41 protein-coding genes and 1 pseudogene (1 of these 42 running past the window's edge) are annotated in these 57,671 nt (G+C 67.7%); 19 read left to right on the top strand and 23 right to left on the bottom strand.

Annotation, left to right across the window (positions count from 1 at the left end; all coding sequences use genetic code 11):
- Positions 1 to 12: 12 nt before the first annotated feature.
- From rsmB to def, 3 genes are all read right to left on the bottom strand, one after another.
- Positions 13 to 1,308 carry a 16S rRNA (cytosine(967)-C(5))-methyltransferase RsmB gene (gene rsmB / locus LU699_RS12330; protein ID WP_232138283.1) on the bottom strand — a complete coding sequence of 432 codons (1,296 nt, stop codon included), beginning with the start codon at positions 1,306 to 1,308 and terminating at the stop codon, positions 13 to 15.
- A gap of 1 nt (position 1,309) precedes the next feature.
- Positions 1,310 to 2,236 carry a methionyl-tRNA formyltransferase gene (gene fmt, locus LU699_RS12325; protein WP_232138285.1) on the bottom strand — a complete coding sequence of 309 codons (927 nt, stop codon included), beginning with the start codon at positions 2,234 to 2,236 and terminating at the stop codon, positions 1,310 to 1,312.
- Positions 2,237 to 2,351: 115 nt separating this feature from the next.
- Complete coding sequence (def, locus tag LU699_RS12320; RefSeq protein WP_232138286.1) at positions 2,352 to 2,870, bottom strand: peptide deformylase; 519 nt, start codon at positions 2,868 to 2,870, stop codon at positions 2,352 to 2,354.
- A gap of 135 nt (positions 2,871 to 3,005) precedes the next feature.
- On the opposite strand from def, the gene LU699_RS12315 reads away from it, so the two are divergent.
- The 9 genes from LU699_RS12315 to LU699_RS12275 all read left to right on the top strand — a co-directional run bounded on the left by LU699_RS12315 (position 3,006) and on the right by LU699_RS12275 (position 17,801).
- Complete coding sequence (locus LU699_RS12315; RefSeq protein ID WP_232138287.1) at positions 3,006 to 4,163, top strand: LysM peptidoglycan-binding domain-containing protein; 1,158 nt, start codon at positions 3,006 to 3,008, stop codon at positions 4,161 to 4,163.
- 87 nt (positions 4,164 to 4,250) lie between these two features.
- Positions 4,251 to 5,402 (top strand): DNA-processing protein DprA, encoded by a 1,152-nt coding sequence (gene dprA / locus LU699_RS12310; RefSeq protein ID WP_232138288.1) that lies wholly within the window; start codon positions 4,251 to 4,253, stop codon positions 5,400 to 5,402.
- A 33-nt stretch (positions 5,403 to 5,435) separates the two neighbouring features.
- Entirely contained in the window at positions 5,436 to 5,909 is a 474-nt protein-coding gene (locus LU699_RS12305) for a DUF494 family protein (protein ID WP_232580185.1), read from the top strand.
- A 328-nt stretch (positions 5,910 to 6,237) separates the two neighbouring features.
- Positions 6,238 to 7,239, top strand: coding sequence for an RDD family protein (locus LU699_RS12300; RefSeq protein ID WP_232138290.1), 1,002 nt, complete (start codon positions 6,238 to 6,240; stop codon positions 7,237 to 7,239).
- 46 nt (positions 7,240 to 7,285) lie between these two features.
- Positions 7,286 to 8,212 carry an RDD family protein gene (locus LU699_RS12295; RefSeq protein ID WP_232138291.1) on the top strand — a complete coding sequence of 309 codons (927 nt, stop codon included), beginning with the start codon at positions 7,286 to 7,288 and terminating at the stop codon, positions 8,210 to 8,212.
- A gap of 144 nt (positions 8,213 to 8,356) precedes the next feature.
- Complete coding sequence (locus LU699_RS12290; protein ID WP_232138292.1) at positions 8,357 to 10,933, top strand: DNA topoisomerase I; 2,577 nt, start codon at positions 8,357 to 8,359, stop codon at positions 10,931 to 10,933.
- Between the two features lie 10 nt (positions 10,934 to 10,943).
- The gene (gene tsaC, locus LU699_RS12285; protein WP_232138293.1) at positions 10,944 to 11,510 is read left to right on the top strand and encodes an L-threonylcarbamoyladenylate synthase type 1 TsaC; all 567 of its coding nucleotides are present in this window, start codon (positions 10,944 to 10,946) and stop codon (positions 11,508 to 11,510) included.
- 192 nt (positions 11,511 to 11,702) lie between these two features.
- Positions 11,703 to 16,169, top strand: coding sequence for a glutamate synthase large subunit (gene gltB, locus LU699_RS12280; RefSeq protein ID WP_232138295.1), 4,467 nt, complete (start codon positions 11,703 to 11,705; stop codon positions 16,167 to 16,169).
- 147 nt (positions 16,170 to 16,316) lie between these two features.
- Entirely contained in the window at positions 16,317 to 17,801 is a 1,485-nt protein-coding gene (locus tag LU699_RS12275; RefSeq protein ID WP_232138297.1) for an FAD-dependent oxidoreductase, read from the top strand.
- 20 nt (positions 17,802 to 17,821) lie between these two features.
- On the opposite strand, the pseudogene LU699_RS12270 reads toward LU699_RS12275, so the two are convergent.
- A pseudogene (locus LU699_RS12270) lies at positions 17,822 to 19,336 on the bottom strand (tryptophan halogenase family protein).
- Positions 19,337 to 19,424: 88 nt separating this feature from the next.
- Complete coding sequence (locus tag LU699_RS12265) at positions 19,425 to 22,472, bottom strand: TonB-dependent receptor (protein WP_232138299.1); 3,048 nt, start codon at positions 22,470 to 22,472, stop codon at positions 19,425 to 19,427.
- 624 nt (positions 22,473 to 23,096) lie between these two features.
- Here LU699_RS12265 and LU699_RS12260 point away from each other — a divergent pair.
- Together LU699_RS12260 and LU699_RS12255 are read left to right on the top strand one after the other, a co-directional pair.
- The gene (locus tag LU699_RS12260) at positions 23,097 to 23,789 is read left to right on the top strand and encodes a DUF4124 domain-containing protein (protein WP_232138300.1); all 693 of its coding nucleotides are present in this window, start codon (positions 23,097 to 23,099) and stop codon (positions 23,787 to 23,789) included.
- Positions 23,786 to 24,454: a DUF4124 domain-containing protein gene (locus LU699_RS12255; protein ID WP_232148675.1), complete on the top strand. Its 669-nt coding sequence runs from the start codon at positions 23,786 to 23,788 to the stop codon at positions 24,452 to 24,454. Before LU699_RS12260 ends, LU699_RS12255 begins: the two co-directional genes overlap by 4 nt.
- On the opposite strand, the gene LU699_RS12250 is transcribed toward LU699_RS12255, so the two are convergent.
- Together LU699_RS12250 and LU699_RS12245 are read right to left on the bottom strand one after the other, a co-directional pair.
- Positions 24,424 to 24,903, bottom strand: coding sequence for a methyltransferase family protein (locus tag LU699_RS12250; protein WP_232138302.1), 480 nt, complete (start codon positions 24,901 to 24,903; stop codon positions 24,424 to 24,426). The genes LU699_RS12255 and LU699_RS12250 overlap by 31 nt on opposite strands.
- Positions 24,893 to 25,669: an SDR family oxidoreductase gene (locus LU699_RS12245; protein WP_232138315.1), complete on the bottom strand. Its 777-nt coding sequence runs from the start codon at positions 25,667 to 25,669 to the stop codon at positions 24,893 to 24,895. The genes LU699_RS12250 and LU699_RS12245 overlap by 11 nt, the downstream gene beginning before the upstream one ends.
- Positions 25,670 to 25,731: 62 nt before the next feature.
- On the opposite strand from LU699_RS12245, the gene LU699_RS12240 reads away from it, so the two are divergent.
- Complete coding sequence (locus tag LU699_RS12240; protein WP_232138303.1) at positions 25,732 to 25,989, top strand: hypothetical protein; 258 nt, start codon at positions 25,732 to 25,734, stop codon at positions 25,987 to 25,989.
- A 22-nt stretch (positions 25,990 to 26,011) separates the two neighbouring features.
- On the opposite strand, the gene LU699_RS12235 is transcribed toward LU699_RS12240, so the two are convergent.
- The 7 genes from LU699_RS12235 to LU699_RS12205 all read right to left on the bottom strand — a co-directional run bounded on the left by LU699_RS12235 (position 26,012) and on the right by LU699_RS12205 (position 34,919).
- Entirely contained in the window at positions 26,012 to 27,583 is a 1,572-nt protein-coding gene (locus LU699_RS12235) for an SDR family NAD(P)-dependent oxidoreductase (RefSeq protein WP_232138304.1), read from the bottom strand.
- Between the two features lie 498 nt (positions 27,584 to 28,081).
- Positions 28,082 to 29,188, bottom strand: a complete 1,107-nt coding sequence (locus LU699_RS12230) for a GDSL-type esterase/lipase family protein (RefSeq protein WP_425491066.1) — start codon at positions 29,186 to 29,188, stop codon at positions 28,082 to 28,084.
- 90 nt (positions 29,189 to 29,278) lie between these two features.
- Positions 29,279 to 29,917: an RpiB/LacA/LacB family sugar-phosphate isomerase gene (locus tag LU699_RS12225; protein ID WP_232138305.1), complete on the bottom strand. Its 639-nt coding sequence runs from the start codon at positions 29,915 to 29,917 to the stop codon at positions 29,279 to 29,281.
- 82 nt (positions 29,918 to 29,999) lie between these two features.
- Entirely contained in the window at positions 30,000 to 30,755 is a 756-nt protein-coding gene (gene kduD / locus LU699_RS12220; RefSeq protein WP_232138306.1) for a 2-dehydro-3-deoxy-D-gluconate 5-dehydrogenase KduD, read from the bottom strand.
- A 46-nt stretch (positions 30,756 to 30,801) separates the two neighbouring features.
- Positions 30,802 to 31,650: a 5-dehydro-4-deoxy-D-glucuronate isomerase gene (gene kduI / locus LU699_RS12215; protein ID WP_232138307.1), complete on the bottom strand. Its 849-nt coding sequence runs from the start codon at positions 31,648 to 31,650 to the stop codon at positions 30,802 to 30,804.
- A 505-nt stretch (positions 31,651 to 32,155) separates the two neighbouring features.
- Positions 32,156 to 33,208, bottom strand: a complete 1,053-nt coding sequence (locus LU699_RS12210) for a LacI family DNA-binding transcriptional regulator (RefSeq protein WP_232138308.1) — start codon at positions 33,206 to 33,208, stop codon at positions 32,156 to 32,158.
- Between the two features lie 97 nt (positions 33,209 to 33,305).
- Positions 33,306 to 34,919 carry a family 43 glycosylhydrolase gene (locus LU699_RS12205; protein ID WP_425491074.1) on the bottom strand — a complete coding sequence of 538 codons (1,614 nt, stop codon included), beginning with the start codon at positions 34,917 to 34,919 and terminating at the stop codon, positions 33,306 to 33,308.
- Between the two features lie 223 nt (positions 34,920 to 35,142).
- On the opposite strand from LU699_RS12205, the gene xylB reads away from it, so the two are divergent.
- Genes xylB through LU699_RS12185 form a run of 4 tightly spaced genes read left to right on the top strand, consistent with a single transcriptional unit; the run spans position 35,143 to position 40,319 of the window.
- A complete protein-coding gene (gene xylB, locus LU699_RS12200) occupies positions 35,143 to 36,636 on the top strand; it encodes a xylulokinase (RefSeq protein WP_232138310.1) in 1,494 nt (497 codons plus the stop codon).
- A gap of 34 nt (positions 36,637 to 36,670) precedes the next feature.
- A complete protein-coding gene (gene xylA, locus LU699_RS12195; RefSeq protein ID WP_232138311.1) occupies positions 36,671 to 38,014 on the top strand; it encodes a xylose isomerase in 1,344 nt (447 codons plus the stop codon).
- A complete protein-coding gene (locus LU699_RS12190; protein WP_269781362.1) occupies positions 38,014 to 39,453 on the top strand; it encodes a sugar porter family MFS transporter in 1,440 nt (479 codons plus the stop codon). The genes xylA and LU699_RS12190 overlap by 1 nt, the downstream gene beginning before the upstream one ends.
- Positions 39,453 to 40,319, top strand: a complete 867-nt coding sequence (locus LU699_RS12185) for a methylglyoxal synthase (protein WP_232138313.1) — start codon at positions 39,453 to 39,455, stop codon at positions 40,317 to 40,319. The genes LU699_RS12190 and LU699_RS12185 overlap by 1 nt, the downstream gene beginning before the upstream one ends.
- Before the next feature lie 1,050 nt (positions 40,320 to 41,369).
- On the opposite strand, the gene LU699_RS12180 is transcribed toward LU699_RS12185, so the two are convergent.
- Genes LU699_RS12180 through LU699_RS12165 form a run of 4 tightly spaced genes read right to left on the bottom strand, consistent with a single transcriptional unit; the run spans position 41,370 to position 45,046 of the window.
- Positions 41,370 to 42,653: a TRAP transporter large permease gene (locus tag LU699_RS12180; RefSeq protein ID WP_232137867.1), complete on the bottom strand. Its 1,284-nt coding sequence runs from the start codon at positions 42,651 to 42,653 to the stop codon at positions 41,370 to 41,372.
- A 1-nt stretch (position 42,654) separates the two neighbouring features.
- Positions 42,655 to 43,173, bottom strand: coding sequence for a TRAP transporter small permease (locus tag LU699_RS12175; protein WP_232137869.1), 519 nt, complete (start codon positions 43,171 to 43,173; stop codon positions 42,655 to 42,657).
- Positions 43,174 to 43,202: 29 nt separating this feature from the next.
- Positions 43,203 to 44,195, bottom strand: coding sequence for a TRAP transporter substrate-binding protein (locus tag LU699_RS12170; protein ID WP_232137871.1), 993 nt, complete (start codon positions 44,193 to 44,195; stop codon positions 43,203 to 43,205).
- Positions 44,192 to 45,046 (bottom strand): 2-keto-4-pentenoate hydratase, encoded by an 855-nt coding sequence (locus tag LU699_RS12165; RefSeq protein WP_425491142.1) that lies wholly within the window; start codon positions 45,044 to 45,046, stop codon positions 44,192 to 44,194. Before LU699_RS12165 ends, LU699_RS12170 begins: the two co-directional genes overlap by 4 nt.
- 141 nt (positions 45,047 to 45,187) lie before the next feature.
- Here LU699_RS12165 and LU699_RS12160 point away from each other — a divergent pair, with 141 nt between their 5' ends.
- The 3 genes from LU699_RS12160 to LU699_RS12150 all read left to right on the top strand — a co-directional run bounded on the left by LU699_RS12160 (position 45,188) and on the right by LU699_RS12150 (position 48,726).
- Positions 45,188 to 46,144: an alpha/beta hydrolase gene (locus LU699_RS12160; RefSeq protein ID WP_425491143.1), complete on the top strand. Its 957-nt coding sequence runs from the start codon at positions 45,188 to 45,190 to the stop codon at positions 46,142 to 46,144.
- On the top strand, positions 46,137 to 47,741 hold the full coding sequence (locus LU699_RS12155; RefSeq protein ID WP_232137874.1) for a carboxylesterase/lipase family protein: 1,605 nt from the start codon (positions 46,137 to 46,139) through the stop codon (positions 47,739 to 47,741). Before LU699_RS12160 ends, LU699_RS12155 begins: the two co-directional genes overlap by 8 nt.
- 103 nt (positions 47,742 to 47,844) lie before the next feature.
- Entirely contained in the window at positions 47,845 to 48,726 is an 882-nt protein-coding gene (locus LU699_RS12150) for a rhamnogalacturonan acetylesterase (protein ID WP_232137876.1), read from the top strand.
- A 35-nt stretch (positions 48,727 to 48,761) separates the two neighbouring features.
- Here the strand turns inward: LU699_RS12150 and LU699_RS12145 are convergent, their stop codons facing one another.
- The 5 genes in view from LU699_RS12145 to LU699_RS12125 are tightly spaced (at most 31 nt apart) and all read right to left on the bottom strand, a layout consistent with a single transcriptional unit that may run on beyond the window.
- Complete coding sequence (locus LU699_RS12145) at positions 48,762 to 50,492, bottom strand: glycoside hydrolase family 43 protein (protein ID WP_232137878.1); 1,731 nt, start codon at positions 50,490 to 50,492, stop codon at positions 48,762 to 48,764.
- Positions 50,492 to 54,307 carry a LamG domain-containing protein gene (locus LU699_RS12140; RefSeq protein ID WP_232137880.1) on the bottom strand — a complete coding sequence of 1,272 codons (3,816 nt, stop codon included), beginning with the start codon at positions 54,305 to 54,307 and terminating at the stop codon, positions 50,492 to 50,494. The genes LU699_RS12145 and LU699_RS12140 overlap by 1 nt, the downstream gene beginning before the upstream one ends.
- Positions 54,308 to 54,312: 5 nt before the next feature.
- The gene (gene pelA / locus LU699_RS12135) at positions 54,313 to 55,404 is read right to left on the bottom strand and encodes a pectate lyase (RefSeq protein ID WP_232137882.1); all 1,092 of its coding nucleotides are present in this window, start codon (positions 55,402 to 55,404) and stop codon (positions 54,313 to 54,315) included.
- Positions 55,405 to 55,412: 8 nt separating this feature from the next.
- The gene (locus LU699_RS12130; protein ID WP_232137884.1) at positions 55,413 to 56,357 is read right to left on the bottom strand and encodes a pectinesterase family protein; all 945 of its coding nucleotides are present in this window, start codon (positions 56,355 to 56,357) and stop codon (positions 55,413 to 55,415) included.
- A 31-nt stretch (positions 56,358 to 56,388) separates the two neighbouring features.
- On the bottom strand, positions 56,389 to 57,671 hold the 3' end of the coding sequence (locus tag LU699_RS12125) for a TonB-dependent receptor (RefSeq protein ID WP_232580184.1). It continues 1,873 nt past the right edge of the window; the window shows 1,283 of its 3,156 coding nt (coding positions 1,874-3,156); the start codon falls outside the window, past its right edge; the stop codon is at positions 56,389 to 56,391.

The following is a 57,671-nucleotide window of genomic DNA, read 5'->3' as shown; positions in this document are numbered from 1 at the left end:
GGGCAGCCGGGCTCAGCGCAGGCGCTTCAGGCGCGCGTAGAAGAAGCCGTCCATGCCCGATTCGCCGGGCAGGCGCTGATGGCCCGCACCGGTGTCGCGACCGAAACGCGCATCGAGCGGTTCGAGTGCGAAGTCCGGATGGCGCGCAAGGAAGCCCTCGACCTGCGTGGCGTTCTCGCGCCGCAGGATCGAGCACGTCGCGTACAGCAGCGTGCCGCCGGGCGCGACGACGGCGACCAGTGCGTCGAGCAGTTGCGCCTGCAGCGCAGCGAGCGCGTCGAGATCGGCGGGGCGTCGGTGCAGCAGCACGTCGGGCTGGCGGCGCACGATGCCGGTCGCCGAACACGGCGCGTCCAGCAGCACCGCATCGAACGGTGTGCCGTCCCACCAGCGCGCGGGATCGAGCGCATCGGCAGCGCGCACGCGTGCCTGCGCGCCGATGCCCAGCCGCCGGAAGGTCTGATCGATCCGCGCGACACGCGGCGCGGCGATATCGATCGCCAGCAGCTGCAGCGCAGGATCGCGCTCGAGCAGGTGTGCACTCTTGCCGCCGGGTGCGGCGCAGGCGTCGAGCAGACGTGCACCGGCGGCCGGCATCAGCGCATCGGCTACGCGCTGCGCGGCGCCGTCCTGGATCGACACATCGCCATCGGCGAAGCCCGGTAATGCGTCGACCGGCACCGGCGTCGCGAGGCGCAGCGCATCGGGCATGTCGTCGGGAACGTCGGCCTGCAGGCCCGCCTGGATCAGGCGCGTGTAGTAGGCATCGCGCGTGACGCGGCGCGTGTTGACGCGCAGCCACTGCGGCGCCGCGGCGGCGCTGGCGGTGAGGATCGCCTCGACATCCTGCGGCCAGTTGGCGCGCACTTCCGCGAGCAGCCACGCCGGCCAGGCGGCGTCGGCACCCGCGGTCGGCAGGCCGTCCTTCTGCGCGCGCCGCAGCAGCGCGTTGACGAGACCGGCCTGATGGGCGCGGCCCAGCAGGCGCGCGGCATCGACGGTCGCGTTGAGCGCGGCGTGCGCCGGCAGACCCATCGGGTCGAGCTGGGCAAAGCCGGCATAGATCAGCGCGCGCAGTGGCGCATCGCGTGCGCCGGGCGGGCGTGGCATCCAGCGCGACAGCGCAGCGGCATAGCGGCCCTGATGGCGGATCGCGGCGAACGCCATCGCTTCGACCAGCGCGCGGTCGCGCACGTCGTCGATGCCGGCCAACGCCGTCGACAGTTCCGCCTTCAGCGAGCGTCCGTGATGCAGCACCGCATCGATGACGCGCGCCGCCGCGAGCCGGGCCTGTGCACCGTTGTCCACGTCAGGCGCCTGCGCCGCGCAGATCGCTGCGCGCGTTGAGGAAATCGGCGACGTCGATCGCCCGGCCACCGGCACGCTGCACGCGCTGCAGGCGCAGCGCGCCGTCGCCGCAGGCGATGTCGATGCCGTTGCGGCCGGCGAACAGCACGGTGCCCGGGGGTCGTCCGTGCGCCAGCGGCAGCGCGGTCGCGGCGTGGATGCGCAGACGCTCGCCGGCGACTTCGGCCTCGGCCACGGGCCAGGGATTGAACGCGCGCACGGTGTCGGCGAGCACGCGCGCCGGCTGCGACCAGTCCAGTCGCGCCTCGGCTTTGTCGAGCTTGTGCGCGTAGGTCACGCCGACCTCCGGCTGCAACGCCGGACCCAGCTTCATGCCCGCGCGCAACAGACCCAAGCCGTCGGCGAGCACCTGCGCGCCGAGTGTGGCCAGCCGGTCGTGCAGGCTGCCGCCGGTGTCTTCGGGCGTGATCGACGTCGTCTGGCGCAGCAGCACCGGACCGGTATCGAGGCCCTTCTCCATCTGCATCAGGCACACGCCGGTCTCGGCGTCGCCGGCCTGGATGGCACGCTGGATCGGCGCCGCACCGCGCCAGCGCGGCAGCAGCGAGGCATGCACGTTCCAGCAGCCATGGGTCGGAATGTCGAGCACCGCCTGCGGCAGCAGCAGGCCGTAGGCGACGACGATCATCAGGTCGGGTTCGAGCGCGCGCAGCGTGTCGAGCACCTCGACGCCCTTCAGGCGCTCGGGCTGGTGCACGGTCAGGCCGCGCTCAAGCGCCATCTGCTTGACCGGCGAGGCGGTCAGCGAGCGGCCGCGGCCGGCGGGACGATCGGGCTGGGTATAGACGCCGACCACTTCGTGGCGCGCATCGGCCGCGAGCAGCGAGGGCACGGCGAAATCCGGAGTGCCGGCGAAGACGATTTTCATGGGGCGTTGTGTCCTGGAAGGCGTCCTGCCTGGGCGGGCCGCGTGGTGCGGCGACGGCGCGCGACGAGGCAGCGCGCGCGGGTCGGATCCATCGGCGCCGCGCGCGGTGGACGATTCAGTCGCGCTCGCCCTTGCGCAGCTTCTCGAGCTTCTTCAGCGCGCGGTCGCGCTTGAGCGGCGACAGGTAATCGATGAAGAGCTTGCCGTCGAGATGGTCGATCTCGTGCAGCACGCAGGTCGCGAGCAGGCCGTCGACGCTCAGTTCGAACGGCTTGCCGTGGCGATCGAGTGCGGTGACGGTGATGCCGTCGGCGCGGGTCACGTCGGCGAACACGCCTGGAATCGACAGACAGCCTTCGGTGTGGACGCGCAGGTCCGCCGAGCGGTCGCGGATTTGCGGGTTCACGAACACCAGCGGCTGCTCACGGCCTTCGGTCACGTCGATGACCATGAAGCGCTCGTGGGTATCGATCTGCGTCGCCGCCAGGCCGATGCCAGGGGCTTCGTACATGGTCTGGAACATGTCGTCGAGCAGACGCTGGAACGCGGGGTCGGCGAAACGGTCGGCCGCGACGGGCTCAGCCAGTTTGCGCAGGCGGGAATGGGGGTATTCGAGGATCTCGAGCAGGGCCATGGGGTCGAAGAGCGAAGGCGGTCACAGCCGCGGGGACGAAACGACCATTGTAACGTGCCGCACACTTGCGTCCGCGCGGACCTTTCAGGCTATATTGCGCCGCTGCAAGGGGAAAAATCCAAGGGGAGCAGGTAGATGGCCGGCAAGCTTCAACGCCTTTCAAGGTCGTTCCGCACGGGCTGTGCCGTCGCGTTGCTGACCGTCACCACATTCGCAGCCGCCCAGCAGATGCGCGGCGATCATCCCGACACCTATGTCGTGGTCCGCGGCGACACCCTCTGGGGCATCGCAGGCCGGTTCCTCGACAAGCCGTGGCTGTGGCCGGAAATCTGGCAGGCCAATCCGCAGATCGCGAACCCGCACCTGATCTACCCGGGCGACGTGATCAGCCTGGCGTATCTCAACCGCGTGACGATGCGTCCGGGCCCGCGCCCGGTCGACGCCTCGCCGATCGGTGCGATTCCGCTTTCTGATGTCGAACCGTTCCTCAAGAACCGTCGCATCGTGTTCGACTTCGAGACCCTGCCCTACGTGCTCGGTTACGAAGACGGCCGCCTGCGCGGCAGCGTGGACCGCAACGTCTACATCAAGGGTCTGGACGCCGCACGTCCTGGCGAACGCTACGCCGTGCTGCGCCCCGCCACCGAGTTCTACGGCGCACGCCGCTCGCGTGATCTCGATTTCCGCGGCAAGCGCATCCCGGGTGAAAGCAACCTGTGGTCGCAGACGCAGCCGAAGTCGCGCCAGCAGGATGCATTCCTCGGCTACGAGATGGTGCAGATGGGCGTCGGCACGATTGTGCACGGCCCGACCGCACAGAGCGACACCGCCGCGCTGGCGCTGGACAACAACGGCTACGAGGCCCGCGCAGGCGACCGCATCGTGCCGGTGAATCCGCAGCCCTACGACCTGCAGTTCTTCCCGCATCCGCCGAGCGCCGACGCACTCGCCTCCGAAGCCCGCGTGATCGGCGTCGCCGACATGCTGGTTACCGGCGGTCCGCGCGATGTCATCGCGATCTCGGCCGGCCACCAGAACGGCGTCGACAACGGCACCGTGTTCTCGGTCTGGCGCACGGGTTCGCACAACGTCGATCGCGTGGCGCATCCCAACACCTCGCGCATCACCGAATCGCCGAACGCGGGCACCCGTCGTGACCGCCTGCCGGACGAGTACGCCGCGCACGCGATGGTCTTTTTGACCTTCGATTTCGTCAGCTACGCGCTGGTGATGGAAGGCGAGAAGCCGGCCGGCGTCGGCTACACGCTCAAGCACCCCGACGCCGAACAGTAAGGGCCGGCCCGCTGCGCGGGCTTTCCCGACGGCATCAGACGACGGCACCTTCGGGTGCCGTTTTCATGTGCGGCCTAGGCTTCGGTCATGGACGACGATGCCGATGCGCGCGCACTGCTGCGCCTGATCCACGCCGGTGGCGCTGCTGCACCGCGCCGCCGCCTGCTCGAACATGCCGACGGCCCGGCCGCCGCACTGGCAGGGGGCGCCCCAGCCTGGCGCGAGTCCGGTCTCGATGCCGCGCAGCGCGCGGCGCTGGGCGGTCCGGAAGACGCGGTCGACGATTGGCGCCGCTGGCTCGCCGGCGCACCTGCGCGCCATGTCATCGGCTGGCACGATCCCGATTACCCGTTGCTGCTCAAGCGCATGCAGGCGCCGCCGCTTGCGCTGTTCGTCGAAGGCGATCCCTGCCGGCTGTGGCGCGCCGGCGTGGCCGTGGTCGGCAGCCGCGCGCCGACGGCAGGCGGACACGACAACGCGACATCGTTCGCGAGGCGCTTCGCCCTCGATGGCCTGTCGGTCGTCAGCGGTCTGGCCAGCGGTATCGACGCGGCCGCCCACATCGCGGCGCTCGATGCCGGCGGCGATACCGTCGCCGTGCTCGGCAGCGGCATCGACATGCCCTACCCGCGCTCCAACCTCCGCCTGTATGCGCGCATCGTCGAAGCCGGTACGGTCGCCAGCGAGTATCCGCCCGGCACGCCGGCGCGACGCGAGCAGTTCCCCAGCCGCAACCGCATCGTCGCCGGGCTCGCGCTGGGCACGCTCGTGGTCGAGGCCGCGCAGCGCTCGGGCGCATTGATCACCGCGCGCTTGGCCGCCGATGCCGGCCGCGAGGTCTTCGCGATCCCCGGCTCGATCCACAACCCGATGGCGCGCGGCTGCCATCGCCTGCTGCGCGATGGCGCCACCCTCGTTGAAGCGCCCGAGGAGGTGACCGGCGCCCTGTCGGCGATCGCCGGCGAACTCGCCGATGCCTTGCGCGCGCGTCTCGACGCCCCCATCCAGAGCGTCGAGACGATACTGAACACGGCTGGCACGGGTGCTGCACTCGATCCCGACCGCGTCGACCCGGACTACAACCGGTTGTGGAAAGCCCTCGGGCACGACCCAACCGGTATGGATGAACTGGTCGCGCGGAGTGGATTGACGGTCGCCCGGGCGTCGGCCATGCTGCTGTCCATGGAGCTGGATGGACGTGTGGCTCTGCTGCACGGTCGGTATTCCCGAAAGTCCTGAAACGACGCGCCCAAGGGCGCAGGCCGAGGGGAAATGAAAGAAAGCATCCTGGATGTGCTGCTGTACCTGCTCGAACACTATTTCACCGAGGATGCGGACCTCCTCCGCGATCGCGACTCCCTCCAGAGCGGCCTGCTCCAGGCCGGTTTCAGCCCCGCCGAAGTCAGCAAGGCCTTCGACTGGCTCGATGCGCTGGCCGATCAGCGCCCGGCCGTGCCGGTGGTCCGCGCCAATGGCCCCACCCGCGTGTTCTCCGGTCCCGAACTCGACCGGCTCGATGTCGAATGCCGCGGGTTCCTGCTGTTCCTCGAACAGCACGGGGTGCTCGATGCCGACCAGCGCGAACTGGTCCTCGACCGGGCGATGGCGCTCGATCAGGACGAACTGGATCTCGACGATCTGAAGTGGGTCGTGCTGATGGTGCTGTTCAACCAGCCCGGCAGCGAAGCGGCCTACGCGTGGATGGAAACGCAGTTGTTCGCCGACGAGCCCGAGCCGGTGCACTGACGCGGCAACCCGTTCGACGATGACACCGACAGGCGCCCACCCGGGCGCCTGTCGCGTTTCAGGTGTCTTGGGCCGCCCACACTGCCGCTGTAGGATGAACACGGGGAACGGCCGGACGTCCGGCCCGGCAGGATCATCGATGGCGGACACCTGGTTCCACGCGACGTCCGACGATGGGCGCACCGGCCCGATGCGCGCCGATGCAGGGTTCTGTCCGACGCGGCCCCGGGCAAGCGCTTCACAGACACCGCTTGAATTTCGCCGCGCCTGAGTCCCGTCACCCACCGCCACACCGCCTGTACGCCCGAACAAGAAGGACGCCTGCCCGATGACCGAGTGGTACTACGCCGACACCACCAACACCCGTCAGGGCCCGATCACGACGCCGGCGCTGCTACAGCTGCGCCAGCAGGGCACGCTCGGTGACGGGACGCTGCTGTGGCGCGACGGGCTGGATGGCTGGACGCCGCTGCACGCGCTGGCGCACGAGCTGGGACTGGCGGATCCGTCAGCGTCGCCCGTCGCGGCCACGACGACGGCGGACGGCTGGGCATTGGAGCCGGTCGCGCCTGCAGCGACAGATGCCGGGATGCCGGCAGAATCCGTCGACGACGCCTGGCGCCCGGCCGGCGATGCCCGGGTTCCGCCGGCACAGCCAGCGACTGCGTCCGACGCTGCCTCGCCTTATTCGCCCCCGGTCGCGCCGGTGGTCCGCGCCGCGCAGGTCGTGCACGGCGGCGATGTCGTCGATGCGGGCTTCCTCAAGCGCGCGGCGGCGTTGTTCATCGATTCGCTGCTGGTCACCGCGGTCTACTACGCCATCGTCCTCGCGGCGATCGTGCTGTTCGGACTCGGCGGCACGCTCGGGCGGCTGGGATCCGGCACGCCCGATTTCGGCGTCGCGGGCATCTTCCTGATCGCGGTGATCTACCTCGCCTGGCCGCTGGTCAGCGGGCTCTACTACGTGCTGATGGAGTCGTCGGCGCGCCAGGCGACGCTGGGCAAGATGGCGGTCGGCATCAAGGTCACCGGGCTCGACGGCGGCCGCATCAGCCGCGGGCGCGCGTTCGCGCGCTGGGCGTCGCACCTGCTCGCCTACGTCACGCTGTGCATCGCGTACCTGGTCGCGCTGTTCACCGAGCGCAAGCAGGGCCTGCACGACATGGTCGCGAGCACCTACGTCGTGGACCAGTGGGCCTACACCGATCATCCCGAGCACCAGCAGCGCACGCTGGGCACGGTGGCCATCGTGATCCTCGTGCTGTGGGCCGGCCTGCTGCTGCTCGGTGTCGGCGCGGTGGTCCTGGCCGGTATCGCCGCCTCGCTCTGACCCCACACACCGCCGCGCTTCCATCACCCGACAAGGACGTCCACCGATGACCGACTGGTATTACGCCGACGGGCGCAACACGCGCCACGGCCCTGTGACCCAAGCCGCGCTGCTGCAGCTCCGCCAGGACGGCATCGTCGGCGACAGCACGCTGATCTGGCGCGATGGCCTGGCCGACTGGCAGCCCTTCCGCGAACTGGCAGCCGAACTCGGCGTCGCGCCTGCCGCCGGCATCGAAGCGTGGGCGCTGGAGCCGGTAGCACCGGTCGCGACAGCGGTCGCGAGCGACGAGGCGGAAGCGAGCTGGCGCCCGCTCACCGCCACCGGCGCAGGTGACCCGGGATACGCGGGCTCGCCCTACGCACCGCCGACCGCCAACGTCGCCCGTCCAGATGCCGTCACCCAGGGCGGCGACGTGGTGCTGGCCGGCTTCCTCAAGCGGGTCGCGGCGTACGCCATCGACGCCGTCATCGTCGGCATCGCCAGCGCGGTCGTCGGCGGGCTGATCTACGAACTGCTCGGCGTCGGCGGTTTCGGCCGCGGCTTCTGGCTGGAGCAGGCGGTCATCAACGCGGTCTCGCTGGTGCTCTCGGCGCTGTACTTCGCCTGGTTCCATGCCGCCTACGCGATGGCGACGCCCGGCAAGATGGCCGTCGGCATCAAGGTCGTGCGGCTGGACGGCGCGCGGATCTCGTTCCTGCGCGGCATCGGCCGCTACTTCGCGACCATCCTCAGCAGCCTGATCCTGATGATCGGCTTCCTGATGGCCGGCTTCACCCAGCGCAAGCAGGCCCTGCACGACATGGTCTGCGACACGCTGGTCGTGGACCGCTGGGCCTTCACCGACCGGCCGGAACTGCAGCGCCGCGAGCTGGGCACGGTGACCGTGGTGGTGCTGGTCCTGGTCGGCATCCTGATCGGCCTGGGCCTGCTGGGGCTGCTGGCGCTGGTCGGATTCGCGGCCTTTTCCTGACCGGCAGCCACGGCGGCGCTTGACACACCCCCCCGCGCGTGATTCCACTATAAAAGCAACCGACGCCCGGGGCCCGTCCCCGGGCGTCGTCATCTTCACCTTTTTTGTTGGGCCGCCCCCCGGCGTGCCCCGGATCCCGCCGCCATGGCCAAGCACCTTCTCATCGTCGAATCGCCCGCCAAGGCGAAGACGATCAACAAATATCTCGGCAAGGATTTCCACGTCCTCGCCTCCTATGGCCATGTGCGCGACCTGATTCCGAAAGAGGGCGCCGTGGACCCGTCGCAGAACTTCGCGATGCGCTACGACCTGATCGAGAAGAACGAGAAGCACGTCGAGGCGATCGCCAAGGCTGCCAAGGCCGCCGACGATATCTATCTGGCGACCGACCCGGACCGCGAGGGCGAGGCGATCAGCTGGCACATCGCGGAAATCCTGAAAGAGCGCGGCCTGCTGGAGAACAAGACCCTGCAGCGCGTGGTGTTCACCGAGATCACGCCCCGCGCGATCAAGGAAGCGATGCTCAAGCCGCGTGCGATCGCCGGCGATCTGGTCGATGCCCAGCAGGCGCGACGCGCGCTGGACTACCTCGTCGGCTTCAACCTGTCGCCGGTGCTGTGGCGCAAGGTGCAGCGCGGCTTGTCGGCCGGCCGCGTGCAGTCGCCGGCGCTGCGCATGATCGTCGAGCGCGAAGAAGAGATCGAAGCCTTCAACGCGCGCGAGTACTGGTCGATCGACGCCGCGTGCGCGCACCAGGTGCAGCCGTTCACCGCGCGCCTGACCAAGCTCGACGGACAGAAGTTCGAACAGTTCACCGTCACCGATGGCGACACCGCCGAGTCGGCGCGTGCGCGCATCCAGGCCGCGGCCCAGGGCGCACTGCACGTCACCGACGTCGGCGCGAAGGAGCGCAAGCGCCGTCCGGCCGCGCCCTTCACCACCTCGACGCTGCAGCAGGAAGGCGCGCGCAAGCTCGGCTTCACCACGCGCAAGACCATGCAGGTCGCGCAGAAGCTGTACGAAGGCGTGGCCCTCGGCGACGAAGGCACGGTCGGCCTGATCAGCTATATGCGTACCGACTCGGTCAGCCTGTCGCAGGACGCGCTGGGCGAGATCCGCGACGTCATCGCACGCGATTACGGCACCAGCTCGCTGCCCGACCAGCCCAACACCTACCAGACCAAGTCCAAGAACGCGCAGGAAGCGCATGAAGCCGTGCGCCCGACCTCCGCGCTGCGTACGCCGACCCAGGTCGCGCGTTTCCTCAGCGACGACGAGCGCCGCCTCTACGAGCTGATCTGGAAGCGCACCGTCGCCTCGCAGATGATCCCGGCCACGCTCAACACCGTGTCGGTCGATCTGGCCGCCGGTAGCGAGCACAGCTTCCGCGCCAGCGGCACCACCGTCGTCGTCGCCGGCTTCCTCGCCGTGTACGAGGAAGGCAAGGACACCAAGGGCAAGGAAGACGAGGACGAAGGTCGCAAGCTGCCGGCGATGAAGCCGGGCGACCGCGTGCCACTCGACCGAATCATCGCAGAACAGCACTTCACCCAGCCGCCGCCGCGCTTCACCGAAGCGGCGCTGGTCAAGGCGCTCGAGGAGTACGGCATCGGCCGTCCGTCGACGTACGCCTCGATCATCCAGACGCTGCAGTTCCGCAAGTACGTCGAGATGGAAGGCCGCAGCTTCCGTCCGAGCGACGTCGGCCGCGCGGTGTCGAAGTTCCTGTCCAGCCATTTCACCCAGTACGTGGACTATGACTTCACCGCCAAGCTCGAGGACGAACTCGATGCGGTCAGCCGCGGCGAGGAAGACTGGATCCCGCTGATGGAGAAGTTCTGGGGTCCGTTCAAGGAACTCGTCGACGACAAGTCGGAATCGGTCGATCGAAACGAAGCCACCGGCGCGCGCGAGCTCGGCACCGACCCCAAGACCGGCAAGCCGGTCAGCGTGCGTCTGGGCCGGTTCGGACCATATGCGGCGATCGGCAGCACTGCCGAGGACGCCGAAGACAAGCCCAAGTTCGCATCGCTGCGCCCGGGCCAGTCCATGCACACGATCTCCCTCGAGGACGCGCTGGAGCTGTTCCTGCTGCCGCGCATCCTCGGTGAGGACAAGGACGAACAGGTCAGCGTGGGCATCGGCCGATTCGGCGCGTTCGCCAAGCGCGGCAGCGTCTACGCATCGCTGACGAAGGAAGACGACCCGTACAAGGTCGACCTGGCACGCGCGGTGTTCCTGATCGAAGAGAAGGAAGAGATCGCGCGCAACCGGATCATCAAGGAGTTCCCGGACAGCGACATCCAGGTGCTCAACGGCCGCTTCGGCCCCTACATCAGCGACGGCAAGCTCAACGGCAAGATCCCCAAGGATCGCGAGCCGGCGTCGCTGACGTTCGACGAAGTGACCAAGCTGCTCGAAGAGACCGGCAAGCCGGTGCGCAAGGGCTTCGGCAAGAAGGCGCCGGCCAAGAAGGTCGCCGCGAAGAAAGTCGCAGCGAAGAAGGAACCGGCTGCGAAGAAGGCCGCGACCAAGAAGGCACCTGCGAAGAAGGCCGCCAAGAAGACCGCGAAGAAGGCGACGAAGAAGACCGCCAGGTCGATCGCGCCTGCGGTCGAACCGGCGAAGTCGCTGCTGACCGCGTCCAAGGTCGCGCCGGGCAAGAAGCGCGTGATCAAGGCCGGCAGCGACAAGCCGGTCACGGACGACGCGCCGTTCTGACACGCCGCGCATGACCGCGCCCGTGCTGGACATCCCCGCCGCCGCCGCGTTGATCGCGCGCGGCGGCGTGGTCGCCTACCCCACCGAAGGCGTGTGGGGCCTGGGCTGCGATCCCTTCGATCGTGATGCGGTGACGCGACTGCTCGACATCAAACAACGCCCGGTCGACAAGGGCGTGATCCTGATTGCCGGCGCACTTGCGCAGCTCGATGCGATCGTCGACTGGACGCGGCTGTCCGATGACGCGCGCACGCGTGTGACCGACAGCTGGCCCGGCCCGAACACCTGGGTGGTGCCCGCACGCGCCGACGTGCCGGCGTGGATCACCGGTGTGCATGCCAGCGTGGCCGTGCGCGTCAGCGCACATGCCGACGTCGTCGCGCTGTGCGCGGCGTTCGGTGGCGCACTGGTGTCGACAAGCGCGAATCTGACCGGCGAACCTGCCGTCGCGGATCGCGATGCGCTCGACGTGCGACTGCTCGCTCGCATCGACGGTATGCTGGACGGCCGGACCGGCGGACGTGAGGGCCCGTCGACGATCCGCGATGCACGGACCGGCAACGTGTTCCGCGCCTGAATCCGCGTCGCAGCGGCGCGTTGGTGAACGTTGCGCTGCGGTTGCATCCGCAACTGAAATCCCGCGGGAAATCAGGTTGCCGCACTGCACAAACTATGATCTAGTCGTGACCCGGTGTGGACGCGTTGTCGCGATGCAAGGACCTTGGCGCTCCGATCCCCGCGCCGGCCATGCACCTCTCCACGGACTGCGATGACGACGATGCGGGAACTCCCGGATCGGGGTCTTTACGACCCCGCTGACGAACGCGATGCCTGCGGTTTCGGCCTGATTTCGACGATCGGCGGCGACGCCTCGCGCGAGATCGTGGACGGTGCGCTGCAGGCACTTTCCCGCATGGCCCATCGCGGCGGCATCGCCGCCGACGGCCTCTCGGGCGACGGCTGCGGCGTGCTGCTGTATGCCGCCGATGCCTTCGTCGACACGCTGGCGGCCGAAGCCGGATTCGAATTCACCGGCGCGCGTCGCGCTGCCGGCATGGTGTTCCTGCCGCACGAGGCCGAGGCCGCCGCGCAGTGCCGCGAGACGCTCACGCAGCTGCTGGGCGATGTCGATGTGCGCGTCGCCGGCTGGCGCGAAGTGCCGCTCGACGATGCAGCGCTGGGGTCACTCGCCCGCAATTCGAAGCCGCGCATCGAACAGGTGTTCGTGACTGCCGACGGTGACGACGCGCAGGCCTTCGAACGCGTGCTGTATCTCGCCCGCCGCCGCGCCGAACAGGCATTGCGCGCGCATGAACATTTCTACGTCGTCGGCCTCACCCCCGGCCTGCTCGGCTACAAGGGCATGGTGCTGCCGAGCCATCTGACCCAGCTGTTCCCGGATCTCGCGCGCGAAGATCTCGCCGCCAAGACCGTCGTGTTCCATCAGCGCTTCTCGACCAACACGCTGCCGCGCTGGCCGCTGGCGCATCCGTTCCGCCGCCTGGCGCATAACGGCGAGATCAACAGCATCGAAGGCAACCGGCGCTGGGCGCAGGCGCGCCGTGGCGTGTGGGCGTCGCCGCAACTCGACATCGGCGAGTTCGAAGAAACCGTGACCATGCACGGCTCCGATTCGCAGACGCTCGACAACATGCTCGAGTGGATGCTGCTCGGCGGCATGGACCTGCTGCAGGCGATGCGCATCCTGATGCCGCCGGCCACGCAGTCGCTGGAATACAAGGACGCCGATCTCGCCGCGTTCTACGAGTACTACGCGATCAATTCCGAGCCGTGGGACGGCCCGGCGGGCGTGGTGATGTGCGACGGTCGCCATGCCGCGTGCACGCTGGACCGCAACGGCCTGCGCCCCGCGCGCTGGACGTTGTCGCAGGACGGCATCTTCGTCATCGCCTCCGAAGCCGGCGTCTGGGACGTCGCGCCGGAACGCGTCAAGGCCAAAGGCAAGCTCGGCCCGGGCGAGATGATCGCGATCGATCTGACCACCGGCACGCTGCTCGACAACGACGCGATCGACGAGGTCAACCGCGCACGCGCGCCGTACAAGCAGTGGCTCAAGCGCGGCATGAGCTATCTGCACACCGAACTGATCGATCCCGCGCTCGCCGCCGAACCGTTCGCGCCCGACACCCTGCTCGCGTTCCAGAAGCTGTTCCAGCTCACCCGCGAGGAACAGGAATCGGTGCTGCGGCCCCTGGCCGAGACCGAGCAGGAAGGCATCGGCTCGATGGGCGACGACGTGCCGATGGCGGCGATCAGCCAGCGCGTGCGCCCGCTCTACGACTGTTTCCGCCAAGCGTTCGCGCAGGTCACGAACCCGCCGATCGATCCGCTGCGCGAAGGCGCGGTCATGACGCTGTCCACGCAGATCGGCCGCGAGGGCAACATCTTCCTCGACCGCGCCGAGAACGTGCACCACGTGCTGCTGAACTCGCCGGTGCTGTCGCAGCGCAAGTTGCGCCAGCTGCTGGCGCTGCCGCGGTTCGCCGAATCGAACCTGCTGCTGGACCTGTACTTCGACGCCGACACCGAAACGCTCGAAGGCGCGCTGCATCGCCTGTGCGCCGAGGCCGAGGCCGCGACGCGCGCGGGCGTCGAGATCCTGCTGCTGAGCGACCGTTATCCCAAGCGCGGCACCGTGCCCGTGCACGCGCTGCTGGCGACCGGTGCGATCCATCTGCATCTGGTGCGCGCGGGGCTGCGCTGCGACGTCAATCTGGTCATCGAAACCGGCACCGCGCGTGACCCGCACCACTTCGCCTGCCTGATCGGCTTCGGCGCGACGGCGGTCTATCCGTATCTCGCGTTCCAGACCCTGCACGCGCTCGGCCGCCGCGGCGTGCTCGCGACCAAGGTCGGCAACGAACACCTGCAGCTCGGCCGCAGCTACCGCCGCGGCATCCGCAAGGGCCTGCTGAAGATCATGTCCAAGATGGGTATCGGCAGCATCGCCAGCTATCGCGGCGCGCAGCTGTTCGAGATCGTCGGCATTGCGCCGGAAGTCGTCGACCTCTGCTTCGAAGCGACTCCGTCGCGCATCGGCGGCGCCGGCTTCGCACGTCTGGAAGCCGACGCGCGCCATCTCGCCGAACAGGGCTGGGACGATGCCGCGCTGCCCGAGCCGGGCGGCCTGCTGCATTACGTCCACGGCGGCGAGTACCACCAGTTCAATCCGGACGTGGTGACCTCGCTGCAGCGCGCGGTGCTGACCGGCGATCGCGAAGACTGGAAGCGCTATTCGGATTTCGTCGACACGCGACCGCCTGCCGCGCTGCGCGATCTGCTGCGTCCGAAGGCCGCGACGCCGATCTCGATCGACGACGTGGAGCCGGTCGCGTCGATCGTGCGCCGTTTCGATTCGGCGGCGATGAGCCTCGGCGCGTTGTCGCCCGAGGCGCATGAAGCGCTGGCGATCGCGATGAACCGTCTGGGCGGTCGCAGCAATTCCGGCGAAGGTGGCGAGGATCCCGAGCGCTACGGCACCGATCGCCGCAGCAAGATCAAGCAGATCGCGTCGGGCCGGTTCGGCGTCACGCCGGAATACCTGATCAACGCCGAGGTGCTGCAGATCAAGGTCGCGCAGGGCGCCAAGCCCGGCGAAGGCGGCCAGCTGCCCGGCAGCAAGGTCAATCCGCTGATCGCGCGCCTGCGCTACGCCAAGCCGGGCATCGGCCTGATCTCGCCGCCGCCGCATCACGACATCTATTCGATCGAGGATCTCGCGCAGCTGATCTTCGACCTGCGCCAGGTCAATCCCGATGCGCTGATCTCGGTGAAGCTGGTCAGCCATGCGGGCGTCGGCACGATCGCCGCCGGCGTGGTGAAAGCCGGCGCGGATCTGATCACGATTTCCGGCCATGACGGCGGCACCGGTGCGAGTCCGCTCGGGTCGATCCGTTACGCCGGTGCACCGTGGGAACTCGGCCTTTCGGAAGCGCGCCAGGCGCTGCAGTTCAACGACATGCGCGGCCAGGTGCTGCTGCAGACCGACGGCGGCCTGAAGACCGGTCTCGACGTCATCAAGGCCGCGATGCTCGGCGCCGACACCTTCGGCTTCGGCACCGCGCCGATGATCGCGCTGGGCTGCAAGTACCTGCGCATCTGCCATCTCAACAACTGCGCGACCGGCGTGGCCACGCAGGACGAGCGTCTGCGCGCGAACCACTACAAGGGGCTGCCCGAGCGTGTGGAGACGTTCTTCCGCAACGTCGCCGAGGACGTGCGCGAACATCTGGCCGCGCTCGGTGTGCGCTCGCTCGACGAAATCGTCGGCCGCACCGATCTGCTGGAACAGCATCTGCGCCACACCCGCGACGCGGTCGACATCGACCTGTCGATGCTGCTGCGCCGCGATCCGGACAAGCCGCTGTCGTACTGCGGCACACCGGCGCTGCAGTCGCCGCCCGATGGTCTGGCCGCCGCGCTCGATGCGCGCGTGTCGAAGGCGATCGAACGCGGTGACGGCGGCGAGTTCGACTTCGAGATCCGCAACACCGACCGCAGCATCGGCACGCGCCTGTCGGGCCTGATCGCGCGTCATCACGGCAACACCGCCATGGGCGATCGCCCGGTCACGCTGCGCCTGCGCGGCACGGCCGGCCAGAGCCTCGGCGCGTTCAACGCCGGCGGCCTGCACATCGATCTGGAAGGCGAAGCGAACGACTACGTCGGCAAGGGCATGGCTGGCGGTCGCATCGTGCTGCGCCCGCCTGCGGGCAGCGTGTTCGAATCGCGCAATACGCCGATCCTCGGCAACACCTGCCTGTACGGCGCGACCGGCGGCGAAGTCTATGCCGCGGGTCGCGCGGGCGAACGCTTCGGCGTGCGCAACTCGGGCGCGGTCGCGGTCATCGAAGGCGCCGGCGATCACTGCTGCGAATACATGACCGGCGGCGCGGTTGCGGTGCTAGGCCGCATCGGCCTGAATTTCGGTGCGGGCTTCACCGGTGGCATCGCCTACGTGCTCGATCTCGATCGTGATTTCGTCGACCGCTACAACCACGAACTGATCGACATCCTGCGCGTCACGCCCGAGGCCTTCGACAACTACCGCTCGCACCTGCGCGATCTGATCGAGACCCACGCACGCCTGACCGGCAGCGCATGGAGCGGACGCATTCTCGACGAGTTCCGCGATTTCGTCGGCAAGTTCTGGCTGGTCAAACCGAAGGCCGCGAGTCTGGAAGCGCTCGCGGAAGATCTGAGGAGAGCTGCGTGATGTCTGTGCTGCGCACATCCATCCCCACGATCTGCTTCGCATATCGCGGGCCCCGCGCTTTGTGTCCGATCCCCGCCCCTTCGGGGCGCCCCCTTACCAAGGGGGCTCTACCTCGCTCGGCCCGCCGTGCACGAAGGAGTTCGCTTCATGACTAAGCGAGACGTGTTCCGGTTCCTCAACGAACCGCGCGAGATGCCCGACAAGGTGCCGCTCACGCTGCGCACCGATGGCGACTGGAACGAGCTCTACGGCAGCTTCGAAGATCGCGAGGCGGCCCATCAGGCCGACCGTTGCCTCGATTGCGGCAACCCGTATTGCGAATCCAAATGCCCGGTGCACAACTACATTCCGAACTGGCTGAAGCTGGTGCAGGAAGGCCGCGTGCTCGAAGCCGCGGCGCTGTGCCACGAGACCAATCCGCTGCCCGAGATGTGCGGCCGAGTGTGTCCGCAGGACCGTCTGTGCGAAGGCGCGTGCACGCTCGACGACGGCTTCGGGGCGGTGACCATCGGCGCGGTCGAGAAGTACATCGTCGATACCGCGTTCGCGCAGGGCTGGCGGCCGGATCTGTCGAAGGTCGTCGCGACCGGCCAGCGTGTGGCGGTGATCGGCGCCGGGCCTGCGGGCCTGTCGTGCGCGGACCGTCTCGCGCGTGCCGGCATCGCGGCGGTCGTCTATGACCGCTACGAGCAGATCGGCGGTCTGCTGCAGTTCGGCATCCCGAGTTTCAAGCTCGACAAGTCGGTGATCGCGACGCGCCGCACCGTGCTCGAAGGCATGGGCGTCGAGTTCCGGCTCGGCGTCGAGATCGGCAAGGACATCGCGATCGACACCCTGCTCGAAGAATTCGATGCGGTGTTCGTCGGCACCGGCGCCTACCGCTACACCGATGGTGGCCTGCCCGGCCAGGATCTGCCCAGCGTGCTCCCGGCCCTTCCGTTCCTCGTGCACAACGGCCGCATCGTCACCGGCGGCGACACCTGGGGCCGCCCGGTTGCGGGTTGGGAAACCTCGCTGACGTTGCCGAAGCTCGAAGGCAAGCGCGTCGTCGTGCTCGGCGGCGGCGACACCGGCATGGACTGCGTGCGGTCCGCGGTGCGCCTCGGCGCGGCCAGCGTGACCTGCGCCTATCGCCGCGACGAAGCCAACATGCCCGGCTCGGCGCGCGAAGTCGGCAACGCGCGCGAGGAAGGCGTGCGTTTCCTGTTCAACCGTCAGCCGCTGGGCGTCGACGCCAACGACGCCGGCGATGTCGCCGGCGTGCGCGTGGTCGAGACGAAGCTCGGCGAGCCGGATGCGAACGGCCGCCGCGCCGCGGTGCCGATCGACGGCACGGAATCGCTGCTCGACGCCGACGTCGTGATCATCGCGTTCGGCTTCTCGCCGGTGGTGCCCGAGTGGCTCACCACGCGTGGCGTCGAAGCCAAGGGCAACGGCCGCATCGGCGTGGGCGGCGAACGTCGCCTGCCGTACCAGACCGCGCACCCGAAACTGTTCGCCGGCGGCGATGCAGTGCGCGGCGCCGATCTCGTGGTCACCGCGGTGCAGGAAGGTCGTGATGCCGCGGCCAGCATCGCGCGCATGTTGCGCAAGGCCACGCGTCCAGCCAGCGCGGCGCTCGACGCCGCCTGACCAGAGCGCGTCGCCGGCCTTCAGGCCGGCGGCGTCGCCTTGCAGTGGCGATCAATGAACGCCTGGTGCGGCGGCATCGCATCCACGCAGGCCGTCAGCGTGCGGCCGATGCTGTCGATGAAGCGATGCACTTCTGCGTCCGGCACGTTGTCGACCAGCGGATGCCAGCGCTGCGGCACGATGCCCTGCCCGATCATCACCTGCACCCAGCTGATCTCGGCGAACATCTCGCTGGCGTTGCGGAAGAACCGGCCGCTGTCGCGGAACAGATCGATGACGCCCTGCAGTTCCGCAGGCACGTCCATCGTGCGGCACTGGCGCCAGAACGGCGTGTCGTCGCGACGCGTCGCCTTGTAGTGCAGCACGATGAAATCGCGAATGCGCTCGAACTCGAACGCCAGCTGCGCGTTGTAGCGCTCTGCCAGTACCGGATTGAAGCCGTCGCGCGGCAGTAGTTCGAGCAGCTTCGAGATGCCGGACTGGATCAGATGGATGCTGGTTGATTCCAGCGGCTCCAGGAATCCGCTCGACAGTCCGATCGCGACGACGTTGCGGTTCCAGCACTGCTTGCGGCGGCCGGTGACGAAACGCAGCGGGCGCGGATCGCCCAGCGCTTCGCCTTCCAGATTCGCCAGCAGCGTGGCCGCGGCCTCGTCGTCGCTGACGTGCGCGCTCGAATAGACGTAACCGTTGCCGGTGCGGTGTTGCAGCGGAATGCGCCACTGCCACCCGGCCGGGCGCGCGGTCGAACGCGTGAACGGTGCGGGCGGTCCCACGTTCGCGGTCGGCACGGCCAGCGCGCGATCGCAGGGCAGCCAGTGGGTGTAATCGTGGTAGCCGGTCTCGAGCGTCTGCTCGATCAGCAGGCCACGGAAACCGGAACAGTCGACGAACAGATCGCCGTCGAGCACGGTGCCGTCCTGCAGCCGCACCGACGTGACGAAGCCGCTTTCGGGATGCTGCGCTACGTGGTCGATCATGCCTTCGTGCCGGCGCACGCCGCGCTGCTCGGCATAGCCGCGTAGATACCGCGCATAAAGCCCGGCATCGAAGTGGTAGGCGTAGGCGATGTTGCCGAGCGGTGAACCCGCCGGCACGTCGGTTGCCGACACCATGAAGCGGCCGCGCTGCGCGGCCAGGGTGTTGAGCGTGTAATCGCCGAGCGGCCCCGCGCGTCCGGCATGCCGCGCTTTCAGCCAGTACTGGTGGAACGGCAACAGCCCGAGCGGATGCCCGATCTCGCTGCCGAAACCGTGGATTTAGCGTTCGCCGACATCGAGCCAGTCGACGAATTCGATGCCGAGCTTGAAGCTGCCCTGCGTGCTGCGCACGAAATCGGCCTCGTCGATGCGCAGCAACTGGTTGAACGCCTTGATGTGCGGCACGGTCGCTTCGCCGACGCCGACGGTGCCGATCTGTTCCGACTCGACCAGCGCGATGTCGTAACTGGGCCCGAGCACGCGCGCGAGCGCGGCTGCGGTCATCCAGCCCGCGGTCCCGCCGCCGACGATGACGATGCGTTGCAGACGTTCCATTCCGGTCTCCTGTTGCGATGGCGAAGACACACACAGCACGACGGGACCCGCAGGTCCCGTCGTGGTCACGCGGACGCGATGGACTGCGTCAGAACTTCAGGCCGACCTCGAAGGTCACCGTACGCGGCACGTACAGGATATCGCCCGACGTATTGATCGTCAGATCCGGATTGAAGCGGCCGTTGCTGCCGAAGCCGTTGTAGGCATACGACGAGTAGTTCTTGAAATCGAACGCGTTGAGCAGGTTCACGCGCGTCGACAGCTTGAAGTTGCCGGCCACGGTGAAGTCCTTGCTGGCCTGGAAGTCGACCGTGCGGTAGCCCCAGATGTCGCCGCCGAAGATGAACTTGCCCGCGCCCGGCGGCGTCGCCGCAACCTGCTGGCAGGTTGCGCCGTCCGGATCGGTGACACCGAAGCAGGCGATCGTGTTGATCGGCTCCGGTGTCGCCAGCACGATCTTCGCGCCGAAGGTGATGTCCCACGGGCCGTCGATCGAGCCGGACGCGACGAAACGATGCGCCGACGCCGCGTTCGACTTCACGAACGGGTAGTCGTGGATCGTCGCCTTGTCGAACGCGAACGCCTCGTCGATGTTGCGGTTCTGGCGTGCGCTGGTGTGCGTGTAGGCCAGGTTGAGGCCCCAACCCGATTCCTCGGTATACGGACGCTCGGCAGACAGCAGGATCTGGCTGCTGCGCTGCTCCAGACCGTTCGAACCGATGATCGTGTTCTGGTAGCCCGGCACCGGCTCGCCCCACGGCGCGCCGCCGTTCTGGAAGTAGGAACCATCCGGATAGCGGTTGATCAGCGACATCGCGAAGCCGTCGTAGCTCAGCACGCGCTGGAAGGTCACATCGGTCAGCCACTCGCCGACCTGGTTGCTGATGCCGATGCTGAACTGGTCGCTGTAGGGCGTCTTGATCTCGTTGTCGAACATGAAGAGTTCGGCGCTGCCGCTGACGCCCGGAATCGTGTTGAGCTGGTCGATGCCGCCCAGATAACGCTGGTCGAACGGCACGCAGACGCGGTCCGCGCGGTAGCACTGGCCGTTCGCCGGGTCCTGGAAGTACACGGCGACGGGCGACAGTGCGGCCTTGCTGGTTTCCAGCGCCAGCTGCTCGAACAGGTTGCGGTCGTACGAACGCGCAGCGCCGCCGTGCAGCACGGCCGTCTCGTCGCCCAGGAAGTCGTAGGAGAAGCCGAACCGCGGCGCCCACGCATCCTTGAAGTTGTCACGGTTGTTGCCGGTGCTGATGTAGTCCGCGATGTCGATGCCGCTCGGCAGCAGGCGGTTCGCCCACGGCTGCTGGCCCGGCAGGTCCGGATCGTCGCCGTAGAGCGCGTCGACGATGCCCTGCGAGGTCACGAAGTCGGTATAGGCCGGCGTGTCTTCATAGTCGTAACGGATGCCGAGGTTGATCAGCAGCTTGTCGGTCACCGCCCAGTCGTCCTGGATGAAGATGCCGTACTGCTTGGACGGCGACACTACGGTCGCCCGCTGGCCCGGTGTGTCATAGGGCGCGACGAAGTCGACGCGGTACGGCGTGGCCGCGACGCCGGCGGCGTTGACGGCGTACGAGAACTGCGGATTGACCGACGCCGCGTCCTGCGAGGTCAGTTCCACGTCCTTGTAGTTGAAGCCCATCTTGATGGTGTGGTCGCCGTGCCAGTCGAAGCTGGTGAAGGTCAGCGCGTTCTGCAGGAACCAGCCCTTCTGGCTCTTGTTCTGCACGCTCAGACCGCCGGCCGGACCGGTGGCGAGGAAGGCGTATTCGTCGACGTCGGTCGAATTGGCACGCGGCACGAGGACCTTGTAGAGGATGCCGTTGCCCAGGCTCGTGGCACTGGGATTGTTGGAGGAATCCTCGGTGCCGACGACCAGCTCGTTGATCCAGTTGTCGGAGTAATGCTGCCAGCGCAGGTTGGTGCGCTTGTCGGTGTTGAGCTTCTCGGTCGCCTGCTCGATGTTGTTGATGCCACCGACGTTCGCGGTCTGGGTTTCGTCGCGGTAGAGCGTGCTGAGTTCGATGCGGTCGTTCTCACCGGCCTCGAAGGTCAGCTTGCCGAAGACCAGATCCTGTTCGAACGGCATGTTGGCCGCGCCGTACTGGCTCGACAGATTGGCCGGCAGCAGCCCGACGTACGGCAGCGCGCTGGGATCCGCCTGCACGCTCTTGGGCACGATGTTCTCCTTGCCCTCATAGGCAACGAAGAAGTGCAGACGGTCCTGCAGGATCGGGCCGCCGAGGGCGAAGCCGTATTCCTTGGTCTGCGAATCGATCTTGCCGCTCGTCGCCTCGTCGGGACGTTCTTCGCGCAGGTCCTGATCGGTGAAGCGGTAGAAGACTTCGCCTTCGAACTCGTTGGTGCCCGACTTGGTCGCCGCGGTGATCGCCGCGCCGCTGATCTGGCCGTACTCGGCCTTGTAGTTCGAGGTGATGACCTTGTACTCGCCGACGGCGAGCTGCGGGAACGGGTTGCCCTGCGTGTCCGCCTGGCCGGCGATGCCGCCGCTGCGCACGTAGCTCTTCTGGCCCACGCCGTCGATGTACAGGTTGCCGGCGCTCGCGTTCGAGGCGCCGCCGCGCAGCTTGGTGTTTCCGTTGCCGTCGATCTCGAAGACCATGCCCGGCACGACGTCCGCGAACTCGAGGAAGTTGCGCGTGGCCTGCGGCAGCTGCTGGATCTGGCGCAGGGAAATGGTGTTGCCCACTTCCGAGGTCTTGACCTCGCGCAGCACCGGCGCGGTGACGTTCACGGTGCCGATGTCCGTCACGTCACCCTGGGTCGGTGTCTCGGTGGTGGTGCCCGAGAGGTTCAACGTCGAGGTGGAGGCGACCGTCAGCGTCACCGTCTGCGATGCACCGCCGGCTTCGACCCGGTACGTGCCCGGCGGCAGGCCACCCAGCGTGTAGCTGCCGTTGGCATTGGTCTGCACGCTGCGGGTCGCGCCGGTGGCGATATTGGTGGCGGACACCGTGGTCCCGGCTTCCGCACCCGCCTGGGAGGACACCTGGCCACGCAGCGTGGCGCTGCTGGACTGGGCGAGCACGGGCGTCGCGACGACGAGACAACCCAGCAGCGCGCACGCGAGCAGGCTGGGCTTGGGGGCACGCGAGGTGCGGTTGGCTTTCATGGCATCCCCTCCGAGGGATTTCCGTTACGTGATTCGAATTGTTCTTGTGGGGTCGGGACAACGGCACAGCGGCACAGCGTTTGCGGCACGCCCACGCGCGACCGCGCACCGGTCTTCGCCGGCGCTTCGGAAGCGGGATGGGCCTGTATGTCGACGGGACGGAGCGCGGATGCCGGGTTGCATCCACTTCCTGGCCGGATCGGCGTCCTACCGATCGCGCCGCGTCGCGGTCCGTGCTGGGGTACGTGGTCGCGGCGGGCGCCGGCGCCTGCGTCATCCGCGCGGCCTCGGGTCACGAGGGGGCGTGGTGGTGCGGGTCGGCGCGCATCGTAATCCCGCGCCGCGTCGCCGTCTACGAGGACGATCATCGGGGCCGAAAAGGCCGAAGCTGCCCGGCGGCCTGCTGCCGCATGGTCCCCGTATCCGACCGCCCCCGCGCTCATTCGAACGTCCGCCCTCGTCAGTGAGGCGGACGCTAACACCCATTGAAAGCGGTTACATCCCGCAATGCAGCAAGGACTAATCTGATGGCAATCACGCTTGGTTCGTGCATGGGCTGAATTGCAGGCCCCATTCAAGAAGATGCGGGTTTCCGCAGGGCTTTCCACGTCCCATGATGTGGACATGCGCCTACCACTCCGCTCCCGCACGTTCCTCGCGACGACGCTGCTGGCGACCCTTGCCTGCGCGTCGGCACTTCCGGTCATGGCGGACACGCCACCGCAGGTCACCGTCTACCGCTGCACGGATGCGAGCGGACGAGTGGCTCTGCGCGATTCGCCCTGCGCGGATGGGGCGACCCAGCAAGTGCGCAGCATGCTACGGCCTGTCGACGGCACGCCATTGCCGCCGCGCGCGAGCGAACCCACTGCAGGCGTCGTCGATCCGCCGGCGCCGCAGGTGATCGTGCTGCGCCCGCCGCAGCCGATGTACCGCTGCGTGCGCCCGGATGGCAGCGACTACACCAGCGATTCCTCGGAAGGTAATCCGCGCTGGGTTCCGCTGTGGACGCTCGGCTACGGGCCCACGCGACGCGGGCCATCGGCTCGTGTCGAGACCGGCGACGGACGCGGCAGCATCGGCGTGGATGCCGGCGTCGATACGCGACAGCGCGCGCGCGGCGGGTACTACGGCGCGGGCACGTGGATCCGCGACGAATGCCGGCAGATGCCGCAGGGCGAAGTCTGCAGCCTGCTGGGCAACCGCCGCGAAGAGATCCGCCGTCGCTTCTTCAACGCGCAGCCGACCGAACGCAGCCAGCTGACGAACGAAGAACAGACCATCAACACCCGCCTGTCGCAGGACTGCGACCGGTGACACGCAGTGCTGTGTGGTCGATTGCGCTCGCGTGCGCGCTGGCGAGTGGTGGCAGTCAGGCGGTGACCACGGTGATCTACCGCTGCACCGACGCCGCCGGCGCGGTGACGTTCCAGAACGGCAAGGCCTGCCCCGCCGGTCACACGCAGGAGCGTCGCGTCGTGGAGATGGCCACGCCGATGCCCGCCTTCGTGTCGCCGCCCGCAGCGCCGGTCGCTGCACCGCAGGTGCCGCTCATTTCGCGTCTGCCCGCCGCCGAACCGGTGACGGCGCGCAAGGACGACGATGCGCCCGATCCGCCGCCCGCGCTGTTCGCCTGTCGCGTGTTCGACAACAGCACCTACTGGCGCGAGGACGACACCCCGCCGCTGCGCTGCCGGCCGATGCAAACCGTCGGCATCGGCGGATTGCCCGGCATGGAAGCGGGCCAGGCCTGCGAGCAGGTCGCGGATGTCTGTGAGGCGGTGCCGGCCGACGCGCTGTGCAGCACCTGGGAAACCCGCGTGCGCGAAGCGGAGTTCCGCTGGCGCTATGCGCAGGGCCGCGCGCAGGATCCGCTGCGGCTGGAATACGAGCAGCTGTTCACGACGTGGCGCGACAGCAGTTGCGGACCCGCTGGCGACGCAGCGTCGGCTCAGAACCAGCGCGGCACCGACGCGCGATAGTCCGCGTAGTCGGCGCCGAAACGCGTCTCCAGACACGCTTCCTCGAACGGAATGATCGCCTTGCGCAGGATCGCGAGCGGGATCGGCATCAGTGCGAGCGCCCATGGCACATCCAGGATCGCGGCCAGTCCTGCGTAGCTCAGCAGCAGGCTCAGATAGAACGGATTGCGCGTCCAGCGATACGGGCCGCGTACGATCAGCCGCGCCGGCATGTGCGCCGGCATGATCGTCGTGCGGCGCAACGCGAACAGCGCGATGCACCACAGCGCCAGTGCGAGGCCGGTGTTCGCGAGCACGGTGCCGACGAGATGCACGGTGTCGAGCGCAAGGCCCGGAGGCGGCAGCGGCAGATCGAACACGTTCTGCAGCAGCGCGGCCACGGCGAAGGTCACGCAGAAATGCAGCGGTGACGTGGACCGCACCAGCCAGTGTGCGCGCTCAGAAACCATGGCGCAGAAAGCCGCCGTCGACCGCGATGCACTCGCCCGTGATGTAGGCCGATGCCGGCAGGCACAGAAACGCAACCGCTGCGGCGACTTCTTCCGGTTCGCCGATGCGGCCCATCGGCGTGCGCAGCAGCACGTCGTCGAGATAGTCGGGATCCGACAGCGGACCCGAGGTGCGCCGCGTGCGGATGTACCAGGGCGCGACCGCATTGACGCGGATACCGTCCTCGGCCCATTCGACCGCGAGGTTGCGGGTCATCTGGTGCAGCGCCGCCTTGCTCATGCCGTAGGGTGCGCCGCTGCGCACGTGGGTGATACCCGACACGCTGCCGACATTGACGATCGCCGAACTGCCGCGACTCGCGAGCAGCGGGTGCGCGTAGCGCGCAAGTTCGAATGCGCTGAAGACATTGACCTCGAAGATCTCGCGCCATTCGTCTTCGGCGTAGTCGTTCGCCGCGCGACTGAGATTGCCGCCGGCGTTGTTGACCAGAATGTCGAGGCCGTCGCCCTGGTCCTCGACCCAGTCGAGAATCTCGCGGCGCTGCTCTTCGTCGACGACGTCGGCGATCATCGCGCGCACGTCGGCCTGCGGAAATTCCTCGAGCAGTTCCTCGCGCGTCGACTCCAGTGCGTCGCCGTTGCGGCCGACGATCAGTACCGTCGCGCCGAAGCCGGTCAGTTCGCGTGCGATCGCGCGGCCGATGCCGGCACTGCCGCCGGTGACGAGGGCCAGTTGTCCATCCAGGCGCCAGCGGTGCGGATCCATCGACATTCCCCAATCTGCGTCGGCGTTAGGATAGCGCCGAGCCCGTCCGTCGGAGCGTAAGCATGTCCAGCCAACGCGTGTATCCGCATCTCGCCTTCGTCCATCGCCGCGCCCGAGTCGGCATCGGTGCGCTGCTGCTGCTCGTTTGCGCGGCCTGTACGCCGCCGCCCGACTCGCCGACCGAGAAACCCGCCGAGCCGCAGGCCACGCAACTGCGCGATGCAATGCAGAAGCCACTCGACAGCGCGCGCTCGACGCAGGCCACCGTCGACGCCGATGCGCAGCGTCAACGTCAGGCGATCGAAGACGCCGGCGGCTGAGCGGCCCCGGCGCTGCGACGGCTCACCAGTCCGTCGGCTTGTAGTCCTTGAGGAACTGACCCCAGACGTGGGTGCCGGTGTTGATGCCATCGATGATCGGATCGACGATGCGCGCCGCGCCGTCGACGATGTCGAGCGGCGGATGGAAGCGTTCTTCGACGATCTTGCGCTCGGCGATTTCCACCGGATCCTCGTCGGTCACCCAGCCGGTGTCGACGGCGTTCATGTGGATGCCATCGCCCTCGTAATCCGCAGCCGAAGTGCGCGTCATCATGTTGAGCGCGGCCTTGGCCATGTTGGTGTGCGGATGCTTGGTGGTCTTGAAGTTGCGGTAGAACTGCCCCTCGACCGCGGACACGTTGACGATGTGCTTGTCGCGTTCGGGCGTGCGCACCATCAGCGTCTTGAGACGCGCATTGAGGATGAAGGGCGCGACCGCATTGACCAGCTGCGTCTCCAGCAGTTCGACCGCCGGCACTTCGTCCATCTGCAGGCGCCATGAATTGCGCCCGCGCAGATCGACCTGCTGCAGATCCTTGTCGACGCGACCTTCCGGGAACAGATGCGCCTGGCCGACCAGTTCGTCGGCGAGCAGCGGCACCTGCGACAACTCTGCCGCGCGTGCGAGGCCGGCACGGCCCGCGCTGCTCTCGACCAGCGACTGGCTGCCGCCCGGCAGCAGATCGGCCGCACGCAGGCCCTCGTAACCGCCGACAAGCTTGCGCACGTGTTCGGGCAGCTCGTGCAGCGCGGCGGTCTCGCCGGCCATCATGTGCGCGTAGAACGCGGGCGGACGGCGCACGGTCTGGCAGGCGTTGTTGACGATGAAGTCGAGGCGGTCGCGCGTGGCGACGAGTTCGGCGCAGAACGCTTCGACGCTCGGCGTGTGGCGCAGATCGAGGCCGAAGACTTCCAGCCGGCCGCCCCAGTCGCCGAAGTCCGGCTCCTGCGCGTAGCGCTGCGCGGAGTCGCGCGGAAACCGCGTGGTGACGATCAGCGAACAGCCCGCGCGCAGCAGTTTCAGCCCGGCCTGGTAGCCGATCTTGACCCGGCCGCCGGTCAGCAGCGCGACGCGCCCGGTGAGGTCGGCGGTCTCGGTGCGCTTGATGAAGTTCAGTTCCGCGCAGGTCGGGCACAGCTGGTCGTAGAAGTGATGCACCTGCGTGTACTTCTGCTTGCAGACGTAGCAGTGCAGCAGCTCCGGCGATTCCGAATAGGGCAATGCTTCGGGCGCGGCGTTGCGCGGATCGTGCTGGCCCGGCGGCTGCGGCGGGAAATAGTTCGGCGTGGTGAACACCGGCTTGCGGCGCAGCGTGCGGATGCCGGTCTGGTCGAGCAGTGCCTCGGTGCGGCGCACCTTCTCGCGGTTGGCTTCGCGCAAGGCTTCCTTGGCCTGCTTGCGACGCGCGCGCGGCTCGGGGTGATGCACGAGCGCGACCGCCTGCAGCAGGCGGATACGGGCCTCGTCCGGCAGGCCGTCGAGCACGCTGCGGTCGTCGCGGATCGCCTCGAGCAGTTCGAACGCGATGCGCGCGCGCTGCGGCAGGGAATCGTCGGCACCGGAGGCCGGAAGCGGAGCAGAGGTCGAATTCAAGAGCGTGTCCGTGAGCGTGCGCGACGTGTCGGACGCGGGGCGCCGGTGTCGTGCGGGGAAAGCGTGCAGTGCATCGGCGCGTCGGCCGTCGCGGGTGTGGGGTGGTCACGATGCCGGCGCAGGGCGCCTGGTGCATGACCGTGCCGGGATCGGATGGGATCCGCGGCCGGGGCATTTTCGCCGATTGGCGGGGGCTGTGCCATTGGGGGACTGGGCGAGGTCCAGGGGCGCCGGCTTTCAGTGGCTGCAGTCGTCCGAAGCTCACCCTGACCCGCCATATGGCTGTTCACGCTGGAATCCGTTCTGCGGTCAGCTGGAAGCGGCTTTGGCTAACAGCCGTCATTCCCGCGAAGGCGGGAATCCAGGGACTTTGCTTTGGAAGGCACAACGTCCTTGGATTCCCGCCTTCGCGGGAATGACGATTTCAACGATCATCCGCGCGCGTTTGGAGGCCTGCTGCCCCGCCTCGACGCCGTGACGCGATCCCTCGCAATCGTCTCAGCGCCTCACCGGCTGATACACGATGAAGATCACCAGCTCCTCATCGCCGATCTGGTCGAGCGCGTGTCGGTCGCCGTTGCGGGTCAGGATCGCGTCCCCCGGCCCGACCTCGCGGACCGTGTCGTTCAGCGTCAAGCGGCCGCGGCCCGACAGCACGTAGTAGATCTCGTCCTTGTCGTTGACGTGGTCGCCGATCGTCGCGCCGGGATAGAAGGCGCGCTTGCGGAAGATCAGATCGAAGCCGGTGGCGTCGGAGAAAAACGGGTACGCCGTCGTCGTGCCGAGCCCCTCGTGCGGGCCGGGCTGTTCGATCGCGATGTCGCGCTCCTGCACGACCACCGACGGCGACACGGGCGCAGCGGGCGGTGCCGGCAAGGCGTTGCACTCGGCCGCGGTCACGGCATTCACCGGTGCATCGGCATCGATGCCGCGCCAGCCGGCGGCGACGAGACAGGCGACGGCATCGGCGCCGGCCTCGCTGAAATGGGTACCGTCGGTCTTGCCCTGCGTGAACATGAAATAGGGCTTGGCGCCCCCTTCGCCGTGCACGCGGATCCAGTCGCTGGACGTGGCGTTGAGATCGATCAGCGCGACGTTCTCGCGCTCCGCCAGGGCCTGCATCGCCAGCGTGTAGCGGCCATGCGTGTCGACCAGCGAGCGGAAGTCGTAGAGCAGCCGCGCGACCGGGGTGATCAGGATCGGCATGGCGCCGTGTGTACGGGCGACCTCGACGTAACGCTGCAGCAGCTGCGGGTAGTCGGTCGCGGGATCGGTATAGCGCGTGACGTCCTCGCGCTTGGCATCGTTGTGGCCGAACTGGATCAGCAGCACGTCGCCTGCGCGAATCTCGCTGGCAATCGCGTCGAGCCGGCCTTCGTCGATGAAACTGCGCGTGCTGCGCCCGCCCACCGCGTGATTGCGGACTTCCCAGCCATCGGCGGCCCAGTCCGGAAATTTCTGGCCCCAGCCGGCCTGTGGCGCGCGCTCGGCGCCGTAGGTCGCCGCGGTGGAATCACCGGCAATGAAGATGCGGTGCGGTGTGGGCGATGCGGCGAACGCGGAGCCCGTGGCACCCAACAGCAGCAGCGACAACAGATATTGCATCGTGAGGGCGCTCCGCAGAAATCTGGGTTGGCACCACAGGCCGCCGCACTCTGGCGGCGGCCTGCGTCGTGCAACGGTGTTGCGCGGGGCTTACTGGCCCAGCACGCCCTTGACGTAGGCGACGATGGCGTCGTCCTGGGCGTTGTCGAAGAACGCCTTCTGGAAGCGCTCGCCGCCGACGGCCTGCTTCACCAGTTCCTGGTCGATCGCCTTCAGGCCTTCGACGAAGTCCTTCGATGCGCCCTTCTTGACGTCGGCGAGGATGCCGGCGTTGGTCATCTGCGATTCTTTTCGCTCGGCCGGGTAGCCCTGACCGCGCTCGCCGTCGAACGCCTTCTCGAAGATGTAGCGGATGTTGATTTCCGCGCCCCAGCCGTAGCCCTTGGCGAAGGGCAGTGCCAGCGCGTTGCCGTTGTTGACCTGCGCGAACAGGAACGCGTCGGTCGGCTCGATGCAGTAGCCGCAGTACACGCCAGGCCATGCATTGAGCGACATCAGCGCGCCCTGGCCCGTGCCGCAACCGGCGACGACGAAATCGACGGCCTTCGAGTTCAGCAGCAGCGAGGCGCAGATGCCGAGGTGGATGTAGGTCAGGCGGTGGTCGTTGTCGCCGTCCATGCCGACGTTGAAGACCGTGTGGCCCTTGTCGGCGGCGACGGTGTTGAGCTGCTCCAGCACGACCGGGTTCTTGGCGGCCTGGCTGAATTCCTGCATCAGTGCGATTTTCATTGCGTGTCTCTCTTGCGTGTTCGAAGGGGAAAGAAACGACAGGCCCGCCGAGATGGCAAACCGGTCGGAAAACGGGCGTGGATCAGCGTGCGAGCCAGCCGCCGTCGACCGGGATCACCGCGCCGTTGACGTAGTCGGACGCGCGGCTGGCGAGGAACACCGCCGTGCCGCCGAGATCCGAGGGCTCGCCCCAGCGCGAGGCCGGGATGCGATCGAGGATCGACTTGTTGCGGGCTTCGTCGGCGCGCAGCTGCGCGGTGTTGTCGGTCGCCATGTAGCCCGGCGCGATGGCGTTGATGTTGACGCCCTTGCCGGCCCACTCGTTGGCGAGCAGGCGGGTGATGCCGGCGATGCCCGACTTGCTGGCCGTGTACGACGGCACGCGGATGCCGCCTTGGAACGACAGCATCGATGCGATGTTGATGATCTTGCCGCTGCCCTGCGCGATGAAATGACGGCCGACGGCCTGCGACAGGAAGAACGCGGACTTGATGTTGACGTTCATGACGTCGTCCCAGTCCTGCTCGCTGAAATCGACCGCGTCGGCGCGGCGGATCAGGCCGGCGTTGTTGACCAGAATGTCGACGCCGCCGAGGCCGTCGAGCGTTTCCTGCAGCAGACGCGCGACCGGCTCGATGCTGGTCAGGTTGGCTTCGATCGACACGAACTTGCGACCCAGCGCCTTGACCTTGGCTTCGGTCTCGGTCGGCGGGCTGATGCCTGCCGCAGCGATGTCGGCGCCGGCTTCCGCCAGTGCCACTGCGATGCCCTGTCCCAGGCCGGTGTTGGCGCCGGTGACCAGCGCGACCTTGCCCTCGAGACTGAACGGATTCGTCATTGCGTTGCTCCCTGTTGCGATGCGGGTGGTGGCCACATGCGGCCGGTTACTTGAGCTGGCAGATGTCCAGCACGTGCATGTCGGTGTAGTCGAGGTTTTCGCCGCCCATCGCCCAGATGAAGCAGTAGTTCGACGTGCCGGCGCCCATGTGGATCGACCACGGCGGCGAGACGACGGCCTCGCCGTTGCGCACCACGATGTGGCGCTGCGCGTGCGGCTCGCCCATGAAGTGGTAGACGCGATCGGCGTTGGCGAGATCGAAGTAGAAATAGACCTCGCTGCGCCGGTCGTGCAGATGCGGCGGCATCGTGTTCCAGACGCTGCCCGGCTTGAGGATCGTCAGGCCCAGCAGCAGCTGCGAGGACTGGCAGGTCGCCGGCACGATGTACTGGTAGATCGTGCGTTCGTTGCTGGTCTCCAGCGCGCCGCGCTCGAGCGGCACCGCGTCGGAGATCGAGATTTTCTTTGTCTCGAAGCGCGCATGCGCCGGTGTCGAAGCGAGATAGAACTTCGCGGGCGCGGACGCGTCGTCGGACGCGAACACGACGTCGGCACTGCCCATCGGCACGTACAGGCCGTCCTTCGGCGCGAGCGCATACGCGGTGCCGTCGACGGTCACCGTGCCGGCGCCTGCACCGACATTGACGATGCCGAGCTCGCGACGCTCCAGGAACGGACGTCCCGCAGCGGAGGCGGGCTCGGTCTGCGCAGGCAGCAACAGCGGACCGGCGACCGGCGAGGCGCCGCCGATGACGAAGCGCTCGTAGTGCGTGTAGCTCAAGCGGATCGCGTCGTCGACGAACAGGCCGTCGAGCAGATACAGATCGCGCAGCGCGTCGTTGTCGATGCCCTGCATCACACCGGGGTGGGTCGCGTGATAGGTCTTCTGGTACATGGCGGGCTCCAGACGGGACAGGGCACGGTCACCACGGCACGTCGCCGGGCTCTTGCGCGGACGGTCATTCTATGATGTCCGGTAACCGGTGTCATTCTGCGGCGCGGCATGGGGATGTGGGCCGATCGATGCCTGCATGACAACGTCTGCGCTTCGGACGGGCGACCGCGCACCAGTGCGCGCACTCCTTGGGTCGTCATTCCCGCGCAGGCGGGAATCCAGCGCCTTTGCGCGGCGTGAGCCCGACTCTGTGAGACCTGTTTCGACCGAGTCAGCCTGTGATGTAGACGAAATCTCAATCCTTGCAGTAGCCGAAGGCACTGGATTCCCGCCTGCGCGGGAATGACGATCTGCAGGTTGAGCGTCAGCTGCGAGAACGCGGCAGCTGTGGTCTGAAAGACCAGCAAGAGCCCCTCACCCCACCGCCTGCTTCGCAGGCGGTCCTCCCCTCTCCCGGAGGGAGAGGGGCATCGGCGTCTGCCGCCGCAGGCGGCAGGACAGAAACTTACTTGGGGGGCTGGCAGGAATCCCGGAGGATCAGATGCGGACGCACGCTGGCCAGCGGCCTGGGGCCGTCTTCGGGCTGGATCAGCATTGCCGCGGCGATGCGGCCGGTGTCGCGGGTGTCGCGCCGCACCGAGGTCAACGGCGGCCACAGACGCGTCGCCAGCGGGCTGTCGTCGTAGCCGACCACCGACAGGTCGCGCGGCACGTTGATGCCGTCGCGCATCGCGACGCGGTAGACACCCGCGGCCATTTCGTCGTTGCCGCAGAAGATCGCGGTTGGACGCTTCTTCGCCGACAGCAGCTTTTCCGCCGCGGCGACGCCGGATTCGAAGGTGTAACCGGCTTCGACGACGCGCGACTTGGGCAGATCGATGCCGCGCTTCTGCAGCGCCGACAGAAAACCGCCGGTGCGTTCGATCGACGAGCGGTAATCGCGCGGGCCGGTGATCAGGGCGATGTCGCGATGACCCAGCGACTGCAGGTAATCGGCCACTTCCGCCGCGCCGTCGTGATCGTGCGTGACCACCATGCGTTCGGGCTTGTCCATCGACACGGCGGCGATGCGCACGTAACGCACGCCGATCGAATCGAGCATCGCCGCCAGCGCCGGATCTTCCGACACGCGCGGTACCAGCATCACGCCGTGCAGCTTCTGCTGCTGCACGAAGCGGCGCACGCCGTCGACATAATCGGGGCTGCGGCTGTCGCAGGGATGCACCACCAGCTCGTAGCCCGAGCCGCGCAGCGAATCCAGCGCACCGTATTGCATGTTGACGATGAACTGCGCGGTCGGGTTGTCATAGACCATGCCGATCAGGAACGAACGACGGAATGCGAGTCCGCGCGCCAATGGGTCGGGCGAATAGCCGACCTCGCGCATCAGGGTTTCGACCTTCTCCCGCGTATCCTGACGGACCAGCGGCGAGTGGTTGATGATCCGCGACACGGTTTTCTTCGACACGCCGGCAAGCCGGGCGATGTCGTTGATCGTCGCTGGGCGCGATGGATCCCGCACGGCCGCCGCCTTCGTGGTCTTCTTCGCTGCGGGCATCGGTCGTTCCGTCCGTCGGGTTGTCGCGCGGTTTCCATTCTAGCGGTACATCCCGGAGCGTCGTGTCGTCGACGCCCCGGCCACGCGCGCGAACCGCTCAGTCGAGCGCGCGGTACTGGAAGTTCCGGAAGTGCACCTTGCCGTCGCCAGCCGCGTAGATCGCCGGCTTCACCGCGAGGAAACGGCCGGCCACGTTGTGGTGATAGCCCGAGATTTCCATCTGCACCGGGTATTTTGTCCAGGTCTCGCCGTCGGTGCTGGTGTGGATGGTCACGATGTGCTGGTCGTTCTTGACCCGCATCCAGAGCTTGCCGCCGGTGGCGCTGGGCGCGATCTGGCTCGGTCGTTCCTCGCCGTAGCGATGCATGATGAAGCGCTCGCCGTTGCTGCCCACGCCGACGTAGAGCTTGTCGCTGTAGAACAGCAGCGCCCCGCCCTGCGCGCCCGGTTCGATCTCCATTTCCACCTGGAATTCGTAGGACTTGTCGCCGGCGATCACCGTCAGCGGCGAGCTGTCGCGCGGCTGCGTGCCCTTGCCCTGCAGCGACAACGTGCCGTCGCCGAAACCCAGACGCGCATATTCGGTCTGAGTCGGGTTGTAGAACGACCACTGCGCGCCCAGGGTGCTGCCGCTGAAATCATCCGACAGCGCCATGCCGTGTTGCCCGACCGACTCGCCGGCGGGCTTGGCCAGCGGCTGGCCGAGATCGCCGCCCTTGGCGACGAACCAGCCGTCGTCGGTCCATTCGATCGGCTCGAGCAGTGCTTGGCGGCCGAGCGTCCAATAGCCGTTCTCGTAGCCGTGATAGATCATCCACCAGCGGTCGTCGATGCCTTCGACGATCGTCGCGTGGCCGCGCGACCACCACGGCTCGCTGCGATCCACGGTACGCACTATCGGGTTGTGCGGCGAGTTCTCCCACGGGCCGTGGATCGAACGCGAGCGCGCGGTGATCACCATGTGGCCGGTCGGCGGACCGGCGGTGCCGCCGACAGCGGTGGTCATGTAATACCAGCCGTCGCGGAAATTGATCTTCGGGCCTTCCTGCGCATAGGCCTCGACGTCCCACTCCTGCGGATACTGCCAGCCGTCGTAGACGTGCTTGGGCTCGCCCACGACGCTCAGACCATCATCGGACAGCTGCACGTATCCGCCGCCGCTGAGGAACAGATAGCGCTTGCCGTCTTCGCCGACCGCATGACCGGGATCGATGTAGCGGCCGAGGCCGATGTCGACCGGCTCGCTCCACGGGCCCTTGATGTCGTCGGCCCAGACCACGTAGTTGCTGCGCTCGCTGCCTTCGGTGCCGCCGGTACGCGCGGGGAAATAGATGTAGTAGCGCTCGCCGTGCTTGATGATGTCCGGCGCCCAGATCGAACCGACGTTCTTGGTGATCGCGTGGCCCAGCGGCTGCCAGTTCACCAGATCGCGCGAATGCCACACCGGCAAGCCGGGATAGGCATCGAACGAGGACAGCGTGAGGTAGTAATCGTCGCCGTCCTTGAGCACCGATGGATCGGGGCGATCGCCTGCGAACACCGGATTGAGGAAGGTGCCGTCGCCGAGATCGGCCTGACGCTGGTTCTCGATGCCGCGCGCCCAGGGCGACGTGTCCGTCGTGGCGCTGGCGACAGGAGGCGCGGCGAATGCGCCCGCGGCGAATGACAGGCCGGCCACGCAGCAGGCAACGAGAACGGGGGCACGCAACATCGATCGCGACATCAGCAACTCCAGGCAGAAACGGCAGGTGCATCCAGTCGGATGACACCGATAGTCAACGGACCCTAGCAGACGCGCCCGGATCCATCATTTTGCGTCGCAGCAAGGCTTTTCCCGACCGCGCCGCTACAGTCGCAACGATCCAAGCCGCTGCAGTCCGCCCCAAAATGACACCGATAGCCAGCCATTCCGGCGTGAATCCGCAGGTCCTGTCGTGACCCTCGTCGCCGGCGTCGATGCAGGCACGCAGAGCGTCAAACTGCTGGTCTACGACACCGACAGTCGCAGCGTGGTCGCCGCCGCCAGCGCCGCGTTGACGTTGATCGAACGCGACGACGGCACCCGCGAACAGCAGGCCGACTGGTGGACGACGGCGATCGCCGACTGCTTCGCGCAGATCGCCCCCGACATCCGCCAGCGGATCCGCGCGCTCGGCGTGTCCGGCCAGCAGCACGGTTTCGTGCCGGTCGATGCGGCGGGCGCGGTCGTCGCGCCGGTCAAGCTGTGGTGCGACACCAGCACGCAGGCCGAATGCGATGCGATCATGGCCGCGGTCGGCGGCGAGGCCGCCTGCATCGCCGCGGCCGGCAATCCGATCCTCGCCGGCTACACCGCGTCGAAACTCGCATGGACGCGCACGAACCGGCCCGACGCCTGGCGCGCGATGCGCACCGTGTTGCTGCCGCACGACTACCTCAATTTCTGGCTGACCGGCGAGCGTTTCATGGAAGCCGGCGATGCCTCGGGCACCGGCTGGCTGGATGTGCGCACGCGTCGCTGGTCGCCTGAGCTGCTGTCGGCAATCGATCCCGATCGCGATCTCACGCTGTGCCTGCCGCCGCTGCTCGACGCGGACGCCAGCGTGCCGATCCGCGCGACGACCGCCGAATCGTTGGGCCTGTCGCCGGACGTGCGCGTGTCGGTTGGCGGCGGCGACAACATGATGGCGGCGATCGGCACCGGCAACGTCGTGCCCGGCCGTCTGACGATGAGCCTCGGCACCTCGGGCACACTGTTCGCGCATGCCGCGCAGCCGGTCGTCGATGACGCTGCGCGCTGGGCCGCGTTCTGCGCATCGGCCGATGGCTGGCTGCCGCTGATCTGCACGATGAACTGCACCGTCGCCACCGAGACCATCGGCCGGCTGCTGGGGCTGTCCACCGCCGCACGCGAAGCGCTGCTGGCCGACACGGCGCCCGGCGCCGACGGCCTGCTGCTGTTGCCGTTCTTCAACGGCGAGCGCACGCCGAACCTGCCGGCCGGTCGCGGCTGCCTGCATGGCATGACGCCATCGAACATGACGCCCGCGCATCTGGTGCGCGCAGCGATGGAAGGCGCGACCTGCAGCCTGCGCAGCGGCTTCGATGCGTTCGTCGATGCAGGCCTGCGTTTCGACACCCTGCTGCTCACCGGCGGCGGCAGCCGCAGCGCGGCCTGGCGGCAGATGGCCGCCGACATGCTCGATCTGCCGGTCTCGGTACCCACCCAGCCCGAAGGCGCCGCATTCGGTGCCGCGCTGCAAGCGCTTTGGGCGTTGCAGCGCCATGCCGGCGACCGGGCCGCGCTGGCCGATGTCGTCGATGCGCACGTGCAGCTCGACGAGTCAGCCGCCGCGCAGCCCGACGCCGCCACCGTCGACGCCTACCGCACCCATTACCGCGCCTTCGTGCGCCATCTCGACGCGATCGCCCCGCTCTACCGCGCCTGATCGCATCCCCCAAGACCGACCACGGAATCCCTACATGTCCACCCAGGTTTTCACCGGCGACACCACGTTCTTCCCCGGCATCGAGCGCATCGCATTCGAAGGCCCGGACTCCGACAATCCGCTGGCGTTCAAGGTCTACGACGCGAACAGGAAGATCGGCGATCGCACGATGGCCGAGCACCTGCGGTTCGCCGCCTGCTACTGGCACAGCTTCTGCGGCAACGGCGCCGATCCTTTCGGTCCCGGCTCGCGCGCGTATCCGTGGGACGCCGGCACCGGCACGGCGCTGCACAAGGCCGAAGCGCGCCTCGATGCGGCGTTCGAATTCTTCACCAAGCTCGGCGTGCCGTACTGGTGCTTCCACGATGTCGACCTGTCGCCGGATGCCGACGACATCGGCGAGTACGAGAAGAATCTGCAGCACATGGTCGCGTTGGCCAAGCAGCGCCAGCAGGCCACCGGCATGCAGCTGCTGTGGGGCACGGCGAACCTGTTCTCGCATCCGCGCTACATGAACGGTGCATCGACCAACCCGGACTTCGCCGTCGTCGCGCGCGCCGCGGTGCAGGTCAAGGCGGCGCTGGATGCGACGGTGGAACTGGGCGGTGCGAACTACGTGTTCTGGGGCGGCCGCGAGGGCTACGCCAGCCTGCACAACACGCAGATGAAGCGCGAGCAGGACCACATGGCGCGCTTCCTGACCGCGGCGCGCGATTACGGGCGTAGCATCGGCTTCAAGGGGACCTTCCTCATCGAGCCCAAGCCGATGGAACCGATGAAGCACCAGTACGATTTCGACAGCGCGACCTGCGTCGGCTTCCTGCGTGCGCACGGCCTGGACCAGGACTTCAAGCTCAACATCGAGGCCAACCACGCCACGCTATCGGGCCACAGCTTCGAACACGACCTGCAGGTCGCCAGCGACGCCGGCATGCTCGGCAGCATCGACGCCAACCGCGGCAATCCGCAGAACGGCTGGGACACCGACCAGTTCCCGAGCGATCTCTACGACACCGTCGGCGCGATGCTGGTCGTGCTGCGTCAGGGCGGCCTCGCACCGGGCGGTCTGAACTTCGACGCCAAGGTGCGCCGCGAATCGACCGATGCCGAAGATCTGTTCGCCGCGCACATCGGCGGCATGGACGCCTTCGCGCGCGGCCTCGAGGTCGCGCACGCATTGCTCGACGTCTCGCCGCTGGAAGACTGGCGAAGTGCGCGTTACGCGAGCTTCGACGATGGCGACGGCCAGGCCTTCGCACGCGGCGAGCGCTCGCTGACCGACCTGCACTCGATCGCGAGCAAGCGCGGCGAACCGCAGCAGCGCAGCGGCCGCCAGGAACTCTACGAAAACCTGATCAACCAGTACCTGCGTCGCTGATCGCGACGTCCCACGTCCGGAGAAGACGCGGCATGAGCACATCCCACGCGGGCGAGAACACGCGCCTGATCATCCTGATCAGTTGCGTCGCCACGATCGGCGGCTTCCTGTTCGGTTTCGACAGCGGCGTCATCAACGGCACCGTCGACGGCCTGCAGCACGCGTTCGGATCGAGCAAGGCCGGCCTCGGCTTCGAGGTCGCGTCGATGCTGCTGGGTTGCGCGATCGGCGCGTTCTTCGCTGGCCGCCTCGCCGACCGCTGGGGGCGCCGCTCGGTGCTGATCATCTCGGCGGTGCTGTTCCTGGTCTCGGCGATCGGCGCCGGCGCGGCGAACAGCTCGCTGGTCTTCATCATCGCGCGCGTGTTCGGCGGCTTCGCCGTCGGCGCGGCCAGCGTGATGTCGCCGGCCTACATCGCCGAAGTCGCGCCCGCGCGTTACCGCGGCCGGCTGGCGACGATGCAGCAGATCGCGATCATCAGCGGCCTGTTCGCGGCCTTCCTCAGCAATTACCTGCTCGCGCGCGCCGCGGGTGCATCCACCGAAGCGCTGTGGCTGGGCCTGCCCGCGTGGCGCTGGATGTTCTGGATGCAGGCCTTCCCGTCGCTGGTGTTCCTGGTGCTGCTGCTGGCGATTCCGGAAAGCCCGCGCTATCTGGTGGTCAAGCGTCGCGGCGAAGAAGCACTGGCCGTGCTGACGCGCCTGTTCGGCGCCACGCAGGCCCGCACCACGCTGGCCGAGATCGAAGGTTCGCTGTCCGACGAACAGCACCGCCCGCGCCTGTCCGATCTCGTCGACAAGCAGACCCGCAAGGTGCGCAAGATCGTCTGGGTCGGCATCGGCCTGGCGACGTTCCAGCAGCTGGTCGGCATCAACGTCGTGTTCTATTACGGCGCGGTGCTGTGGCAGGCAGTCGGCTTCTCCGAGAACGACGCGCTGCTGATCAACGTGCTGTCCGGCGCGCTGAGCATCGGCGCCTGCATCGTCGCGCTGCTGCTGATCGACCGCATCGGCCGCAAGCCGCTGCTGTGGATCGGTTCGGTCGGCATGGCGATCTCGCTGGCGCTGGTGACCTGGGCGTTCGCATCCGGCTCGCTGGTCGACGGCCATCTGCAGCTCTCGGACAACATGGGCATGCTCGCGCTGGTCGCCGCCAACGCCTACGTCGTGTTCTTCAACGTCTCCTGGGGCCCGGTGATGTGGGTGATGCTGGGCGAGATGTTCCCCAACCAGATCCGCGGTTCCGGCCTCGCCGTCGCCGGCGCGGTGCAATGGACGGCGAACTTCGCGGTGACCGTGAGCTTCCCGATCCTGCTGGCCGGCATCGGCCTCGCGGCGACGTACAGCATCTATCTGGTGGCTGCGGTGATCTCGGTGTTCTTCGTGCTGCGCTACGTGCACGAGACCAAGGGCCGCGCACTCGAACAGATGGAGGGCTGATGCGCCTGGGGCTGGCCGCGAACCGGCTGCACCACGCGCGCCCGGATGCCGCGCTGTTCCGCTGGCTCCACGCCAGCGGCGCCGGCATCCGTGAACTCGACATCGGCCTGCATGCCGTGGGCCGCACGTTCGACGCAATCGTCGAACGCGATGCACTCGCAGGCCACGCCGGCCTGCGGCGCTATCCCTACGGCCGCGAAGGCGGCCTGATGACGCTGGTCGCGGAAATCGTCGGCCTCGGCCCGGAGCGCACGCTCGACGGCGTGGTGTATCTGATCGATCCGGTCGATCCGTCTTCTATTTTTCCCGAGGCAGTGGCGCTGAAGCGCCAGTGCGTGATCCAGAGCAAACCGTTCCTGTCGACGGTGGCATCAGCGCGCGACTTCATCGAAAGCGAGCGCCTGCATGCAGGGCTCGCCGCCGATCGCGGCGCCGACGATCTGCACGCCTTCGAACACCAGACCGTCGCCCTGATCGCCCACGACGCGATGAAGCCGCGGATGCTGGAATTCGCCGAACGCCACTTCGACCTGCTCTCCCGCTTCGCCGGCCGCGTCGCGACCGGCACGACAGGCCAGTTGCTCAACAACCTCGCCTGGCAACGCGGCTGGCCAAGCGATCAACCGTGGACGCAACGTTTCCAGAGCGGTCCGCTCGGCGGCGATGCGCAGATCGCCGATCTGGTGTTGTCCGGGCGCTGCCAGCGCGCGGTGTTCTTCGAGGATCCGCACGTCGCGCGTCAGCACGAGGCGGATATCCAGTTGCTGGAGCGGGCGGTGACGACGGTGACGGATACGGTGGCGTGTCTCACATCGCCGGCGGTGGCGGATCGATGGGCGCGCGCGGCACAGATGCGGATGCGGTAGGGATTGAGTGAGGGTTCGCTCTCTTATGCTTTTCCCTTGCCTCACTCTCTCTCTCAACTGGTCGCGACTTCCAGTTAGAAGCCTTTTCGCTCGCTCCGTTCGGGTCAGTTTTCTCCGGCAGTTTGAGCGGGTCTTCTTTGCGCTTCGCTTTGCTCTTGGATTTGGATTCGTCCTTCGTTTTGACTTGGCTATGGCTTCACCGCCGTCATTCCCGCGAAAGCGGGAGACGCTTTTCAACAGCGCGTAGCGCTGGTCATCCATTTTGATATTGCTTTGGCTTTGCCCGCCCTTGACTTTGGCTTTGGCCTCCGCCTTTGACTTCAATCGAGCCGTAAAGCGAGCCGTAAAGCGAGCCGAGCATCGCAGGGCGGCGGGGTCGAAGAGCAGCCCATGTCTGAGCGCAGCGAGTTTGGGCTGCGTGCCCCGTCGACCGAGAAGCGCAGGGGACCGCCGCGGTTGTATCGCGGCGGATCGCGTCCGGCGAAGACGGTTTTGCTTACTTTTGCCAAGACAAAAGTAAGCCGCGCGACAGCGCGGAAGCCCTGTCCTTGATCTTCGCTCTTGCGATTGATCTTTTGCTTCGAACATCTAGGTCGCGAAGCGACACGCGAAGAATCTTGAGCAAGTGCACGGCTTTCGCCCGCTGCGCGTGCGAGTCCCTTTTGGATGGACCCAAAAGGAACCAAAAGGTCCCTTCGCCGGACGCGAGCCGACGCGATGAAGCCGCGTCGGTTCCCTCCGCTCCTCGCCTGACGCGGCACGCAGCCCAAACTCGCTGCGCTCAGACATGGGCTGCTCTTCGGCCACGCCAGGCTCCGGTGCTCGGCTCGCTTTACGGCTTTCGATTGAAAATCAAGAGCTGAAAGCAACAGCAACAGCAACGGCCGAAGCCCAAGCAAGAAACCAGCAAGATCAGAATGATGACCAGCACTACGCGCTGTCGAAGAAGCGTGTCCCGCATGCGCGGGAATGACGGCGGTGGAACACACCCCATCAAAAGAAACGGCCCCGCAAGCGGGGCCGTTTCGTCAATCCATCACCAACCGCCAATCAGGCCCGCAACACCCCCGGCAACCACAACGACAGCTCCGGAAACAGCGCCACGATCAACAACACCCCCAGACCCGCAAGCCAGAACGGCCAGATCGTGCGCATGCTCTCGCCGACGGTGATCTTGCCGATCGCCGTGCCGATGAACAGCACCGAGCCCACCGGTGGGGTCACCAGGCCGAGACCGCCGGTCAGCACCAGCACCAGACCGAAGTGGATCGGATCAATGCCGTAGGCACGGGCGACGGGCAGGAAGATCGGGGTGCAGATCAGGATCAGCGGGGCCAGATCCATGAAGGTGCCGAGCAATAGCAGCACCACGATGATCATCAGCAGCACCGCGAGCTTGCTGTGCGCGAAGGACTGCAGGAAGTCGACCGCGGCCGAGGGCACCTGCAGATACGCAAGCAGCCAACCAAACACCGAGGCCGTCGCGATCACGAACAGGATCACGCCAGTGCTGCGCGCCGCGTGGACAATCGTGTCCTTGAACTCGCGCAGCTTGAGCTGGCGGTACAGCACGATCGTCACCAGCAGTGCGTAGACCACGGCGATGGCCGCGCTCTCGACCGCGGTGAAGATGCCGGCGCGGATACCGATGAAGATCAGGGCGACCAGACCCAGCCCCGGCAGCGCCGACACCAGACGCAACAGTACCGCGCGCCAGCCCGGAAAGATCTCAACGCCGTAACCGCGGTGCCGGGCGACGAAGTAACCGGTCACCATCAGTGCCGCGGTCATCAAAAGCGCGGGCATGATGCCGGCCGCGAAGAGGTCGGCGATCGACAGGCCACCACCGGCCGCTGCGGTGTAGAGGATCAGGTTGTGCGACGGCGGCACCAGCAGTGCGACCAGCGCGGCGGTGATGCTGACGTTGACCGCGAAGTCGCGGTCGTAGCCGCGCTTGACCATCTGCGGAATCATCGTGCCACCGACCGCGGAGACGTCGGCGATCGCCGAACCCGAGACGCCGCCGAAGAACAGCGACGACAGGATCGATACCTGGCCCAGACCACCGCGCATGCGGCCGACCAGCGAAGAGGCCAGTGCGATCAGGCGTTCCGAGATGCCGCCGCGCATCATGATTTCGCCGGCGAAGATGAAGAGCGGAATCGCGATCAGTGAAGCGGTGCCCGTACCAGCGGAGATCTGCTGCACCAGCACGATCGACGGCAGGTCGAGATACAGCAGCGTCGCCAGTGCGGCCGCGGCGAGCGCGAACGCCACCGGGACGCCGAGGATCAGCAGCAGTGCGAAGACGATGAAGAGAAGCGCGATCGCCATGTCAGAGGCCCTCCCCGGCCGGCGCGGCGCGCAGCACGCCCACGAATTGGTTGAGAGCGAACACCACCATCAGCGCACCACCCACCGAAAGCGGCAGGTAGTTGATGCTCTGCGGCAGCGACGCGCCGGCAGCCTTGATGTGCAGACCGTCGAACAGCAGCACCGCGCCCCAGTACGCGATGACCGCGCCGATCGCGACGATCACCAGCGGGATCAGCAGATCCACCAGCTTGCGGATCGCCGGGCGCATGTAGTCCTGCAGCAGGAAGAAGCCGAAATGGCGCTTCGTGTGCACGCCGGCGGCGGCACCGAAACTCATGGCGGTGGCCAGCAGCAACAGGGTCACCGGCTCGGTCCAGCTGGGCGAATCATTGATCACATAGCGGGCGAACACCTGCCAGCCCTGCACGATCACCAGCCCGAACAGGGCGGTGGCGGCAACGGCGATGACGGCATCGGCCAGGCGATCGAGCGCGCTTTTCGGCGCATCTTCGGGCGCGAGGGTCGTGTCTTCGGACATCGTGGATTCCCGTGTCGGATTCAGTCGAATCAGGCGAGGTCGCGGATGCGACGGTAGAGGGCCTGCAGTTCCGGCTGCTGCAGGTAGCGGTCGCGAATCGGTTGCGCCGCGGTGAGGAACGCGTCCATGTCGACATCGTTGAACTCGATGCCGTAATCGGCGACCTGCTGGCGCGCTGCGCCTTCGGACTCGTCCCACATCTTGCGCATCACCGGCACCGACGCACGTGCAGTGTCGATCAGCAGATCGCGATCGCCCGGACGCAATGCATCCAGCGAGCGGCGCGAGATCAGCAGGATGTCGGGCGCATACGAATGCTCGCTCTGCGACCAGTAATGCGCGGCCTCGAAATGACGGCTGGAATGGAAGCTGCGCATGTTGTTCTCGGCGCCGTCGATCATGTGTGTCTCCATGCCGGAGAACGTATCGCCCAGTGACATCGGCGTCGGGTTCGCACCGAGCAGACGCACCAGGTCGATGAACATGTCCGACGAGGCAACACGCAGCTTCAACCCGTGCAGATCCTTCGGCGTGACGATCGGATGGCGCGTGTTGTAGAAGCAGCGCGCGCCGCTGTCGTAGACGGCCATGCCGACGAGATCCCGCGTGCCGAAGCCGTCGAGCACGGTCTGCGCCACGCCGCTGTCGAGCGCGTGGCGCATGTGCGCGACGGAATCGAATGCATACGGCAGGCACAGTGCGGTGGTCAGCGGAAACGCGTTATTGAGCGCACCGGCATAGACGCGCGTCATGTCGATCGCGCCGAAGCGCGCCATGTCGATCGCCTCCGACTCGCGGCCCAGCTGGCCCGAGTGGTACTGGCGCAGACGCACGCGACCGTTGGTCTCGCGGTCCATCGTTTCGCCGATCCACTTCACCGCGTTGACGGTGGGGTAATCGGCGACGTGGACGTCGGTGGCGGTCAGGACCGTGTTCGCCTCGTCGGCGCGCGACACGGACGGGATCAACGGCGCGGCGCAGGCCGCACCGAGTCCGGCGAGGAATGCGCGCCGTGTCGTCATGCCGCGCCCTCCTCCGACTGCGGTGCCGCGGCGCGCGCCGTCAGCACCATCTCGCCGTGACCGGCGAACACCACGCGGGCGCGCTGGCCCGGCAGGATGTCGTGGATGCCGGTGGCATTGCCGGTCGCGATCAGTTCGCCCGCCTTGAGCGGACGGCCGCGACGCGCCGAGCGCGACAGTGCGAAGGCGAACGCCGCGCGCAGACCGCCGGGCAGCGTGGTCGCACCGCCGGTGCCGACGCGCGTGTCGTCGATCCAGCTCTCCGCGCTCAGCGTGGTTTCGTCGAGCGAGGTCCAGTCCGGAATCTCGCCGCCGACGACCAGACCGTTGTTGTTGCCGAAGTCCGACACCACGACGCGCGGGCCGAGCTGGTTGATCGTGGCCAGCGGGCTGCTGGCGACTTCCAGGCCGATGAACAGCGTCGCCGGCAGAGCAGCCGCCTCGTCGGGCGTCCAGTCGATCTTGTCCACCGGTGCGTCAGCGTCGAGACGCAGCACGAATTCGGCTTCGATCGCGCCGAAACCGCCTGCGAAGACATGGAACTCCGTGGCCTCGCCGGCCTGCTGCAGACGGTTGCGGAACACCGGTCCCAGCAGACGCTCGTCACCGGAGGCATCGCGCTTTTCCGGTGCGATGTAGCCGACCTTCCAGCCGACCAGGGTGTCGGGCCACTGCGCGATTGCAGCGTCCTGCACCGCGTATGCGGCAACGAGATCATCGGGGATGTCACCGGGGAAGCCGGGCAGCGACTGCCCGTTCCGGCGTGCGTCGAGGAAGGCGTCGACGATGCCGCGGGTGGCGTCGCTCGGCGTCGGATTCGACGTCGACGGATGCGCGGAGGCGTTGTTCAAGCGGGTTGCTCCTGGCCTGGGTCCGTTTGCTGCACCGCAGATCGCGGTGCCTGGGGGTGTCTTGTATGGTAAACCGGTGTCATCTTCAATGTGCACTGCGGCAAAAACACGAAGACGCGGTTGGAAGAGAGGGCGGTTGCGATGCGGAAACGTGGATTTACAGCGCTTTTGAGCGTTTTACTGCTCGCGCTGCCTGCAGTCGTTCATGCTGCACTCGCACGCGACGATGCGGTGCCGACGATCGTTTTGTGGGACACCGCAGAGGACGCGCCAACTAGACGCATCACCGAGCGCAGCGACGATCCCGCGTTGCCCGATCGCATCATCGAAGACGTCCGCGCACCCTATCTCGCCGTGTACGCGCCGCAGCGCCCGAACGGCACCGCGCTGCTGGTCACGCCCGGCGGCGGCTATGCGCGCGTCGTCCTCGACAAGGAGGGCACGGCGCTGGTGCCGGCGTTCGTGGACGCGGCCGGCATCACCCTGTTCGTGTTGCGCTATCGGCTGCCGGATCGCACGCATGCCGAAGGCGCGGATGCGCCGCTGGCCGATGCACAACGCGCGATGCGTCTGATCCGTGCGCATGCATCCGACTACGGCATCGATCCGGCGCGCGTCGGCGTCATGGGCTTTTCCGCAGGCGGGCACGTCGCCGCGCGTCTCGCCACAACGCCGGATGCGGTCTACGCCGCTACGGACGCGGCGGATACGCAATCGTTCCGGCCCGACTTCGCCCTGCTCGTCTATCCGGTGATCTCGATGCATGCACCGGTGGCGCATGCCGGCTCCCGCGCGCGTGTCCTCACCGCGGGCGACACGCCCGAAGCGATCGCGCTCGACCGCTATTCGCCCGATCTGCACGTCGACAGCCGCACGCCGCCGCTGTTCCTGCTGCATGCGCAGGACGACGATGTCGTGCCGGTCGGCAATGCCCTGGCGATGCACGCCGCCGCGCTGCGCGCGGGCGTGCCGACCTCGCTGCACGTGTTCCCGCATGGCGGACATGGCTTCGGCACGCGCGGCGCCACGGGCGCCCTCGCCCGCTGGCCACAGCTCGCCATCGACTGGATCCAGGAACAGACCCGACACCATGACTGACATCCCGACCGATCCCGGCCGCCGCCACTGGTTGGGCGTCGGCGCCGGCGTCGCAGCGTTGTCCGCGCTGCCCGGCGCATTTGCCGCCACATCACCCCACACTACGGTCGCGCGCGTGCGCAGCGGCCGGATCGGCGGCAGCGTCGAGAACGGCGTGCATGTCTTCCGCGGCGTGCCCTATGGCGCCGACACGGCGACGCGCCGCTGGCAGCCGGCGCTGCAGGAAACCGCCTGGCGCGGCGTGCGCGATGCGTTCGACTACGGGCCGTCCGCCCCGCAGCGTGGCAGCGATGGACCCGGCAGCGAGGACTGTCTGCGCCTCAATATCTGGACGCCGGCCTTGCGCGATGGCGCGAAGCGCCCCGTGCTGGTCTACATCCACGGCGGCGCGTTCAACACCGGATCGGGCAGCGATCCGCTCTATGACGGCGGCGCGCTGTCGCGCCGCGGCGATGTCGTGGTGATCACGATCAATCACCGGCTCAACGCGTTCGGCTATCTGCATCTGCGCGATCTCGGCGATGCGTCGTTCGCGTATGCCGGCAACGTCGGCCAGCTCGATCTGGTGCAGGCGCTGGAATGGGTCCGCGCGCATGCGGCCGAGTTCGGCGGCGACGCCGGCAACGTCACCGTGTTCGGCCAGTCCGGCGGCGGCGCGAAGATCGCGACGCTGATGGCGATGCCGGCCGCGCGCGGCCTGTTCCATCGCGCATGGACGATGAGCGGCCAGCAGGTCACCGCCGCAGGACCGCGCGCCGCCACGCAACGCGCACAGATCTTTCTGGATGCGCTGGGCATCGCACCCGGCGAACTCGACCGGCTGCGCACGCTGCCGATGCAGGCGCTGCTCGATGCGCAGCGCGCGCGCGATCCCTCGCGTGTCGAGGACAGCGCGCTGTATTTCGGCCCGGTCGTCGACACCGTGCATCTGCCGCGCCATCCGTTCTGGCCGGATGCGCCGCCGCAGTCGGCCGGCATCCCGATGGTCATCGGCAACACGCGCGACGAAACGCGCGCCTTCCTCGGCAACGATCCGGACAACTTCGCGCTGACCTGGGATGCGTTGCCGGCGAAGCTGCGCACGCAGCAGTTCGTCGATCTCGATCCTGCGGTCGTCGTCGCCGAGTACCGGCGGCTGTATCCGGATTACACGCCGTCGGAGGTGTTCTTCGCCGCGACGACGGCCGGACGCTCGTGGCGTGGCGCCGTCGAGGAACTGGAAGTACGCGCCGCGCAAGGCACCAACACCTGGGCCTACCAGCTCGACTGGTATCCGCGCACCGGGGAAGGAAAGCGCCTGCGCGCATTCCACACGCTTGACATTCCGCTGGTGTTCGGCAACACCGACGTGGCCGGCGCGAAGACCGGCGACACCGATGAAGCGCGCACCGTGGCTGCGGCATTGCGCGACGCCCTGCTGGCTTTCGCACGCAGCGGCGATCCCAACCACGCCGGCATGCCGGCCTGGGCGCCGTACTCGATGGCGTCGCGCGAGACGATGGTGTTCGATGCGGCGCCGCGCCTCGAAGACGACCCGCGCGGCGGCGAGCGCCGGCTCTACCAGCAGGCGCCGTTCGTGCAACGCGGCACCCAGTAACCGCGACTTCGGCCTGTGTGTGTCCGCACTGGATGCGGCAGACGCGCCGGCTGATGCCGCGACACGGACCGTCGCCCTCCACTCCCTGCCTGGAACCGTGTTGATGCGTCGATATCTTGCTACCGCCCTCGCCTGCGCTGTGCTCGCGCCGTGGTCCGCGATCGCGGCCGATGACCCCTTGCGGCCGCCGGTGACGCCGATCCGTGCCAGCAAGATCGTGCTGGTCGGCGATTCCACGACCGCCGTACAGGGCGGCTGGGGCGGTGCGTTCTGCGATCGTCATGTCGCCTCGTTTCTCGCCTGCACCAACCTCGCCCGCGGCGGCCGCAGCACCTACAACTACCGCGCCGAAGGCTCGTGGGAGATCGCGTTGCACGAGATGCGCGCCGGGCCCTTCGATGCGGTCTATGTGCTGGTGCAGTTCGGCCACAACGACCAGCCGGGCAAGCCGGGCCGCTCGACCGATCTGGCGACCGAGTACCCGGACAACCTGCGCCGCTATGTCGCCGAGATCCGCGCCGCCGGTGCGCATCCGGTGCTGGTCACGCCGTTGACGCGGCGCCAGTTCGAAAACGGCAAGCTGCTCGACGATCTCGCGCCCTGGGCCGAGGCAACGCGCACGGTCGCACGCGAACTCGATGTCTCGCTGGTCGACCTGCACGCACGCAGCCGGGCGCTGGTGCAGGGCATGGGGCCGGTGCTGGCGATGCGCACAGCGCAACGTCCTGCGGCGCCCGAACAGGTCGTGGCCGCGCAGGCGGGGACGACGATCGGTGCGCCGCCGTCCGCTGCGCCTGTGGCGACTTCAGCATCACCCTCACCAGCCATCGCCCAGGACAACGCCGCCACGGAACCGATGGGCCAGGCCAAGCTCGCGTTCGACTACACGCATCTCGGCCCGGAAGGCGCCGCGCTGTTCGCGGCAATCGTTGCCGACGAACTCGCGCAGCAGGTGCCGGCGCTGCGACGCAACCTGATTCTCTGAGCGGACGCGGGTCGAAACGACGCGCGCCGCTTGCCTCAGCGCACGCGGAAGTCGTCGAAGTCCGCGTAGCCGACGCGCGTCGCAGTGAACGCCGGCGTGCCGGCCGGACTCTGCGCGAACAGGCCCAGCTGCGCGCCCACCCATCGACCCGGCAGCACAGTCACCGGTTCGCCGAGCGTGATCCAGGTGTCGCCGTCGAGGCTGTAGTGGAACTGGGCGCGTGCGTGATACGCGCGTTCCATCGACGGCCAGTAGCGCGTGGGATCCGCCGGCGGCGCGACGGCGACTTCGACCGGCGCCACATCGACACGCAGGTGGACCGGCCCGTCGATCGCGACGTCGGCAGTCACGCTGCGCGCATCGCCCTGCCCGGCCGCGTCCTCGCGCGTGACCTGCACGAGACGCGTGCCGTCCGCCGTGTGCTCGAGTCCGATCCAGCCGTAGGCAGCACCGAACAGCGTGAGCCCCGCGCGCTCGCCGACCGCGACCGGTGCGAACTCCAGCGTCGTCGTCGCACTGAAGGTCATGCCCGGCAGCTTCTGCGACAGCACGTGGCCGGCTTCCCACAGGTTGTCCGGCGACGACGCCGACTTCAGCCGCAGCACGCCCTTGGCGGATGCGTCATGCCAGTCGGCCGCCGGATTCGATTGCCACTGCCAGCCGATGTGGAAGCCGTCATCGAAACTGTCGTCGACGACCGGCGCAATCGCAGGCTGCGGCGGCAATGCGGGCTTTGCATGCGTCAGCACCGGCTGCCCGCGGTGCATGCCCGGCTGCGGCGTGCCGATCAGCGGCCAGCCGTCGGCGTTCCAGGTCATCGGCTGCAGATGCACGCGGCGCCCGTACGCATCCGCATCCGAGAAATGCACGAACCAGTGTTCGCCCTGCGGCGTGTCGACCCAGCCGCCCTGATGCGGACCGTTGACCGGCGTGTCGCCCTGGTCGAGCACGTTACGCGCTTCGTACGGCCCGGCGATGTCGCGCGAACGGAACACGCCCTGCCAGCCGCCCTTGACGCCACCGGCCGGCGTGAACAGCCAGTACCAGCCGTCGCGCTTGTAGAGTTTGCCGCCCTCGATGACGACCCAAGTTTTGGGCCCGTCCGAGGTCTCGACCTGCGCCAGCGTGTCGCCGTCGACGATGATGCGTTCCTCGCCGACCGCGCGCGTGCCGCTGTCGTCGAGCTGTTTGAGCGCGACGAGATTGATCTTGCCCGAGCGCGATTTCGCGTACGAGTAGACGATCCAGCCCTGGCCGTCGTCGTCCCAAAAGGGCGCCGGATCGATCGCGCCGCCGGGATTGTCGACGAGGATCGGATCGCTCCACGGACCGGCCGGATCTTTGGCGGTCACGGTGTAGATGCCGAAATCCGGATCGCCCCAGAAGATGCGGAACAGGCCGTCGTGATGGCGGATCGCCGGCGCCCACACCCCGCCACCGCGACGCGGCACGTCGTGGTGCGCCTGCGGCAGACGGGTCAGCGCATGGCCGACCAGCGTCCAGTTCACCAGATCACGCGAATGCAGCACCGGCAGGCCGGGCACGTTCGCGAAGCTGGACGCGGTGAGGTAGTAGTCCTCGCCGACCCGGACGATATCCGGATCGGAGTAGTCGCCGGCCAGGATCGGATTGGCGTAGGTGCCGTTTCCCTGATCCGGCATCCACATGCCCGGCGCCATCGGCGGCTGCGCGATGGCCGGTGCCGTGCAGGCACCCGCGATCGCGACCGCCAGCAGCGCGGCCCGGAGACCGCGATGCGCCGGCATCAATGCACCTCGGCGATGTTGTTGAGTCGCGTCACTTCCTCGCCGTCACCCGGCAGCGCGATGCGCACGCGGCCACCGCGCGGATCGACGCCGGCCGCGTGTTCCAGACGCAGCGTCGCGTTGCGCGGCTGCAGGTCACGCGGCGCTTCGAGTGCGGGAATGTCTGCACGCGCAAGCTCGCGGCCCCGCGCGTCCTCCAGGATCGCGACGCCGCCCGGCGCATCGGCATGGCCGAGGCTATGCACGGTCACCTCGACCGCACCGTCGACCACGCGCACGTCGCCGCGACCGATGCCGATGTCGGCGCGCATCTCGACCGGCGTGCCGGCTTCGATCAGCTCGAACTCGAACACCTGGGTCTGGCCGGACGCGAACGACAGGTCCACCGATGCGCTCGACTCCAGCAGCACCTCGCGCGTCTGCGCGCGGCCGTCGATGGTCTCGTCGCCGTTGCGGTCCACACCGCTGGTGATGCGCCAGCGGCCGGGCGCGACGTTCCAGCCGGTCATCGCCGCGTTCGCGGTGCGCGCGCCGGTGTTGTGCGCGATCACCTTGAACGCCTCGCGCGATGGCGCCGACACCAGCAGTGCGACAGTTTCCGCCTGCGCGTCGTCGGCGAAGCGCCAGCTCACCGTGTGACCGGGATACGTGGTGTTGCGACGCAGGGCCAGACCACCGAGGCGGGCACGCTGCAGGAACTCGCTCGGCGCATCGACACGGTCCGACCACCAGTGGCCTTCGGTGTTCATGTATTCGCGCATCGCCTTGGCCTGGATGCCATCGGCATGCAGGGCTTCGAGATACGCCTTGTTGCCGGTCTGCTGCCAGGCGAACACGCTCTGCACGCCGGTGTCGCCCTTGTCGGCCGACTGCTGCAGACGCGTGCCCCAGTCCTCGCGCTTGCCGAGCACGTCGACGTAGTTCTCGGCCAGGTTCGACAGGCCCGCCGGACCACTGCGGTCCACGCGGTACTGCAGCGGCTGCAGGTACTTTTCGTCACCGGTCCAGCGCCACGCGGCCCAGTACAGGTGCATGGTGTCGGCGCCGCCGGAACCGTCGAACAGATCGCCACCGCGGCGCTCGCCGGTTGCCCAGTTGATCTCGTTGGGCAATTGCCAGGCGCCCTTCTGGTCGGTGTAGGCGTGGGCGAGATAGCCATCGGCCAGGCCGGTGATCATCGCGCGGCTGGTCGGGTCGGCATTGAACACACCGAGCAGGAACGCCGGATGCAGCACCGGGAACGAGTACGGCTTCTGCCACTGCCAGCGCGGCTCGCGGTAGACCTTGTTGCCGCCGAACCAGTTGCTCGAGAACAGCACGTGGGCCTGCGGATTGCGCAGCACGATCTTCTCGTCGAGATCGCGCACGGTTTCCATCAGGCGCGTCGTGGTCAGCGGGTCGCCCCAGTTGAGCAGGTACATCGCGCTGTTGGTGTTGATGCCTTCCTCGTAGGCATGCAGCTCGTCGGTCTCGATCGTCGACAGGCCACCGGCGAACATGTCGTTCGCGTAGGCCGCATCGGCCAGTGCGGTGATCGAAGCATTGATCTTGTCCGGGATCACGCCCATCAGCGCCAGACCCGGCCACTGCTGCGACAGATCGCTGTCGTCGGAAATGCCGCCACCGAAATCGCCGAACTCGACCTGGCGCTCGTCGATCCACCACTCGATGAAGTGGCGCACGGCCTTGAGGTCTTCCAGTTGGCGGAACGCCCACAGCGGCACGCCGGCCGGCGCCTGCGGCTGCTCGAACGGCGGCAGGCCCTGGCTGTTGTAGCTCATGTAGTTCCAGTAGCGCCGGCCCAGTTCGTGGCCCGGATCCACCCGCAGCAGATCGCTGATGTCCGCGAACGCGCGCGCATACAGACGCTGACGCTTCGACGTCGTGTGCTCCTCGACCAGGAAGCCCCAGTTGTCGCGCACCTGGTTGAAGCGATCAGTGACGTGCTCGGCGATCGCCTCTTCGCGCGGCTTGTAGACCATGCGCACTTCGGCGCCGTCGAGCGCGGCCGCATCGAATCCCGGTGCGGCCGAGGCGATGCTGATCCACAGGCTGTCCTGGGTCAGGATGCGGTCGCGCATGTCCAGCCATAGCGTGCGCTTCTCGCCCGGTGTCACCGAGACCGACACGTCGATCATGTCGCGCGCCGGCCAGATCGGATCCTTGATGCGGATGTTGAGCGGGATCGCGTCTGCGCCGTCCACGCTGTGCGTCGCCGGCAGCTTCAATGCGGGAATGTCGATGGCGATGCCGTCGAGCCCGTCGTACATGTTCTCCCAGCTGTGCGCCCAGCTGCGGATCAACGGCTGCGCGGCCGGCGCGTTGCCGATGCCCGACGGAATCAGCACGTGCACGATCGGCTGCTTGGCCTCGCGCACCGGCGGCGTGGTTCGTTCGCGGAAGGCCGCGCGACCCGGCAGCGCCAGCACCATGCTGCGTTCTTCGGGGGCGTAACGACCTTCGATGAAGGCGCGCAGGTCGGCGAGGTTGGTGTAGTCGATCTCGGCATTGCTGCGGATCGTGTACGCCTGCTTCACCGAGCCTTCGGGCTCGGCGGCATCGCTGACGTGGTAGGCCCAGATCTCCTGGATCGGGGTTTCCTGCGCGGTGTTGGCGAAGCGCAGATGACCGCCCTGCCGGGTCTCGAAGTCATCCAAGCTGCGCACTGTGCCCTGATGGCGCGAGAACAGCGGCTGCTGCGTGTCGGCATCGGCGCCGTAGGTCGCTTCGCCATACGCGGCGCCGCGTAGTTCGATGCGGTTGAAGGGTTCATCAGGCAGGGTCAGATCCAGCGCCTTGCCGCCGTCGACATAAGTGTTCCAGTCGGGCAACTGGAAGTAGTCGTCGCGCCCGCGCAGTCGCGAGCGGTTGTAGACGCCCGGCCACGTCGTCTCGGCGATGCCGTCGGTGGCCTTCCACATCCACAGCTTCAGGTCCTTGGTGTCGGCGAACTCGACCTTGCGGATCGTCGTCACCGGCGCGTCGAGCACCGGCGGCGCGGCGCCGTCCGCCCAGCCGTGGCGGAACAGCCACGCGGCATGGCGATCATTCGGCGCCACGGCAGCGGTCGGCGCGCGGAAACCGCGCACGGCCTGCACACCGCTGGCGTCGAGCATGCGGTCGTGCACGCGGATGTCGTCGAAATCGCTGCCACGCAGGAAGTTGTAGCGGCTCTGCACCTGGTGCGGCGCGAGGATGCGCGCGGCCAGACCGAACTGGTCCAGCCCGGCGTCGTAGTCGAAGCCGGCCTGCGCATTCGCCGGGCGGTCTTCGCGCGCCACCTCGCGGCCGTCGACGTACAGGCGCACGCCGATGGTCTCGTCCCAAGCAAACGCCACATGCGTCCACGCATCGGCGGCGGGCGCGGCATCCATCTTGAACGAGACGCGCGTGCGCGCCAGGTTGGCGTCGGTCACGAAGGCGTCGAAGCCTTCGCCGTTCCAGTCGATGCGCAGCCAGGCCATGTCCCAGCTGGAGTGGTCGGCATAGCCGACGCGGAAGATCACGAACGGCGCCTCGCCGACGGGATCACGCGAGCGCCAGAAGAAGCTCAGCGTGCCGCGTGCGGCGTCGATGTTGCCGGGTGCGTTCCACGACAGCACGCCGTCGTCGTCCCATTCGATCGCACGGCCGCGCACGCCGTCATCGACCAGGCGCACCTTGTCCTTGAAGTTCGGCACCGGATCGCCGGCCGCGGTATCGGCGACGAAATCCTGGTCGGCCGACACGTGGAACAGCAGGCGGGGCGTATCGTCCGCATGGACGGCGGCGGACAGGCCCAGGGCACAGGCGACGGCCAGGATTCGCTTCGACATCTGGTTCAACACTCGATCTCCTCGACAGCGCGCGCCAGCCGCAGCCGGCACGTCATTACGGATTGTCGGCCCTCCAGCGCATGGCGGCGACGCCATTGCGGCAGATCCTTTTCCAGCAGCGCCTGCGGCCAGATGCCGTACCAGGCATAGCCGGTGCGGCGTTCTTGCGACATGTCAGCCAGCGACGCGACCACCGCGCCGCCACGATCGACCAGCAACGGCTGTTGCCGCTGCAGATCGTAGAACCGTGCCCAGACCTTTGCGCCCGCATGCGCGACGAGACGGACATCGCGCGGACGCGATCCGTCGCGGCCGATGCGTTCGATCGCGGTGTCTTCCAGATCGTGCGCCTCGAACCATGCCGCCGCGTTCTCGATCGCATCGACGACGCGCGGCGACGGCGGCTGTCGCATCAGCAGGCGGACGATCGCGACCGACTCGCTGCTCGCCAGCGACGGCAGCTCGTAACTGCGTGCGGTGGCCGGCTGCAGCGTGGTCTCGTCGTATTGCGCGGCCCAGATCGTCGGCGTGCCGTCGATACGGACCTGCAGGTAGAGGATCAATGCGATCGCCCGTTCGACCGCGCCCGCCGCGGCGTCGCCACGCAGCGGCTGCAATGCCGCGAGTGCGCCTTCGCCTTCGGCGATGTCCTGCAGCAGGCCGACGACCTGGGTCATCGCGTCGTCGTTGAAGGTCACCTGGCCGCGATAGCTGGAGCGGTCCGGATGGAACTGCGGCCAGCCGCCGTTGGCGTATTGCGCGGCGAGCAGGTAGTCGACGCCGCGCACGGCGGCATCGCGGTAGCGGGCGTCGCCGTGCGTGCGCCAGGCGTCCACCAGATGCGCGATCTCGCGCGTGGTCGCATCGTTGTCGATCGTCGCGTCGTCAGCGCGATCGGCCTGCGCATGCGCGGCGCTCGCGGCGGCATCGAACGGCTTCGCGTAATCGATGGCCTTGCCGTCGAGATGCTTGGGCCAGCCGCCCGACGCGGTCTGCGCCTGCAACATGCGCTCGGCGACCGGATCCACTCGAGCGGCGAACACCACTGTGCCCGCGACGAGGCCCACCAGCAGCACGGCACACTGCAACACACGCATCGGACGTCTCATTCGAACGGTCTCCAGTCCTGCATCAGCGTGGCGGTGTCGGGTGCAGCCGCGGTATCGCGCAGCCAGGACACACGGCCGTCGAGCGCGCTGCCCGGGCCGGTGTTGGCGTGCTCGGCGAAGCGTGCGGTGGTCTGATTGTCGGGCTTGCCCCAGTCGTGCCAGCCCTCGGCCGGCACCGGCGCATCGATGCGGCAGTTCTCGAAGCGCGTGGCGCCATGCGGCCGCCAAGGCCGTCCGAGGTAGACACGGCTCACACCGGGCGCGGCGCTCAAGGTGCAATCGCGAAACACGAAGCCGTGGGCCTGGTCTGCGGGCGTCGACGGCGCGGTGACATAGCCGTCGCCAATCGAATGCAGCGCGCAACGTTCGAACAGGGCGGTCGCCGCGCCGAACACGTAATCGACCGTGCCTTCGATGCGGCAGTCGCGGAACCACGCACGGGTGCCGGCATTGCGCAGATACAGCGTGTCCTGGTGACCGAGCAGATGTACGTCATCGAAGGACGCGCGCGTACCGTCGACGACCAGCGCAACGGCCTGCCCGACCGGGCCGGCGTCGTTGGCGATGGTCAGTTTCTCGGCATGGAAATCGTCGGCGCGTACGAACATCGTTGCCGAGCCGTAGGTGCCGAACGCTTCGCCGGTGCGCGGATCGATCCGGCTCGCGTAGTGATTCTGGACGATGCGGGTGTGCTGCGTGCCCGCACCTATGAGCCGCAGTGCGGGCGCGTCCGGCGGCACGTCGACGACGCCGCGCCAGATGCCCGCTGCAATCCGGATCGTGGCGGCATCGCCGGCTGCGACTGCCGCATCGACCGCGGCCTGCACATTATCGAACGCAGCGTCATCAGTGCCGACATCGAACGCGCGCTCGGCCAGTGCGGCCGGCGCGAGCAGTGCCAATGACAGCGAGAGGCAGACACGCCCCCGCCACCGTCGCATCCGCGACGGCAGCGGGCGACGCAGGGAGACCTCAGAAGCGATAGCGCGCACCGACGTAGTACTGGCGACCGGTCGTGGTGTAGCGGTCGGGCAGCATCAGGTCGGAATCGACGTAACGACGATCCGGCGTGTCGAGCAGATTGACCGCTTCGAACGTCAGGCTCAGCTTGTCGGTGAGCTTGTACGAGGTGTTGAAGTCGACGTTGCGCACGCTGTGCTTGCCGGTGACGTCGGCGGTCCCGAACTGGTTGCCGTCGAGATCGACGATGTTCTCCCGGCTCAGCACTTCACCGATGTAACCGTCGCGATAGCTGGTCGACACGCGCGCACTGAAGCGGCCATCGTCGTAGTACAGCGTGGCGTTGTACGAGTTCGGCGACAGGTTCACCAGCTGGTTCTCGGTGATCTGGGTCACGACCGCGGTGTTGTTGCTGGCCGCGGTGCTGAACATGTACTCGATGTCCGAATCGACATGCGTGTAGTTCATCTGCACGCCGAACTTGCTCCAGAACCCCGAGAGGAAGGTGAAGGGCTGCTGGTAGGTCAGCTCCCAGCCTTTCAGCGGACCACCGGGGGTGTTGTAGTAGCTCTGCACGTTGAAGATCGTGTTGGCATTGAAGCCAGGCGGCAGCAGATCCAGCGAGTAGCCGAGTTCCGACCACGTGCTCAGCAGACGCGTGCGCTGCACGTAGGTCTCGATGTCCTTATAGAACACCGCGGCCGACAGCAGGGCGCCCTCGCCGAAGTACCACTCCGCGCTGAGGTCGAAGTTGGTCGAGCGGAACGGATCGAGCTTCGGATTGCCGAGGTTGATCGAGTAGAAGCGGCCGTCGTCGAAGAAGTTCGTCGGGCCACCGGTCACGCTGGGCGACATGTAGGTCAGCGTCGGACGGGCCATGGTCTTGGCCGCGCCGAAGCGCATCACGAAGGTGTCGGTCAGATCCCACGACAGGTTCAGCGACGGCAGCACGTCGGTGTAGTTGTGGCCGACGACGCTCTCGACGACGAAGCGGTCGCCGGCCGCGGACGTCGCGTTAGCGACACCGAACACGCGCTCGCAATTCGCCTCGCCGCCCGTCGGACACGGCGCCCAGCCGGCGGCGTTGATCTGGGTCTTGACCAGTCGCACGCCCACGTTGCCGCGCAGTGCACGCGAGAACAGGTCGGTGTTGAAGTCCAGCTGGGCGTAGGTCGCCATGCTGCGCTCGTTGACCGAGAAGTTGTTGTTCGACGAACCGAAGTGGCCAATGCCGGCGAGACGGTAATCACCGCCCGGCACGCCGTTGTCGGCGTTGCTGTAGATGTTCAGCAGGC

The sequence above is a fragment of the Luteimonas fraxinea genome, from assembly GCF_021233355.1.
Taxonomy (GTDB): Bacteria; Pseudomonadota; Gammaproteobacteria; order Xanthomonadales; family Xanthomonadaceae; genus Luteimonas; species Luteimonas fraxinea.
This window is presented reverse-complemented; position numbering and strand designations above follow the sequence as displayed.

Excerpts from the sequence above, each read along its gene's own strand:
- fmt (WP_232138285.1), bottom strand. The coding sequence starts at position 2,236 with ATGAAAATCGTCTTCGCCGGCACTCCGGATTTCGCCGTGCCCTCGCTG.
- def (WP_232138286.1), bottom strand. The coding sequence starts at position 2,870 with ATGGCCCTGCTCGAGATCCTCGAATACCCCCATTCCCGCCTGCGCAAA.
- LU699_RS12315 (WP_232138287.1), top strand. The coding sequence starts at position 3,006 with ATGGCCGGCAAGCTTCAACGCCTTTCAAGGTCGTTCCGCACGGGCTGT.
- dprA (WP_232138288.1), top strand. The coding sequence starts at position 4,251 with ATGGACGACGATGCCGATGCGCGCGCACTGCTGCGCCTGATCCACGCC.
- LU699_RS12305 (WP_232580185.1), top strand. The coding sequence starts at position 5,436 with ATGAAAGAAAGCATCCTGGATGTGCTGCTGTACCTGCTCGAACACTAT.
- LU699_RS12300 (WP_232138290.1), top strand. The coding sequence starts at position 6,238 with ATGACCGAGTGGTACTACGCCGACACCACCAACACCCGTCAGGGCCCG.
- LU699_RS12295 (WP_232138291.1), top strand. The coding sequence starts at position 7,286 with ATGACCGACTGGTATTACGCCGACGGGCGCAACACGCGCCACGGCCCT.
- LU699_RS12290 (WP_232138292.1), top strand. The coding sequence starts at position 8,357 with ATGGCCAAGCACCTTCTCATCGTCGAATCGCCCGCCAAGGCGAAGACG.
- tsaC (WP_232138293.1), top strand. The coding sequence starts at position 10,944 with ATGACCGCGCCCGTGCTGGACATCCCCGCCGCCGCCGCGTTGATCGCG.
- gltB (WP_232138295.1), top strand. The coding sequence starts at position 11,703 with ATGACGACGATGCGGGAACTCCCGGATCGGGGTCTTTACGACCCCGCT.
- LU699_RS12275 (WP_232138297.1), top strand. The coding sequence starts at position 16,317 with ATGACTAAGCGAGACGTGTTCCGGTTCCTCAACGAACCGCGCGAGATG.
- LU699_RS12265 (WP_232138299.1), bottom strand. The coding sequence starts at position 22,472 with ATGAAAGCCAACCGCACCTCGCGTGCCCCCAAGCCCAGCCTGCTCGCG.
- LU699_RS12260 (WP_232138300.1), top strand. The coding sequence starts at position 23,097 with ATGCGCCTACCACTCCGCTCCCGCACGTTCCTCGCGACGACGCTGCTG.
- LU699_RS12250 (WP_232138302.1), bottom strand. The coding sequence starts at position 24,903 with ATGGTTTCTGAGCGCGCACACTGGCTGGTGCGGTCCACGTCACCGCTG.
- LU699_RS12245 (WP_232138315.1), bottom strand. The coding sequence starts at position 25,669 with ATGGATCCGCACCGCTGGCGCCTGGATGGACAACTGGCCCTCGTCACC.
- LU699_RS12240 (WP_232138303.1), top strand. The coding sequence starts at position 25,732 with ATGTCCAGCCAACGCGTGTATCCGCATCTCGCCTTCGTCCATCGCCGC.
- LU699_RS12230 (WP_425491066.1), bottom strand. The coding sequence starts at position 29,188 with ATGCAATATCTGTTGTCGCTGCTGCTGTTGGGTGCCACGGGCTCCGCG.
- LU699_RS12225 (WP_232138305.1), bottom strand. The coding sequence starts at position 29,917 with ATGAAAATCGCACTGATGCAGGAATTCAGCCAGGCCGCCAAGAACCCG.
- kduD (WP_232138306.1), bottom strand. The coding sequence starts at position 30,755 with ATGACGAATCCGTTCAGTCTCGAGGGCAAGGTCGCGCTGGTCACCGGC.
- kduI (WP_232138307.1), bottom strand. The coding sequence starts at position 31,650 with ATGTACCAGAAGACCTATCACGCGACCCACCCCGGTGTGATGCAGGGC.
- LU699_RS12210 (WP_232138308.1), bottom strand. The coding sequence starts at position 33,208 with ATGCCCGCAGCGAAGAAGACCACGAAGGCGGCGGCCGTGCGGGATCCA.
- LU699_RS12205 (WP_425491074.1), bottom strand. The coding sequence starts at position 34,919 with ATGTTGCGTGCCCCCGTTCTCGTTGCCTGCTGCGTGGCCGGCCTGTCA.
- xylA (WP_232138311.1), top strand. The coding sequence starts at position 36,671 with ATGTCCACCCAGGTTTTCACCGGCGACACCACGTTCTTCCCCGGCATC.
- LU699_RS12185 (WP_232138313.1), top strand. The coding sequence starts at position 39,453 with ATGCGCCTGGGGCTGGCCGCGAACCGGCTGCACCACGCGCGCCCGGAT.
- LU699_RS12180 (WP_232137867.1), bottom strand. The coding sequence starts at position 42,653 with ATGGCGATCGCGCTTCTCTTCATCGTCTTCGCACTGCTGCTGATCCTC.
- LU699_RS12175 (WP_232137869.1), bottom strand. The coding sequence starts at position 43,173 with ATGTCCGAAGACACGACCCTCGCGCCCGAAGATGCGCCGAAAAGCGCG.
- LU699_RS12170 (WP_232137871.1), bottom strand. The coding sequence starts at position 44,195 with ATGACGACACGGCGCGCATTCCTCGCCGGACTCGGTGCGGCCTGCGCC.
- LU699_RS12160 (WP_425491143.1), top strand. The coding sequence starts at position 45,188 with ATGCGGAAACGTGGATTTACAGCGCTTTTGAGCGTTTTACTGCTCGCG.
- LU699_RS12155 (WP_232137874.1), top strand. The coding sequence starts at position 46,137 with ATGACTGACATCCCGACCGATCCCGGCCGCCGCCACTGGTTGGGCGTC.
- LU699_RS12150 (WP_232137876.1), top strand. The coding sequence starts at position 47,845 with ATGCGTCGATATCTTGCTACCGCCCTCGCCTGCGCTGTGCTCGCGCCG.
- LU699_RS12145 (WP_232137878.1), bottom strand. The coding sequence starts at position 50,492 with ATGCCGGCGCATCGCGGTCTCCGGGCCGCGCTGCTGGCGGTCGCGATC.
- LU699_RS12140 (WP_232137880.1), bottom strand. The coding sequence starts at position 54,307 with ATGTCGAAGCGAATCCTGGCCGTCGCCTGTGCCCTGGGCCTGTCCGCC.
- pelA (WP_232137882.1), bottom strand. The coding sequence starts at position 55,404 with ATGCGTGTGTTGCAGTGTGCCGTGCTGCTGGTGGGCCTCGTCGCGGGC.
- LU699_RS12130 (WP_232137884.1), bottom strand. The coding sequence starts at position 56,357 with ATGCGACGGTGGCGGGGGCGTGTCTGCCTCTCGCTGTCATTGGCACTG.